Genomic DNA, 57003 nt, shown 5'->3' on the forward strand with positions numbered 1-57003 from the left:
CCTGGCCGCGCATCCAGGCCGACGGCACGGGCCCGGCGAACCGCGCGGGCCTCGAGCTCGAAGCAACTCAATATTGCCAAAGTGAGAGACAATAATCAGAGCACCTTTTTGATAATGCTGAGAGAAGTTTTCATGTCCAAAAACTTGCAGTTCCTGTTCGGGAATATTACCTAGCCAGCCCTCAATCTTATCTAAAATACATTCGCCAAATTGCATGAAATGCGCATAGCTATTTGTCCAATTTGGTTGGAGGCTAAAGGGAGACTGCGATCCAGCAAAATGATGCAGTTTTTGTAAATAAAGTAAGGAGGCCCGCCTTGCTGCGACAGCAAATAACCAGTACCACATGATGACGAAGTACATCACAAACTTGCATAACCAACGTCCACCAAAACGGTAAAACCACAACATCAGCATGAGGGGCAACATACCGCCTCGCTCTTTAATGTCGTTCCATTTTGGTGAAGCTGAATTTGTCATAATTAACCTTGCAGCTTTTGTTTTAATAGCTTTGGTAAGCGAACCAGCATCCCCATAAACAAGGTTGCATGCGCTTTACTTAGCCCTAAGTTATCTCGCCAAGCATGAAAATGAGAAATACCCTGCTCTGGATAAACCACAGGTGTGGGTACATTAATAAAAGGGGTATTTTCCCATTTTAAACGTACTAAAATTTCACTATCAAACCCCATACGTGGCTGAAATTTAGCACTATTCAATACCTTGATTGTGCTCTCGAGCGGATATATGCGAAAACCACACATGCTATCTTTAATTTCAAAAGATAAACTATTTAACCACACCCAAAAATGAGTAATGTAACGGCCATATAAGCGCTTTTTAGGAATAGAGGCATCAAAGTATGGCTGACCAATTACCATTGCATCTGGATGTTGTCGAGACTGCTCAATAAATTTTGGAATGTCATCCCAGCAGTGTTGACCATCTGAATCGAGTTGTAATGCATGGCTTAAACCAAGCTCATAGGCTGCACGCAAACCAGTCATTACGGCTTGTCCCTTACCCCTATTCACATCATGTTCAATAAGATGAATTTGAGAATATTGCTCTGCCAACGCTTTTAAAATTTGGCTACATGCATCATCACTGCCATCATTGACCAAAACAATCGGTAGATCAAAACTGTTCAGATAAGAAATTAAATCTGCTAAATAATGTGGATGGTTATAAACCGGAACAACAAAGCCGTAATTGGTCTGCATTTTCATCGAAGCGCTCGCTGAGCGACTGCACGCCCAGGAACTCCGCCCCTCGGAGGACCGCGGCCGAGAACCCGGAGCCCTCGAACTTCGGCAGCCCGATCGCCCGGGCGCGCACCCCCTGCTCGGTCGCGCGCTCGAAGACGGTGCGTGAGCGCTGCCAGGTGGCGGGATCCATCCGCTCGTCCCAGCCGGAGAGCTGGTTGGTGAGCCGGCTGGCCGCATCGCGCACCCGGTACCCGACGAGGCCGTGAACGCCCGGAGCGGTTCCCGTGGTCAGGGTCGCCAGCGCCGCGGCCGTCGTGGTCGGGAAGCCCGCGTCGATCGTGGTCGTCTTCCCGAGCATCGGCGCGAGCGTCCGGGCGTGGCCGGAACGCGCCCGCAAGGCGGCGGCGCCCAGGCCGTCGACGACGATGACGACGACGTGGTCGAGCCGGGGCAGGCCGAGCTCGTTCGCCTGCCCCTCGAGCGCGGCCAGCGAACTCGGGAGAACCGTGGCGAGGCTCGCTCGGGTGGTGAACGCGGCCGGTAGCATGGGTGGCATCCGGCCCAGTCTGGCACAGGCCACGCCGAGCCGGACGAGCCGCCCCACGCTCCACCCGAGCCCCTGCACAGAATGCACGAATGACACCAGCAGACGACCAGCCCGCCGCCGGAACGACGGAACGCATCGAAGACGTCGACGTCACGACCGAGATGCAGGGCTCGTTCCTCGAATACGCCTACTCGGTGATCTACTCCCGAGCGCTCCCGGACGCCCGCGACGGCCTCAAGCCCGTGCAGCGCCGCATCCTCTACATGATGACCGAGATGGGCCTGCGGCCGGATCGCGGTCATGTGAAGTCGGCGCGCGTGACGGGCGAGGTGATGGGAAAGCTGCACCCGCACGGCGACAGCGCCATCTACGACGCACTGGTGCGCATGGCGCAGGACTTCACCCTCCGGGTGCCCCTGGTCGACGGTCACGGCAACTTCGGCTCCCTCGACGACGGCCCCGCGGCCGCCCGGTACACCGAGGCGCGCCTCGCCGCCGCAGCGCTCGCGATGACGGAGGACCTGGACGAGGACGTCGTCGACTTCGTCCCGAACTACGACAACCAGCTCATGCAGCCGGATGTGCTGCCCGCCGCCTTCCCCAACCTCCTGGTCAACGGCGCGAGCGGCATCGCGGTCGGCATGGCGACGAACATGGCGCCGCACAACCTCATCGAGGTCGTCGGCGCCGCACGGCACCTGCTCGAGAACCCGGATGCGACCCTCGACGACCTGATGGCGTACGTGCCCGGTCCCGACCTGCCGAGCGGCGGCACCATCGCCGGTCTCGCGGGCGTGCGCGACGCGTACGCGACGGGACGCGGCAGCTTCCGGATGCGCGCGAAGGTGACCGTCGAGTCCATCACCGCGCGCAAGAGCGGCCTCGTCGTCACCGAGCTGCCCTACCTCGTCGGCCCCGAGAAGGTCATCGAGAAGATCAAGGACGGCGTCAACGCGAAGAAGCTGAACGGCATCTCCGACGTCACCGACCTCTCCGACCGCCAGAACGGCCTGCGGCTCGTCATCGGCATCAAGACCGGGTTCAGCCCGGAGGCGGTGCTCGAGCAGCTGTACCGGCACACGCCGCTGGAGGAGGGCTTCGCGATCAACAACGTCGCCCTCGTCGCCGGCGGCCCGCAGACCCTCGGCCTGCGCGAACTCCTGCAGGTCTATCTCGACCACCGCGTCAGCGTGGTCACCCGGCGGTCGCAGTTCCGCCTCGCACGCCGCAAGGAACGCCTGCACCTGGTCGAGGGACTGCTCATCGCGATCCTCGACATCGACGAGGTCATCCAGGTCATCCGCACGTCCGACGACACGGAAGCCGCCCGCACCCGCCTGATGCAGGTGTTCGACCTGAGCACCCTGCAGGCCGACTACATCCTCGAACTGCGCCTGCGCCGCCTGACGCGGTTCAGCCGTATCGAGCTCGAGACCGAGCGCGACCAGCTTCGTGCCGAGATCGCCGAGCTGGAAGAACTCCTCGCCTCGCGCCAGCGCATCAACGACCTGGTGTCGGATGAGATGGAGCAGGTGGCCGGACGCTTCGGCACCCCCCGCCGCACGCTGCTGACCGAGGCGAAGCCGTCGATCGCGGGCGCCTCCCGCAGCAAGACGGCGAACGTCCAGCTCGAGGTCGCCGACGTCCCGACGCGCGTCTACCTGTCGACGACCGGCCGCATCCTGCGCGTGGACGCGGTGGCCGGTCCCGACGGCGAGGGCGGCCTCGACCGCATCCAGCCGCCGGCCCGGCGCAGCAAGCACGACGCGATCCTGTCGCAGCTGGATACGAGCAGCCGCAGCGAGATCGGTGCGGTGACGAACCGCGGCCGGTTGATCCGCTTCTCCCCCGTCGACCTGCCCGGCGTGCCCGCCAACTCCATCCAGCTCGGTGCGGGCGTGAAGGTGGGCGACTATCTGGCGCTCGCGGACAAGAAGGAGCGCATCCTCGCGCTCGTGTCCCTCAGCGATACGGACCGGACGATCGCGCTCGGCACCAGGCAGGGCGTCGTGAAGCGCGTCACCCCGGGCGACTGGGCGAACAAGCCCGAGTTCGAGGTCATCTCGCTGAAGGCGGGCGACGAGGTCGTCGGCGCCACGACGGTGACGGATGCGGACGAGCTGGTGTTCGTCGCGAGCGACGCGCAGCTGCTGCGGTTCGCCGCCTCGACGGTCCGTCCGCAGGGACGCGCCGCGGGCGGCATGGCCGGAATCAACCTCGGTGCGGACGCGCGCGTGATCTACTTCGGCGCGGTCGCGGCGGACGACGCGGCCGAGGCGGTCGTGTCGACGATCGCGGCGAGCGACGCTACGCTTCCGGGCGCCGACCCGGGCACCGCCAAGGTGAGCGACTTCGCCGAGTTCCCGGCGAAGGGACGCGCAACCGGCGGCGTCCGCGCCCAGCGGTTCCTCAAGGGCGAGAGCGAGCTCGTGCTCGCCTGGGCCGGCCGCGCACCCGCGCTGGCGGTGGCTCCCGACGGCGTCGCCCGCACCCTCCCCGAGGGCGGCGCGCGCCGCGACGCCTCCGGCACGCCGCTCGACATGGTCGTCGGCTCCATCGGCCGCCGCCTCGCCTGACCCGCCCTAGGCTCAGCCCCACCATCGAGTACACGAAAAGTGCACGCTTCTCGGGGAAGAACCGTGCACTTTTCGTGTACTCGATAGTGGGTGGCTAGGCGTCGATTCGCGCGCGGGAGAGGTCGTCGGCGCCCTGGATGATGAACTCCTTGCGCGGCGCGACGTCGTTGCCCATCAGGAGCTCGAAGACGCGGTTCGCCGACTCGGCGTCGGAGACGCGCACCCGGCGCAGGGTGCGGTGGGCGCGGTCCATCGTCGTGGTCGCGAGCTGGTCCGCATCCATCTCGCCGAGTCCCTTGTAGCGCTGGATCGGCTCCTGGTACTTCCTGCCGCGCTTCTTCAGGTCGGCGAGCACCGCCTGCAGCTCCGCCTCGGAGTACGTGTAGATCGTCTCGTTCGGCTTCGATCCCGGGTTCACCACTACCACGCGGTGCAGCGGCGGGACGGCGGCGAACACGCGCCCCTCCTCGATCATCGGCCGCATATAGCGGAAGAACAGGGTGAGCAGCAGCGTCCGGATGTGCGCGCCGTCGACGTCGGCATCCGACATGATGATGACTTTGCCGTAACGGGCGGACGACAGGTCGAAGCTGCGGCCGGAGCCGGCGCCGATGACCTGGATGATCGCCGCGCACTCCGCGTTGGAGAGCATGTCCGAGATGGACGCCTTCTGCACGTTGAGGATCTTGCCCCGGATGGGCAGCAGCGCCTGGTACTCGCTGTCCCGCGCCCGGCGCGCCGTGCCCAGGGCGGAGTCGCCCTCGACGATGAACAGCTCGCTGTTCGCCACGTCGCTGGAGCGGCAGTCGACCAGCTTGGCCGGGAGGGACGACGTCTCGAGCGCGTTCTTGCGGCGCTGCGTCTCCTTGTGAGCGCGCGCGGAGATGCGCGACTTCATCTCGGCGACGACCTTGTCGAGCAGGAGCGAAGACTGCGCCTTGTCGTCGCGCTTCGACGATCCGAACCGCTCGGCCATCGCCTTCTGGACCACATTCGCGACGATCGCCCGCACGGCCGGCGTGCCCAGGATCTCCTTGGTCTGCCCCTCGAACTGCGGCTCCGGGAGGCGCACGGTGAGCACGGCGGTGAGACCCGCCATGACGTCGTCCTTCTCGAGCTTGTCGTTTCCGGCCTTGAGCCGACGGGCGTTCAGCTCCACCTGCTGCCGCAGGAACTTGAGCAGCCCCTGGTCGAAGCCGGCCTGGTGGCTTCCGCCCTTCGGCGTCGCGATGATGTTCACGAAGCTGCGCATCACCGTGTCGTACCCGGTGCCCCAGCGCAGCGCGATGTCGACCTGGCACTCGCGCTTGAGCTCGGTGGGCACCATCGCGCCGGAGTCGGAGAGCACCGGCACGGTCTCCGTGAAGTGCCCCTCGCCGGTCAGGCGCCAGGTGTCGGTGATGGGGCTGTCCGGCGCCAGGAAGTCGACGAACTCCGAGATCCCGCCCTCGTAGCGGAACGTGGTGACGCCCGCGGGCTCGCCGCCGGCGGCAGCGCGCTGGTCGTCGATCGAGATCGCGATGCCCGGGACGAGGAACGCGGTCTGCCGTGCACGACCGATCAGATCGTCGGTGGAGAACTCGGCGCCCTTGGTGAAGATCTGCCGGTCGGCCCAGTAGCGGATGCGCGTCCCGGTCACACCCTTCTTGACCTTGCCGACGACGCGCAGCTCGCTGCCGCTGACGAACGGGCTGAACGGGTTGTCCGGGCTCGGCGCCCCCGTCCCGTCGTCGAAAACGCCCGGCTCGCCGCGGTGGAACGACATGGCGTAGGTCTTGCCGTCGCGGTCGACCTCGACGTCGAGTCGTTCGGACAGCGCGTTGACGACCGACGCGCCGACGCCGTGCAGGCCGCCCGAGGCCGCGTACGACCCGGAGCCGAACTTGCCGCCCGCGTGGAGCTTCGTGAAGACGACCTCGACACCGGAGAGCCCGGTCTTCGGCTCGATGTCGACCGGGATGCCGCGGGCCTGGTCGCGCACCTCGACGCTGTCGTCGGCGTGCAGGACGACGTCGATCGCCGAGCCGAAACCGGCCAGAGCCTCATCGACGGAGTTGTCGATGATCTCCCAGAGGCAGTGCATGAGTCCGCGGGAGTCGGTCGAGCCGATGTACATGCCCGGTCGCTTGCGGACGGCCTCCAGCCCCTCGAGCACCGACAGGTGCCTGGCCGAATAGTCCGAACTCGCCACGGGCGCTCCTTGTGGATCAGGTGCGCCTCGGGTGCGGGCGCGCACGTACACCATCAAGCGTACGTGGCGGCCGGGGCACACTACGCCACCGACACCCGCTCGCCGGGAGGCTACGCGTTGAGCGAAATAGCAGCCAATACGCGCCTGGTTGCCGAGCATCCGTGGTTCTATAGACGTACCGAGTTCACCGGTTGCGACGGAAGGAGCATCACATGTCGACAGTCACCTCGGAGAACGGGGCCATCGACGAGCTCGCATCGGGGCCGCAACTGACGGCCGCGGACCGTTGCGACAGCTGCGGAGCGCAGGCGTACATCCGGGTCGTCGTGAACAACGGCGAGCTGCTGTTCTGCGCCCACCACGGCAAGAAGCACCAGGAGAAGCTCTCGCAGATCGCCCACAGCTGGCACGACGAGACCGCTCGCCTGTTCGAAGAGCAGCGCGCCTGACGCGCCCCGCTCGCGAAGCGCGGAACTGACCGGAGGATGGTCGCCACGACTGGTGTGCGCCGACGTGCCCATATCGATCTCGACGCCATCCGCTCGACGGCAGCCTCCGCCGCTTCGCCGCTCCCCGACTGCACCGCCGATCTCCGCGCCGACGCGTACGGACACGGGCTCATCCCCGTGGCACGTACGCTGACGGATGCGGGGGTCGGCGGTTTTCTCGTCTCCCGGGTGGAGGATGCGGCCGCGATCGCCGATGAGGGGCTGCCGGTGCGCGTCTTCGTCGGGCAGGCGCCCGGCCCACTGCTCGGGACATCGCTGTTCGGTCTCGACCCTGCGCATCCCACAGCTCCGGCCATGCGCTTGGAGGGCGAGGTCGTCTCGGTCAAGCGCGTCCCCGCCGACCGCGGGGTCTCCTACGGCTACACGTACCGCACCTCCCGGCCCAGCACCCTGGTGCTCGTCGCCCTGGGATACGCGGACGGCATCCTCCGCGTCGCCTCCAACAAGGCGCCGGTGAAGGTCGGCGACACGGTCGGCCGGATCACCGGGCGCATCGCGATGGACCAGTTCGTGGTCGACATCGGCGACGACACCGCCAGCTCCGGTGACGCGGTCGTGCTCTTCGGCGCCCCGGCCCACGGCGAGCCGACGGTGCTCGACTGGGCGGACGCGCTCGGCGTCGCCGCACCCGTGATCACCAGCCGCCTCGGCCGGCGCATCGAGAGGATGTACAGCGCGTGACCATCGTGGACGCCGTCGCCGAACCGCTCCCCCGCGCCGTGGTCGACCTCGCCGCCGTGCGGCACAACGTCGCGCACTTGACGAAGCTGATCGCGCCCGCCACAACGATGCTGGCCGTCAAGGCCGACGCCTACGGCCATGGCCTGCTGCCGATCGCCGAAGCGGGCCTCGAGGCCGGCGCGACGTCGTTGGCGGTGCTGGAGATCCCGGCCGGACTCGTACTGCGGCACGCCGGCGTGACCGTCCCGATCCTCGCCTGGCTGCACGGGCAGGACACGGATTGGCGGGCCGGGATCGAGGCCGACATCGAGCTCGGCATCTCCGCCGCCTGGCAGTTGGAGGCCATCGCCGCGGCTGGTGCCGACCGTCCCGCGATCGTGCATCTGAAGGTCGACACCGGCCTCAGCCGCAACGGCGCCACGCGTGAGGAGTGGCCCGGGCTCGTGCAGTACGCGCTGGAACTGGAGCGCCAGGGCCTCGTCCGTATCCGCGCCGCCTGGTCGCACCTCGCCGACGCGTCCATCGCCGACGACGAGGCGGCCCTCGCCGAGTTCCGCGACGCGGTCGTCGAGGCGGAGAGGTTCGGCGCACACTTCGAGGCGCTGCACCTGGCAGCGAGCTCGGCGGGCATCCGGATGCCGGAGGCGCGCTTCTCGTTCGTCCGTTTCGGCATCGCCGCCTACGGCTTCTCCCCGTTCGACGACTCGACCGGCGCCGAGCTCGGGCTCATCCCGGCGATGCGGCTGGAGGCCCCCGTCACCGAGGTGCACGTCGGCGGCACCACGCACGTGCGGCTCGGCATCGGCTGGGCCGACGGCGTGCCGACGCTCGGGATCGCGAAGACGAGCATCCAGCTGAACGGCCGCCGGTGCCAGCTCCTCGCGGTCGAGGCGGACAGCATGCTCGTGGATGCGGGAGCTCATCGCGTCGAGGTCGGCGACACCGCCATCCTGTTCGGGCCGGGCACCGACGGCGAGGTCACCGCGGAGAAGTACGCCGACTGGGCCGAGACGATCGCCGACGAGATGGTCACCGGCGTCGCCGCCCGCGTCCCCCGCGTCTACATCAACTGACCACCGCTGAAGTGCAGCTTATTGCGGTCGACACGCCGTGCGACACCGCAACGACCTGCACTTCGGGCTGGGGTCAGAGCGAGACGCCGAGGCGGTCGGCGATCGCCCGGCGGGCGTTCGTCGCGTAGCGGTCGACCCGCTCCGTCTGCGGCACCGGCGGCAGCTCGCCGCGCAGCGCGGTGCCGAGCAGCCGGTCGGCCAGCGCCGGGTTCATCGGCAGCAGCGGACCGTGCAGGTGCGTGCCTATCGATGCGCCCACGACCACGCCCTCGGTCCCGTCGCCATTGCCGGTCCCGCTGACGAGACGGCCCAGCGGCTCGGCGCCGTCGAGCACGGTTCGCGCGGAGTGGTTCTCGAAGCCCGCGACGGTGGAGCCGTCCGCCAGCCGCACGACGACCTCGCCGACGTGCCGCTTGCTCCCGAGCGCGGCCCGGGTCGGGAACACACCCGCACCGGCCAGCAGCTCGCCCTCCGGCGTCTCCAGACCGGTACCGAGCAGCTGCCAGCCGCCCGCGATCGCGAGGAACGGCACGCCGGCGGCCTGCCACTCCCGCAGCCTCGGCGCGATGCGCAGCACGTCTTCATGCACCGCGCGCTGCCCGGAGAGCGGACCGGAGCCGATGTGCACCAGGTCGACGCCCGGCGGCAGCTCGCCGCCGACGGCGTGCGGAACGACCTCGGCGTCGATGCCGCGCCACCGCGCGCGCTCGGCCAGCGCCAGGACGTTGCCGGCGTCGCCGTTGATCCCCAGCTCGGCCGGATAGAGGTGCAGGATGCGCAGGACGGTCATCGCTCGCCGCCCTCCAGGTCGAGGAAGCCCAGCTGCTTCCGGATGAGCATCATCTGCTCGTAGTTCACGATCATCGTCTTGGTGCCGCGTGTCGGCTTCGGCAGCTTCAGGAACGCCTGGAGCGCCGGCCGCAGCTCGGGCACGACCTGGTCGACGTCGATCCCCGCGTACGCGAAGCGCGTCGCGAACTGCCACGCCTTCGTGCCGGACACCACGTCCACGTGCGTGAGCTTGGACAGGTCGATGTCGTAGACCCACGACGGGTCCGGCGTGCCCTCGTCGACCGCGACGAACACCTGCTCGGGCGACTCGGCGAGGTAGTCGAGGTTGAGCTGCAGGCTCGGCGGGTTCTTCATCATGATGATCTCGACGTCCTCGTCGCCCACCTTCAGGGTCTCACCGCGACCGTAGACGGTCCGCAGCGCGGCCATGGCGGCCACGACGGCGTTGGGCTGGAAGCGGTCACCGAGAAGGCGGCGCGCCATCGCGGTCGCGCCCGCCGCGTCCACCGCGTAGTGCAGGCCGCGCGCCGGGAGCCCGATCCGGACATCCACCCCGCCGATGGTGAGCTGGGCGCTCTGCACCTCGAGCTTGCTGACGAAGACCGACGGGATGGGCAGCGTGCCCGCCGTCGTGCCGGTGAGGTCCTTCACGTTCGCGAGGCCGTTCGGCGACGACTCGATGATGGACGGCGCCACGGCGAACGTCGACACATCTCGTCCCTGCGCGGTCAGCTCCGCGCCGACCCGCGCCAGGCTGTCGTCGTCGGCGTTCACCACGACGAACTCGGACGAGCCCTCCGCAATGGAGCGCAGCATCCCGATCACACGGGTGGGCTCGAAGAAGCGGTTGAGCTGGTCGATCTGCACGTTGAGCAGCAGGGAGCCGCGCGGCTTCAGCACGTGCGCGAGGTCGACGCCGTAGGCCTCATCCACCTCGATGACGCCGACATCGCCGCGGACGTAGCCGTCGAGCGGCACATCGGCGAGCAGTGCGGAGGCGATGCCCTGCGGCAGGTTTCCCCCGGACGGGTTCGTGAACACATCCAGTCCGTGCTCGCGCAGGATCGCGGTGAGCATGTTCGTGGTGGTCGACTTGCCGTTCGACCCGGAGACGAACACGACCCCGAGCGGAAGCCGGCTGACGGCGCGCTCCAGGAACTTCGGCGCGATGGCGAGGGCGACGCGGCCGGGGACCGCGGAGCCGCCTCCCCGCAGGCGGAGGAGCCAGCGGGCGAGGCGGCCGGCGATGACCGCCAGTCGGTAACGCAACGGTTTACTCGAGGTAGTCGCGCAGCGACTGCGACCGCGACGGGTGGCGCAGCTTCGCCATCGTCTTCGACTCGATCTGGCGGATGCGCTCACGCGTCACGCCGAAGGTGTCGCCGATCTGGTCGAGCGTCTTCGGCATGCCGTCGCCCAGGCCGAAGCGCATGCGGATCACGCCCGCCTCGCGCTCGGACAGGGAGTCGAGCAGGCTCTCCAGCTGCTTCTGCAGCATGGTGAAGCCCACTGCGTCGGCGGGCACGACCGCCTCTGTGTCCTCGATCAGGTCGCCGAACTCGCTGTCGCCGTCCTCACCCAGCGGGGTGTGGAGCGAGATGGGCTCGCGACCGTACTTCTGCACCTCGATGACCTTCTCCGGGGTCATGTCGAGTTCCTTCGACAGCTCCTCGGGGGTGGGCTCGCGGCCCAGGTCCTGCAGCATCTGGCGCTGCACGCGGGCCAGCTTGTTGATGACCTCGACCATGTGCACCGGGATGCGGATGGTGCGCGCCTGGTCGGCCATGGCGCGGGTGATCGCCTGACGGATCCACCAGGTGGCGTAGGTGGAGAACTTGAAGCCCTTCGTGTAGTCGAACTTCTCGACGGCACGGATGAGGCCCAGGTTGCCCTCCTGGATGAGGTCGAGGAACTGCATGCCGCGGCCGGTGTAGCGCTTGGCGAGCGACACCACGAGGCGCAGGTTGGCGCCGAGCAGGTGGCTCTTGGCGCGCTGGCCGTCGCGGGCGACCCACTTCAGCTCGCGCTCGAGCTCCTTGCTGAGGTTCGGCGTGTTCGCCAGCTTGTCCTCGGCGAACAGACCCGCCTCGATCCGCATGGCGAGCTCGACCTCTTCGGCCGCGTTCAGCAGCGGGACCTTGCCGATCTGCTTCAGGTAGTCCTTGACCGGGTCGGCGGTGGCGCCGGTGATCGTCGTCGAGTAGACGGGGATGTCGTCCTCTTCGTCGACGGCGCGCAGAACGAGCGCGTCGGTCGGCAGGGGCACGTCGGCCGCGGCGGCCAGGGCCGCGGGAGCCTTGCTCTCCGTGTCGGCCTCGGCGTCCTCGTCCGCCTCGGCTTCGGCGTCGTCCGCCTCGGTCTCGTCCGTCGCCTCGGCGTCGTCCGCGACCTCCTCCTCGTCGATCTCGACCTCGGCGTCCTCGTCGATCTCCTCGTCGTCGTCCGCTGCGGCGGACGCCTTGGACGTCTGCTTCTTCGCAGCCGTCGACTTCGTCTTCGCCGGGGCCTTCGCGGCCGCCTTCTTGGGCGCGGCCTTCTTCGCCGCGGGCTTCGCGGTCTCATCCGCGACGACGGTCGCGGTCTCTTCGACCTCCGCCTCGCGGGTCTTCGTTGCTGCACGGGTTGCCATGTGAACACCTTTCATACCAAGCGGAGGAGGGCCGGGATCCTGACGGCCGAGCCTGGCTCAGGGTTGCGTGCGGACACTACTAAGACCCAAGTCAAGTCCGGGTCGTTGCGCCGGGCATCGTCTAATGCTCCGGCCCCGGGACATGAATGGGTCCAGACATCAATTATTGCACGTTCCGCGTGCGCCCCCGACCACGTACGGCCATTCTTCGGCAAATACCGGAGCCCTACAGCGCTTCGTGCCCGCCGCGCCTCCTCCACGCTCCTACGAGTGCAACCCAGAGAGGGGCTACTTCTATTCCCTCTTCCTCGCGGAGTCGGCGGCGTGTGCGGCGGCGCGCGCGCACCAGGAAGACCACGCCGATGCCCACGATGACGTACTGGATGGCGAACGCCCAGCGGAAGTGGTCCAGCTGGTAGAGCTCGGCGTCCGCGTCGCTGTGCGCCTGGACATCGAGCGCCACACCGATGAGGAACATCATCACGAAACTGGCGAGGAAGCCGCCGACGTTCACGATCCCGTTCGCCGACCCCAGGCTGTGCAGCGGGTTGAAGGTGCGGGCGAAGTCGAACCCGATCAGCGAGCCCGGGCCGCCGATCCCGATCGCCGCGATCAGCACGACGATCGTCCAGAACGGCGGCTGCCCCGGCCAGAGCAGCACGAGCGTCCACGCCGCGGCCATGAGGGCGACGATGCCGAGGACCAGGTTGCTGCGTCGGAGGGGGTAGCGCGCGGTCAGGATGCCCAGGATGGGGCCGGAGATGAGACCGGCTCCGACGAGCACCGTGAGCAGTGCGGAGGCGGCCGCAGGCTGGATGCCGATCGCGAACACCAGGAACGGGATGCCCCACATCAGGCTGAACACGGTGCCGGACGACTGGGTCACGAAGTGCGACCAGAAGCCGAGTTGCGTACCGGGCCGCGCGAGGCTGATCCGGAGCTGGCGGAGCGAGTCGGACCACGTCGCCGGTCGCGGACCCTCGCTCGCGCCGACCGGGCGGTCGGTGACTCCGACGACGATGCCGATCAGCGCGACGACCGAGAGGGAGGCGGCCGAGAGGAAGGCGACCGTCCAGCCCGACAGATGCAGCAGGAGCGCGAACGGCACGGCGGACAGCACCTGGCCCAGCTGACCGACGTTGCCGATCCACTGGGACAGCTGCGGCACGATGCGGCCGCGGAACCATGAGTTCACCAGCCGCATCAGAGAGGTGAAGACGGTGGCGTCCCCGGCTCCGACCAGGATGCGGCCCGCGATCGCGATCGCGATGGTCGGCGCGTACGCGACGGCGACCTGACCGACGACCATGAGCGCGGTGCCGGTGAGCATGAGGACGCGCGATCCGATCCGGTCGATCAGCACCCCGACGGGCACCTGCATGCCGGCGTAGACGATCAGCTGCACGACGGCCAGCGTCGAGAGGACGGACGCCGAGACGTGGAAGCGCTCGGTCGCCGCCACGCCCGCGACACCGATCGTGGTGCGCTGCATGACGGCGATGAGGTAGGCGAAGACGCCGATCCCGTAGACGAACCAGGAGCGACGCGAATTCACCACATAATCCTACGCCCGGCTATGCATGTGCTCCGCCGGGGTGGGACCGGGTGTGCGCTCAGCGGTCGCCGCGCCCGTTCTCCTCGTCGCCGTGCCGGCGGAAGGCGAGGAAGTTCTCGAGCTCCGCCGCGATCTCGTCGGCGGTCGGGAGCTCCCCGTCGCTGTCCGTCAGCGGCGAGCGCAGCTGCGTGTCCTCCATATAGGAGTCATGGCGCTCCTCCAGCGTGCCGACGAGGCGGCCGAGCTCGGTGTTGCCGGCGACCTGTTCGTCGATGTTGGCGATGAAGTCGCGGTCCTCCTGGCGGAGCCGGTCGGTCGGGAAGATCAGGCCGGTGGCCGCGCTGATCGAGTCGAGGGCGGCGACCGCCGCGGCCGGGTACTCGGTGTCGGCGAGATAGTGCGGGATGAGCAGGATGAAGCCGGCGATCGGGTACGAGAGCTGCTGGAGCCGGTACTCGAGGAGGTGCAGCGCGTTGGCGGGGACCTGGGTGTGCGGCTTCCAGATGGACATGGAGTCGATCAGGTCCTGCCGGTTGCCGCTGACCGTCACGCCGATGGGGCGCGTGTGCGGGACGGGCATCGGGATGGAGTGGACCCAGGTGATGCTCTTCACCTTGAACTGCTCGATGAGGCCGAGCACGGCCTCCGTGAAGGCCTCCCAGCGGAAGTCAGGTTCGAAGCCGGAGAGCAGGAGGAACGGCTGGCGGAGCTCGTCGTAGGCGAGGTACAGCTTGAGCGTGGCCGGCTGATAGTCGGTCAGGTGGTCCTGGTCGAAGTAGATGATCGGGCGGCGCGCGCGGTAGTCGAGCAGGATGTCCGCGTCGAACGTGGCGACCACGTCGCTGTCGAGCGTGCCGAGGAGATAGGTGCCGAGCTGGCTGACCCCGGACCCCGCGTCCGCGAAGCCGGTGAGGCCCGCGACCAGCGGCAGGCCCTCCGGCACCTGCAGCGCCGGGTTGAGCTCGAACAGTCGACGGGGGTCTCGCATATCTCAACTCTAGAGCGGACCCCGCGCCGCGAACCTGTCTGTGACCGCTGCCGGGAACGCCCACAGCGAACACCGCGTTAGGGTCGACTCATGACCGTTCCCGCGCTGACCGTGACCCTCTCCTCCACTCCCACCGCGTCCGCGGATGTGCTCGTCGTGGCCGCCCGGAACGGACGCGACGGCGTCGCCGTGCTCTCCGGCGAGCGCCGGGACGAGCTGGCGCAGCAGCTGCGAGAGGTCGGCTTCGCGGGAGGCAAGGACGAGTTGGTGCGGCTGCCCGGACGCGGCGACGGCGCCTCGCTCGCCGTGATCGGCCTGCCGGAGGACGGCGTGGACGCCCTGCGGTACGCCGCGGGCAGCGCCATCCGCCAGCTCGCGGGCACGAGCGCGGTCGCGCTCGACCTGCCGGCCGTGGACGAGGCGCAGCTCGGCGCGGTCGCCGAGGGGGCTGCCCTGGGCGCGTACGCCTTCACGGACTACCGCGAGAAGAGCCGCGCGGCGACGAAGGACCCGGTCGCGTCGATCGAGGTGCTCGGCGGAGACCTCGCCTCGGACGGCTCGGCAGACGGCTCGGCGGTCGACGCCGACGCGCTGGCCGCGCGCGCCACCGCCGTCGCCGAGGCCGCATCCCTGGTCAAGGACCTGGTCAACACTCCCCCTCTCGACCTGTACCCGGAGACGTTCGCCGAGCGCGCGACCGAGGCCGTCGCCGGCCTGCCGGTCAGCGTGAAGGTCTGGGACGAGCAGGAGCTCGCCGCCGACGGCTTCGGCGGCATCCTGGGCGTCGGGCAGGGTTCCACCCGTCCGCCGCGCCTGGTGAAGGTCACCTACGCCCCCGAGGGTGCCTCCCGTCACCTGGCGCTGGTCGGAAAGGGCATCACCTTCGACTCCGGCGGTCTCTCGCTCAAGCCCGCCACCGGCATGGTCGGCATGAAGTACGACATGACCGGCGCGGCGACCGTGCTGGCCGTGGCCCTCGCTGCCGCACGCCTGGCGCTGCCGGTGAAGGTCACCGCCTGGCTCTGCCTCGCCGAGAACATGCCGTCCGGCTCCGCCATCCGCCCCAACGACGTGCTTCGCATCCGCGGCGGCCGAACCGTCGAGGTGCTGAACACCGACGCCGAGGGCCGCCTTGTGCTCGCCGACGGCCTCGTGGCCGCGAGCGAGGAGCAGCCGGACGCGATCGTCGACGTCGCCACCCTCACCGGCGCCGCGATGGTCGCGCTCGGCACCCGCTACGCCGCCGTCATGGGCTCCGACGACCTCGTGGACGATGTGCTCACGGCGGGCAAGGAGAGCGGCGAACTGCTCTGGCCGATGCCGCTGCCCGGCGAGCTCCGCGCCACGATCAACTCGGACGTCGCCGACATCGCGAACGCCAACCCGGGCAACACCGCGGGCGGCGCCCTGCTGGCCGGGGTCTTCCTGCAGGAGTTCATCGGACGCACCGGGGACGCCGACGACGCCCCCCGCATCCCCTGGGCGCACCTGGACATCGCGGGCCCCGCGAAGAGCCCGGCCGCACCGTACGGCTTCACCGGCAAGGGACCGTCCGCCGTCAGCGTACGGGCGCTCATCCGTCTGGCCGAGAGCATTTCCGGGAAGTAGTAGGGTCGTATGGGCGGGAAAACCCGCCTATCAACACGCCTCCCGGAGCCATCCCCTCTGGGCGGCTTCGTGTCACATGATCTGATGCGCGAGGGAGTAGCTGGGTGTCTGAGCAGAACTTTGACATTGTGGTGCTCGGCGGTGGGAGTGGAGGCTACGCAGCAGCGCTGCGTGCGGCCGAGCTCGGTTTCACCGTCGGCATGATCGAGAAGGACAAGGTCGGAGGCACCTGCCTGCACCGCGGCTGCGTCCCGACGAAGGCGCTGCTCCACGCGGCCGAGATCGCGGACTACTCGCGTGAGTCGTCGAAGTACGGCATCGTCACCGAGCTGCAGGGTGTCGACATCAACGGCGTGACCCAGTACCGCCAGGGCATCGTGGCGAAGAAGTACAAGGGCCTGCAGGGCCTCGTGAAGGCCCGCGGCATCACCGTCATCGAGGGCGAGGGCCGTCTCACCTCCCCGACGACCGTGCAGGTCGGCGACGACACCATCGTCGGCAAGAACATCATCCTGGCCACCGGCTCCTACTCGCGCTCGCTTCCGGGCCTCGAGATCGGCGGCCGCGTGATCACCAGCGAGCAGGCCCTCGAGCTGGACTTCGTGCCGAAGAAGGTCGCGGTCCTCGGCGGCGGCGTCATCGGCGTCGAGTTCGCGAGCGTCTGGAAGTCGTTCGGCTCGGACGTCACGATCATCGAGGCGCTCCCCCACCTGGTCCCGAACGAGGACGAGTCGATCAGCAAGTCGCTCGAGCGCGCGTTCCGCCGCCGCGGCATCGACTACAGCCTGGGCGTGCGGTTCCAGGGCGTCACCCAGAACGAGAACGGCGTGGTCGTCACGCTCGAGAACGGCAACACCATCGAAGCCGACCTCCTTCTCGTCGCCGTCGGCCGCGGCCCGCTCACGCAGGGCCTCGGCTTCGACGAGGTCGGCGTCACCCTGGACCGCGGCTTCGTCATCACCGACGAGCGCCTGCACACCAACATCCCCGGCGTCTACGCCGTCGGCGACATCGTCCCCGGCCTCCAGCTCGCGCACCGCGGTTTCCAGCAGGGCATCTTCGTCGCGGAGGAGATCGCGGGCCTCAACCCGATCGTCGTCCCCGACGTCAACATCCCCAAGGTGACCTACTGCGACCCCGAGGTCGCCTCGATCGGCCTCACCGAGGCCAAGGCGGCCGAGAAGTACGGCGCCGACGCGGTGAGCAGCTACGACTACAGCCTCGCGGGCAACGCGCGAAGCGAGATCATCGGCACCAACGGCAGCGTGAAGGTCGTCCGCCTGAACGACGGCCCCGTGCTCGGCGTGCACATGATCGGAGCCCGCGTCGGCGAGCTCATCGGCGAGGCGCAGCTGGCCGTGAACTGGGAGGCGTACCCCGAGGACATCGCGCCGCTCATCCACGCGCACCCGACGCAGAACGAGTCGCTGGGCGAGGCCTTCCTGTACCTCGCAGGCAAGCCGCTGCACACCCTCTAGGACGATCAGCCGGGTCCGCCGCGGGCGGACCCGGCTGCAATAAGCTACTGAACGATCAGGTTTGAAGGAGAAAAGCTCATGAGCGAATCCGTCAGCCTCCCGGCGCTCGGCGAGAGCGTCACGGAAGGCACGGTCACCCGCTGGCTGAAGAACGTTGGCGACCGTGTCGAGGTGGACGAGCCCCTGCTCGAAGTCTCGACCGACAAGGTCGACACCGAGATCCCGTCGCCGGTCGCCGGCGTCGTCGAGGCGATCCTGGTGCAGGAGGACGAGACGGTCGAGGTGGGCACCCCGCTCGTGACCATCGGTGACGGCTCCGGCGCAGGCGCCGAGGCTCCCGCCGCTCCGGCTGCCGAGGCCGCACCGGCTGAGGCCGCTCCGGCCGAGGCCGCTCCGGCTGAGGCCGCTCCGCAGGCTGCTCCGGCCCAGGAGGCGCCGCAGGCCGCTCCCGCTCAGGAAGCTCCGCAGGCCGCTCCGGCTCCGGCACAGGAGGCGCCACAGGCCGCTCCCGCTCCGGCCCGGGAGGCGCCGCAGGCGGCTCCCGCCCCTGCTGCTCCGGCCCAGGAGGCTCCCGCTCAGCAGGCCGCTCCCGCTCAGCAGGCGCCGGCCCAGCCCGCCGCTCCCGCCCCCGCCGCTCCCGCGCAGGCCGCCCCCGCGCAGGCCTCGGCGGGCGGCGCCCACGCCGGCAACGCCGGGTACGTGACCCCGATCGTCCGCAAGCTCGCCAACGAGCAGGGCGTGGACCTGTCCACGGTCACCGGCACCGGTGTCGGCGGACGCATCCGCAAGGAGGACATCCTCCAGGCTGCTGCTCCCGCCGCGTCCGCGTCCGCCGCCCCGGCCACGGCCGCTCCGGCTCCCGAGGTCTCGCCGCTGCGCGGCACCACGCAGCCGATGTCGCGCCTGCGCAAGGTCGTCGCCGAGCGCGCCGTGGTCTCCATGCAGTCCACCGCGCAGCTGACCACCGTCGTCGAGGTGGACGTCACCAAGGTGGCCGCGTTCCGCGACCGCGTGAAGGGCGACTTCCTGGCGAAGACCGGCGTGAAGCTCTCGTTCCTGCCGTTCTTCACCCTGGCCGCCGCAGAGGCGCTGAAGACGTACCCCGTCATCAACGCCACGGTCGACGGCGACAGCATCGTCTACCCGGACCACGAGAACATCTCGATTGCCGTCGACACCGAGCGCGGCCTGCTCACCCCTGTGGTGCGCAACGCGTCGGAGCTCGACATCGCCACCCTGGCGAAGGAGATCGCCGACCTCGCCGAGCGCACCCGCGACAACCGCCTCAAGCCGGACGAGCTCGCGGGCGGAACGTTCACCGTCACGAACACCGGCTCGCGCGGCGCGCTGTTCGACACGCCGCTGGTGTTCCTGCCGCAGGTCGCCATCCTCGGCACCGGCATCGTCGTGAAGAAGCCGGTCGTCGTCTCGGCCGACGGTACGGACTCGATCGCAATCCGTTCGACGGTGTACCTCGCGCTCTCGTACGACCACCGCATCGTGGACGGCGCGGACGCGGCCCGCTTCCTCGTCGCGGTCAAGAACCGTCTCGAGGGCGGCAACTTCGAGGGCAACCTCGGAATCTGATCCGCTCACGGGTACACCGCCCGCAGCCGCCAACCGGCCTCGCTCCTCACCAGCAGGAGCGAGGCCGGTTCGCTTTTCGGCGTGCGCGCCGCATCGGGTGCCGCGGCGATCAGCGCAGCGTCGCCCCAGCGCTCCAGGAGACTCAGCGAGGCCCCGGTGAAGTCACGCTCGTCGGCGGCCCCGGACCGGGTCAGTGCATCGGTCTCCTGCGCGACGAAGGCGGGCTCCGCATCCAGGACTCCCGCGAGGCAGGCCGGCGAGGCGCGCCGTTCGGCGAAACAAGCGTGACGGGCGGCCAGTACAGCAGCCGCCGCCACAACCGGATCCGCTGCCTCCCGGCCACCGGGCTCGGGAGCCGGCACCGCCGTCGACACCGCTGAACCGCTCTCCGGCGACGGCACCGACGCGTTCTGCCCTCCAGCCGCATCAGTCCGGCCGGACGTCGCATCGCTCGGCGCCGCAGGCGTGCTCGTGGGAGCCGTGCGCCCAGCGCCCGAGGCCGCTGTCGCACCGGCCGGCCTCGGCTGCCTGCTGCTCGCCCCCTGGGCTGATTCCTCCGGCGCGCCCGTCGCGCCTGCGCTCTCCGCGGGCGCTGCCGGCAGCAGCGCCACGAGCGCCACTGCCGCGACCAGCGGCACCGACCCGGCAGCGACCACAGCCGGACGCCGACGCGCCCACATGCCCAGCCGCCGGCCGACCGTGCGCGCAGGCTCCCCGTCGAGGAAGGCCATCGCCGACACCACAGCGTCTCGCACTCCCAACCGTCGAGCGGCCTCACGAGGAATCGTCCCGGCTGCGACACCACCACTCTCCAGCTCCGGCAGCCTGACCGGCTCCGGCGCCACCGCCGCCGACACGGACGCCTCGACGTGCTCCCACGTCCCCTGCCGCAGCCCTCTCTCGACCGCGCCCAGCAGCGTCATCCCCGTACCGTCGGTGACGCGCAGGCACACGGTCCGCGCTAGTGCGAAGTACGCCTCCGCATCCGCGACCGCCGCGTCCGGATCGAACGGCACCACCCCATCCAACTCGTCGAGCGCCGGACAGCCGTCCGCGGCGAACGCGATGCCGCTCGGGCTCAGGCCCGGGCGCGCCCAGCCGGCCCGGTGCAGCGCAGCGAGACCGTCGGCGATGCCGAGCAGGACGGTCGCCGCCTCACCACCGCGAAGGCCGCAGTCCCGTGTCAACCGTCGCGAGAGGTCTCCGCCCTCGGGATAGGACAACAGGACGGCCTCCCATTCGCGCCCGCGGTTGCGGCGGCCACCAAGGCGGCGCACCACGCCGACCACGTGCTCGGACGCCGCGCCCTCGCGGGCCGCCGCGTCCACCGGCTCCGCTCCCCGTCTCTCGCGCACGCGGAGCAGACACCGCCGCCCCGACACCGCACCGGTCACCACGACACGCCCCTCCGTAGAGACGCCGGCGGGACGACACGAGGGATCGGCCTCCCACCCCTCCGCTTTCGCGAGCTGCACGGCCACGCGCAGGGCTTCGGACGGGTCGGCCGACGATGAACGGGAGGAGCGGGAGGTTCTGATCACGACTCCATCCCAGCCGACCGCGCAACCGCCGACCCCGAGTGGATCCGAATCGGTGGATAACCCCGGCCCGACCTTCGCCTGTGGACGACTCCCGCCGCATCCGCGCATAAACTGACCCCGTGACCACGTATGACGTCACGGGGCTAAGCGCCAACTCCGTGCCGTATCTCGAGGCCCTTCAGCAGCAGCGTGCCCTGCACGCCGCCGTCGTCGCAGGCCGGGCGCCAGACACCGTCATCCTCCTCGAGCACTCGCCGGTGTACACCGCCGGCAAGCGCACCGCACCGGACGAGCGTCCGACCGACGGAACCCCCGTCGTCGACGTCGACCGCGGCGGCAAGATCACCTGGCACGGGCCGGGGCAGCTCGTGGGGTACCCGATCCTCCGCCTCCACGACCCCATCGACGTCGTCGGCTACGTCCGTGCGCTCGAACGCGTCCTCATCGACGTGCTCGCCCGCGTCGGCGTGACCGGCGTCCAGGTCGAGGGCCGCTCCGGCGTGTGGATGCTGCCCGAGCACAATCCCGGAGCGACCCGAGACGAGAAGATCGCCGCCATCGGCATCCGCGTCGCGGAGGGCGTCACCATGCACGGCTTCGCGCTCAACTGCTCGAACAGCCTCGACGCCTACGACCGGATCGTCGCGTGCGGCATCCGCGACGCCGGCGTCACCACGATCTCGCGTGTCCTGGGCCGCACCGTCACCCCGCAGGACGTCGCGCCGCTGGTCCAGGACGCCTTCGACCTCGAGTTCACCCCCGCCGGGGCCGTCGCGTGAGCGCCGCACCCGAGGGGCGCCGGATGCTGCGCCTCGAGGTCCGCAACGCCCAGACGCCGATCGAGCGCAAGCCCGAGTGGATCAAGACCAAGGCGAAGATGGGTCCCGAGTACCGCCAGCTCCAGAGCCTGGTGAAGTCCGAGGAGCTGCACACCGTCTGCCAGGAGGCCGGCTGTCCGAACATTTACGAGTGCTGGGAGGACCGGGAGGCGACGTTCCTCATCGGCGGCTCCCAGTGCACCCGACGCTGCGACTTCTGCCAGATCGACACCGGCAAACCGGCCGACTTCGACCGCGACGAGCCGCGCCGCGTCGGCGAATCCGTCGAACGGATGGGCCTGCGCTACGCCACAGTGACCGGCGTCGCTCGCGACGACCTGGAGGACGAGGGCTCGTGGCTGTACGCGGAGACGATCCGCGAGATCCACCGCCAGTCCCCCGGTACCGGGGTCGAGATCCTTGTGCCCGACTTCTCCGGCAACCCGGAGCACCTGGGGCGCGTGTTCGACGCGCGTCCCGAGGTGTTCGCGCACAACGTCGAGACCGTCCCGCGCATCTTCAAGCGCATCCGGCCGGCGTTCCGCTACGAACGCTCGCTCGACGTGCTGACCCAGGGACGCGACGCGGGCCTGATCACGAAGTCGAACCTCATCCTCGGGATGGGCGAAGAGCGGCACGAGATCAGCACCGCGCTCCAGGACCTCCACGACGCGGGGACGGACATCATCACGATCACGCAGTACCTGCGGCCGAGCCCACGGCACCTGCCCGTCGCGCGCTGGGTGCATCCGGACGAGTTCGTCGAGCTCAAGGAGGAGGCCGAGGAGATCGGGTTCCTCGGGGTCCTCGCCGGGCCGCTGGTGCGTTCGTCGTACCGCGCCGGGCGGCTGTGGGCGCAGTCGATGCAGGCGAAGGGGCGGCCGGTCCCGGACCACCTCCGGCACCTCGCGGACGCCTCCCTCGGCTTCGCGCAGGCCGTCTCCTGAGAGGTCTCCCCCAGCAGCGAACGGGTCATCTGGAACACCGCCGAGCCGGTATCCTTGGAGCTATGGCAAAGGACAAGTCCACCAAGGAGCCCGGCCGTCTGAAGCAGATGTGGCAGGTCTTCCAGATGACCCGTCGCTACGACGACCGCGCGGTCCTCTACATCGTCCTCGGGGCTGTCCTGCCGATCATCCTCGGCGTGCTGCTCGCGGTGTTCCTGTCCGGCGGCAACATCTTCACGATGGTGCTCTGGATCCTCGCCGGCGTGCTCGCGGGCGTCCTGATCGCGCTCATCATCCTCGGCCGCCGTGCCGAGCGCGCGGCGTACTCGCAGATCGAGGGTCAGCCGGGTGCGGTCGGCGCCGTGCTGCGGTCGTCGCTCAAGCGCAGCTGGCGCGGCTCCGAGATGCCGGTCGCGGTCAACGGCAAGACGCAGGATGCGGTGTACCGGGCGACCGGGCGCGGCGGCGTCGTGCTCATCAGCGAGGGCCCGGCGACCCGCACCAAGCGCATGGTCGACGAGGAGCGCCGCAAGGTGAACCGCGTCCTCCCGAACGTGCCGGTGACGATCATCAGCGTCGGCCCGGACGCGGACTCGGTGCCGCTGCACAAGGTGCCGCGCACGCTCGCCAAGATCAAGCCGACCCTCACCAAGGCCGAGGTGCTGGCGATCAGCAACCGCCTCCAGTCGATGGAGAACCAGATGCCGATCCCGAAGGGCATCGACCCGATGAAGGTCCGCGCGCAGCGGGCACGCTGACCTTAGTAGGCTTCGAGCCGCCGACAACAGCGAAACGTCGCGGATCCACAGGATCCGCGACGTTTTTCCTGTGCCGGGCGGATCGTGCTCAAGCGCGGATGAGGACGGTTCCGGCCACCTTGTCGTGGAAGCCGCGCTGGTCGGAGTCCCACACGAGCGCCGGGATCACGACGCACAGCAGCAGCGTGCGGACGATCGGGCGCCAGACGCCGACCCAGCCGCCGCGCACAGCGACGACGCGCATCCCGAATATGCGGTGGCCGAGGCTCCCGCCGATGGTCGGGATGAAGACGATCTGCAGCAACGCGAAGAGGCCGAGCGTCGCCCACTGGTCGTAATGGAAGAAGGCGAACGACAGGAACGACGCGATCGCCCAGTCGACGGCGATCGCCCCGATGCGCCGGCCCAGGCGGCCGACCGAGCGCGGACCCCCCTCCGGCAACCCGAGACGTTCCCCCGGGTAGCGGCTGGGGGCGATGTCGCCGGGACGGTTCGAGGGGTTCTGCGGCACCCGCCGATTCTACCCGGCCGGGGTACGCGTAACATGCTCGAAACATAGGCGTGACCCCGGGGAAACGGCCTCCCCCTACGTTTGACCCGTGGGCTGCACGCGCAGTCCGGTCACCCGCAAAGCCATTGGGAGTCGTCCGCATGTTCCGTGATTCTTCCGAGGTGCTCAAGTTCATCAAGGACACCGACGTCAAGTTCCTTGATATCCGCTTCACCGACCTTCCCGGTGTGCAGCAGCACTTCAACATCCCCGCCGCTACCGTCGACGAGGACTTCTTCTCCGTCGGCCAGCTGTTCGACGGCTCCTCGATCCGCGGCTTCGCGTCGATCCACGAGTCGGACATGCAGCTCATCCCGGATGTGTCGACCGCCTACGTCGACCCGTTCCGCGCCGAGCGCACCCTCATCATGGTGTTCGACATCTACAACCCGCGCAACGGCGAGATCTACGCGAAGGACCCGCGTCAGGTCGCCAAGAAGGCCGAGAAGTACCTCGCGTCGACCGGCATCGCCGACACCGCGTTCTTCGCCCCGGAGGCGGAGTTCTACATCTTCGACGACGTCCGCTACGAGGTGAACCAGCACTCGAGCTTCTACTCCGTCGACTCCAGCGAGGGCGCCTGGAACTCGGGCCGGACCGAAGAGGGCGGCAACCTCGCCAACAAGACCCCGTACAAGGGCGGCTACTTCCCCGTCTCGCCGGTCGACCAGCACGCCGACCTGCGCGACGACATCGTCCTCAAGCTCGTGGAGGCCGGCCTCGAGGTCGAGCGCTCGCACCACGAGGTCGGCACCGCCGGCCAGGGCGAGATCAACTACAAGTTCGACACGATGGTCCACGCTGCGGACGACATCCTGAAGTTCAAGTACATCGTGAAGAACACGGCCAGCGAGTGGGGCAAGACGGCGACGTTCATGCCGAAGCCGCTGTTCGGCGACAACGGCTCGGGCATGCACACCCACCAGTCGCTGTGGAACGACGGCAAGCCGCTGTTCTACGACGAGGCCGGCTACGGCGGCCTGTCGGATGTCGCCCGCTGGTACATCGGCGGCCTGCTCAAGCACGCCCCCGCGGTGCTCGCCTTCACGAACCCGACGGTGAACTCGTTCCACCGCCTGGTGCCGGGCTTCGAGGCGCCGGTCAACCTGGTCTACTCGGCCGGTAACCGCTCGGCGTCGATCCGCATCCCGATCACGGGCTCCAACCCGAAGGCCAAGCGCATCGAGTTCCGCGCGCCCGACGCCTCCGGCAACCCGTACCTCGCGTTCGCCGCCCAGCTGATGGCGGGCCTCGACGGCATCAAGAACCGCATCGAGCCGCACGAGCCGGTCGACAAGGACCTCTACGAGCTCCCGCCGGAGGAGGCCAAGAACATCCCCCAGGTGCCGGCATCGCTCGGCGAGGCCCTCGACGCGCTCGAGGCCGACCACGACTTCCTCACCGCGGGCGGCGTGTTCACCCCGGAGCTCATCGAGACCTGGATCGAGTACAAGCGCGAGAAGGAGATCAAGCCCCTCGCGCAGCGTCCGCACCCGTTCGAGTACGAGCTCTACTACGGGGTCTGATCCGCGTCAGGCGTCACGGAAGGGCCGCATCCCGCGAGGGGTGCGGCCCTTTCGCTGTCGTCGGACGAGTTCAGCCGGCCAGCGGCTGGATGTCGTCGAACTCGGCGCCGTGTGCGTCGATCGCGCGCTCCAGGTCGTAGTGCGTCTGCAGGTTCAACCAGAATTCCGCCGTCGTGCCGAAGAGACGGGACAGGCGGAGCGCGGTGTCGGGGGTGATGGCCCGCTTGCCCGCCACGATGTCGCCCACGCGCTGAGCAGGGACGTGGATGGCTTTGGCAAGCGCGTACTTCGTGAGGCCGAGCGGGACCATGAACTCCTCGCGGAGGATCTCTCCCGGTGTGATGAATTCAGTCATGGTGCTCTCCTCGATCGTGCGCGCTACGGCAGTCAGTGGTAGTCGACGAGCTCGACATCGGCCGGTCCGCCGCTCGTCCATCGGAAGCAGATCCGGAATTGGTCGTTGACACGGATGCTGTACTCACCGGACCGGTCTCCGGCCAGCTTCTCCAAGCGATTGCCCGGAGGGACGCGGCAGTCGTCGAGGACGGCGGCCGCGTTCAGCATGGTCAGCTTCCGCCGGGCGACCCGGCGGAGGTCGGGTCCGAATCGCTTGGTCGCGATTCCGAACCAGACCGCTTCCGTGTCGCGGTCGGCGAAGGATTGGAGCATGCTCTATAGTAACGCGTTGCGTTATTAACGGCAAGCGTTACTACCTTTGGCAGCTCAATCCGCCGGTATCAGCGCGAACCCCGTATCCGGCCGCGAGATCCCCTGCGAGAACGCCGCCAGCGAATCCGACCTGGAGTCGATGCGCCAGTCGTTCGTCGAGCGTTCTCCGCCGACGTAGCTCGTGATCGCCAGGCTGAACCAGCTGAAGCCGATGATGTCCGCGTTCTTGGGGTCCGCGAATCCGTCGAAGAAGCTCTTCACCCAGGTCGCCTTATGGCCGTCGGTCTCCGATGCTCCGACTTCGGCGAGGAAGATCGGCTTGGTCGTCAGTGCCCGGAGCTGGTTGAGGCTCGCGTCGTAGGTGTAGGACGAGGTGAAGTCGTTCCCGGCACGCCACGGCGGGCGCAGGTAGCCCGAGAGTCCCACCCAGTCGACGTAGTCGTCCCCGGGGTAATAGCCGTTCAGGAACTCCTGTGTGGCGTGCGACGCCGGCCGCATGTTGTTGATGATGTTCGGTGCCCACACCCAGATCACCAGATTGTTCGCGCCCTCCTGCTGGAAGATGTCGTGGACGTGCCGCCACATCCTCACGTAATCGCCCACGTTGTTCCCGTTGATCGGCTTGTTCGCTCCTGTGAGCTCAGACCACGGATACCACGTGCCGTTCATCTCGTGGTCCAGGCGGATCGCGACGGGCAGCCCCGTCGCGATGATGTCCTTCGCGTACTGATGCAGGTACGCATCGAAGCCGCCGTCGATGATCTTCGGCAGCGAGTATTCGGGCGCAACGTTGGTGTTGTTGTCAGCCCCGATGGGACGGGACTCCCAGGTGAGCAGTGGGAGGCGGCCCTGCTGCCACGCGCGGGTGACGGCGCTGGACCGGAAGTTCTCATCCCATCCGCTGAAGTATCCCACGACGTTCGGCTGCACGCCGATCTTCTTGGACGTCGCGTCGAAGGTCGCCCAGTTGAACGGCGCCTGCTCGGTGTACATCCCGAAGTAGCGCTTGTCCGGGTGCAGCAGGCTGTCGCGGCTGGGCGCCGTGATGGTGGCGGCGGTCTGCGTGTTCCCCTTGCCGCCGCCCGTCGACGGATGCGCCGAGCCGCCGGACGCCGAAGAACCTCCCGACAGCGACCCTCCCGAGCCGTCGTTGCCGTCCGCCTTGAGCCGTGCGATCTCCTGCTGCGCCGCTGCGAGCTGCTGCTGCGCCGACGCCATCTCCTTCGCGTGCGCCGCCGAGGCGACGGCGGCCGCCGCGGCCTGACGCTTCAGCCGGACGGCCTGGCTGGCGACCGTGTCCGAGGTCGTGCTCAGCTTCTTCTTCAGCTGGGCGTTCTGCACGGCGAGCGGATTCGTCGCGGCGATGACGGAGTCCGCCACCTTCCGAACCGGGTTCTCGGGCGTCGACCAGACGAACCACGAGACGGCGACCAGACACGCGGCGAGCACGAGCGCCGCAACGGCGGTGACGCGGGCGTTCGTACGGCTGCGGGCCCAGAAGCGAGGAGAACTGGTCGACATGGTGCACCTCCGGATACGGGAGGGTTGGTTTCATCCACGACATCGGGGACCGGGTGGCCCCAGTGTGGGGGCCACGGCGTGAGAGGACAACCCGATCCAGCCGGAATTTACCTGGCCGAAACGCGCCGTCTACCCGGGAAGTCCGAGGATCACGCCGTCGGCGTCGGCCGCTGCGGGGCTCCGTAGAAGGCGCGCTCGAAGACCTGGCGCGCACGGCGGGTGACCGCGAGGTAGTCCTCCTCCAGCCTGCTCGCGGAGCCGGGCGGGTACTCCATCAGGCGGGCGACGCCGTCCAGCGCGACCCGGTCGGAGGGCAGCACGTCGGCGGTCTTGTTCGTCCAGAGGGTCATCGCCGAGCGGGTGCGGGAGGCGAAGATCCACGCGTCGCGCAGACGGGCGGCGTCCTCCTCCGACACGAAACCGTGGGCGGCCGCGGCGGCCAGCGCCTCGAGAGTGGAGGGGGTGCGCAGCGCGGGCACGGCGGCGGCGTGCTCCAGCTGGATGAGCTGCACGAACCACTCCACGTCGCTCAGCGAGCCGCGGCCGAGCTTCAGGTGACGGGAAGGATCCGCGCCCTGCGGCAGGCGTTCGTTCTCGACGCGGGCCTTGATGCGCTTCACCTCGCGCACCTCCTGCTCGCCGATCGACGCGGGATACCGCACCTCGTCGGCGAGCTCGGCGAAGTCCGCCAGGAGGGGCGCATCGCCGGCGACGCCGCGGGCCCGGAGCAGGGCCTGGGCCTCCCAGGTCAGCGACCAGCGGCGATAGTAGGCGCGGTACGACTCCAGGGAGCGCACCGGCGGGCCGTTCTTGCCCTCCGGGCGGAGGCCGATGTCGAGGTCGAGCGGGAGGCGGTTGTCCTCGGTCAGCCGGTTCAGTTCCGAGACGATCGTCAGCGCGGCGCGGTTGGCCGCCTCCTGGTCCGCCGCCAGTGGACGGAACACGTACATGACGTCGGCGTCGGAGCCGAAGCCGAGCTCGCGTCCACCGAACCGCCCCATTCCGATCACCGCGAACTCGAGCTGGCCGGCGTCGTCCCGTGCGGCCCGGATCGCCCGCAGCACACCGTCGATCATGTTCTCGGTGACGTCGCTCAGGCCGCGCGCCAGCTCGTCGATCGTGGCGAAGCCGAGGATGCCGGAGACCGCAAGGCGCAGGATCTCACGACGACGCATGGCCCGGAGAGCCGTCGCCGCGGTGTCGACCGACTCGTGCCGTCCGAGGATCGCCGCCGTCTCATCCCGCAGCAGCGCGGCCGACCGCGGCCGCAACTCGTCCTCCGACTCCAGCCACGCCGCCGACTCCGGGATGCGGCCGAGCAGTTCGCCCGCGAAGCGCGAGCCCGACAGCACCCGCGTCAGGCGCTCGGCCGCGCCGGTGGAGTCGCGCAGCATCCGGAGGTACCAGTGCGTGCCGCCCAGCTCCTCGCTCAGGCGGCGGAAGGTGAGGAGGCCGTAGTCCGGGTCGGGGCCGTCGGCGAACCACTGCAGCATCACCGGCAGCAGGTGACGCTGGATGGTCGCGCGCCGCGAGACGCCGGTGGTCAGCGCGGCGATGTGGCCGAGCGCGCCGCGGGGGTCGCGGAATCCGATCGCCGCGAGCCGCGCCTCGGCCTGGGCGCTGGTGAGGCCGACTCCCCCGGCCAGCCGCGCGTCCTCCACTGGTGTGGAGGCGACGGCGCTGAGGAGCGGGCGGTAGAAGAGGCGCTCATGCAGGCCGCGGACCCGGTGCTTGATCTCGTTCCAGGTGGTGAGCAGCTGGTCGGCGTTCGGCGCCAGGCCGGTGGCCCGGGCGAGGATGCGGACGTCCGCCTCGTCGCGCGGCATGAGGTGGGTGCGGGTCAGGCGGCGCAGCTGCAGCCGGTGCTCCATGAGGCGGAGGCTGCGGTAGTCGTGCGAGAAGGTGGCGGACTCCTCTCGCCCGATGTAGCCCTGCGCGGCCAGCGCAGCGAGGGCCGACAGGGTGTCGCGCTGCCGCACCTCCTCGTCCGCCTGGCCGTGGACGAGCTGCAGCAGCTGCACCGTGAACTCCACGTCGCGCAGGCCGCCGGGGCCGAGCTTCAGCTGGTAGTGCACCTCGTCGTCGGGGATGTTGTCGGTGACGCGCTCGCGCATCCGCTGCACCGACTCGACGAAGTTCTCGCGGGAGGCACTGCTCCAGACCTTCGGCGCCAGCGCGGCGACGTACCGGTCACTCAGGTCGGGATCGCCGGCGAGCGGGCGCGCCTTCAGGAGCGCCTGGAACTCCCAGCCCTTCGCCCAGCGGTCGTAGTACGCGATGTGGGAGTCGAGGGTGCGGACGAGCGCGCCGTCCTTGCCCTCCGGCCGCAGGTTGGGGTCGACCTCCCACAGGCCGGGCTCGATGGCGGGCTCGTGGATGCCGCGCATGGTGAGCATGGCGAGGCGCGTCGCGATGTCGACGGCGCGTCCGGGTTCGAGGCCGGCGGACTCGACACCCTCCGTCACGAAGATGACGTCGACGTCGCTGAGGTAGTTGAGCTCGCGTGCGCCGGCCTTGCCCATCCCGATCACGGCGAAAGGCGTGGCGCGGACCTGCTGCTCCGGGAAGCGTCCAGGGCCCGAGCCGATGGTCATTCTCCGGGCGACGGCGAGGGACGCCTCCAGTGCTGCCGAGGCGAGGTCGCTGAGCGCGGCGGCGACAGCGTCGAACCCGGCGACCGGATCGGCCTGCTCCAGGTCGTAGGCGGCCAGCTGCACGAGGCGCCGACGGTAGCGGATGCGGAGGGCGGTCCAGGCGCGCTCGTCAGCGTCCGCGGCCACGCCGGCGACGGCGTCCACCGCGTCGAGGAGATCGGCCCGCAGCTCCTCCGGGCCCGGCAGGTCGGTGATAGGATGCGCGAGCGCGTCCAGCTCCTGCGGCTGGCGCAGGAAGAACTCGGCGATGCCCTCCGACGCGCCGATCACGCGGAACAGCCGGCGGGCGTCCTCCTCCGTGGCGAAGCGAGGCCGGGCACGGTCGGGCGCCTGCCGCAGCAGCCGCAGTGCCCACGCCAGCGCCGTGTCCGGATCCGCAGCCGCCGAGATCGCTCCGGTCAGCTCCTCCGGGTCGAGCCCGGTCAGGTCGGCGAGCTCGTCCAGCTCGTCGCGGACCGAGCTCAGCCCCACGAACCCGGCACGCGCCAGGGCGGTGAGGGAGAGCTGCTGCCGGGTCACTTCGTCAGCGGTCAGAGGATCTCGAGGTTGGTCCGCAGCTCGAAGGGGGTGACCTGCGCGCGGTACTCGGACCACTCCCGCCGCTTGTTGAGCAGCACGTAGTTGAACGCCTGCTCCCCCAGGGTCTCCGCGACGAGCTCGGAGTCCTCCATCAGCGAGATGGCGTGGTCGAGGCTGGCCGGTAGCTGGCTGTAGCCGAGCGCGCGACGCTCGCCGTCTGACAGCGCCCAGACGTTGTCCTCGGCCTCCGGCGGCAGCTCGTACTGGCCCTCGATGCCCTTGAGGCCCGCCGCGAGGAGCAGCGAGAAGGCGAGGTACGGGTTGGCCGCCGAATCCATCGCCCGGTACTCGACGCGCGAGCTCTGCCCCTTGTTGGGCTTGTACAGCGGCACGCGGACGAGGGCCGAGCGGTTGTTGTGGCCCCAGCTGACGAAGCTGGGCGCCTCGTCGCCGCCCCACAGACGCTTGTAGGAGTTCACGAACTGGTTCGTGACGGCCGTGATCTCGGGCGCGTGGCGGAGCAGGCCGGCGATGAAGTGGCGGCCGATCTTCGACAGCTGGTACTGCGCGCCCGGCTCGAAGAAGGCGTTGGTGTCGCCCTCGAACAGCGACATATGCGTGTGCATGCCGGAGCCCGGGTGGCCCTGCAGCGGCTTCGGCATGAAGGTCGCGTAGACGCCCTGCTCGATCGCCACCTCCTTGATGACCGTGCGGAACGTCATGATGTTGTCCGCCGTGGTGAGCGCGTCGGCGTAGCGCAGGTCGATCTCGTTCTGACCCGGGCCGGCCTCGTGGTGGCTGAACTCGACCGAGATGCCCAGGTCCTCCAGCATCCGAACGGAGCGGCGACGGAAGTCGTGTGCGGTGCCGCCGGGGACATTGTCGAAGTAACCGGCGGAGTCGACGGGCTCGGGGCCCTCCTCGCCGAACGACGACGACTTGAGCAGGTAGAACTCGATCTCGGGATGGGTGTAGAACGTGAAGCCGCGGTCGGCCGCCTTCTCGAGCGTCCGCTTCAGGACGTTGCGCGGGTCGGAGACGGCGGGCTGGCCGTCGGGCGTCGTGATGTCGCAGAACATCCGCGCGGTCGGGTCGATCTCGCCGCGCCACGGGAGGATCTGGAAGGTCGTGGCATCCGGCAGCGCGAGCAGGTCGGACTCGTAGGCGCGCGTCAGGCCCTCGATGGCCGAACCGTCGAACCCGAGGCCTTCGCTGAACGCGCCCTCGACCTCGGCCGGGGCGATCGCGACGGACTTCAGCGTTCCGACGACATCGGTGAACCACAGCCTCACGAACTTGACGCCACGCTCCTCGATCGTGCGAAGAACGAAGTCGCGCTGCTTGTCCATCCTGCCCCTTTCCTCGGCCGGTTCCAGACTAGTGGTTCCGCGCCGCTGAGGATTCGTGCTGAATCGCCGAATAGGACGCCGCATAACGTCCATTCGTGCCGAATCGGTATTCCTCCCGCGTCACTAGACTGGCGCTATGAGTGAGCAGTCACCGGTGCCCTCCGTTCATCCGACCACGTCGTCGATGCAGTCGCTGAAGCGAGTGCGCACCCGGCACTTCCAGGCGGCCAAGGAGGAGGGCGCGCCGTTCACCGGCCTCACCAGCTACGACATGCTGACCGCGCAGATCTTCGACGAGGCGGGGATCGACTTCCTGCTCGTCGGCGACTCGGCCGGCAACAACGTGCTCGGCTACGACACGACGCTGCCTGTGACCATCGACGACCTCATCCCGCTGACCCGCGCGGTCGCCAAGGCCGTCAAGCGCGCGTTCGTGGTCGCCGACATGCCGTTCGGCTCCTACGAGACCGGGCCGTTAGAGGCGCTTCACACCGCCGTGCGCTTCATGAAGGAGACGGGAGCGCACGCGGTGAAGCTCGAGGGCGGCCGGCGCAGCGCCGAGCAGATCCGGCGCATCGTGGAGGCGGGCATCCCCGTCATGGCGCACATCGGGTTCACGCCGCAGAGCGAGCACGGACTCGGCGGTCACCTCGTGCAGGGGCGCGGGGACGCTGCCGAGCAGGTGCTTGCCGACGCTCACGCGGTCGAGGAGGCGGGGGCCTTCGCGGTCGTGCTGGAGATGGTGCCCGCCGAGGTGGCGAAGCGCGTGACCGCCGAGCTGCGCATCCCGACCATCAGCGTCGGCGCGGGCCCGCACACCGACGGCCAGCTGCTGGTGTGGACGGACTGGGCCGGCCTGTCGACGGGACGCGTGCCGCGCTTCGTGAAGCAGTACGCCGATCTGAAGACGATCCTCGGGGACGCCGCCCGCGCCTACAAGGCGGACGTGCAGAACGGCGCCTTCCCCACCGAGGAGCACAGCTTCTAGCGCCGCCGGGAGGCACCGCTCAGCGGTTCTCCTCGGCGTCCTCCTCGGCCCACTTCGCGGAGTTCTCGCGCAGCTTCTCGAGCGCATGCTCCGCCTCGTCGCGGGTGTCGAACGGACCGACGCGGTTCGGAGCCGGCGACAGGAAACCCTGCTCCACCTCGCCGGTCTTCATGTTGTACCAGTACTTGTGCTCGGCGTCCTGCTTGATGCCGTACTCGTCGCTCGTCATAGAGTTGATCGTATGCCCAAGGATTCCGCCGGTCACCTCATCCCCGGCCGCGTCACCGCGATGCGCCCGGTGCCGAGCCGCATCCCGCGGCCGGAGTACGTCGGCCGACCGGGGCCCGCGCCCTACACCCGCGGCGACGTCTACACGCCCGACGAGGTGGCGCTGATCCGCGAGTCCGGCCGGATCGCCGCGCAGGCCATCGCGCTGGTCGGCGAGAACGTCCGACCGGGCGTGACGACCGAGGAGCTGGACGCGATCGGGCACGAGTTCCTGCTCGACCACGACGCCTACCCGTCCACCCTGGGCTACCGCGGGTTCACGAAGTCGATCTGCAGCTCGGTCAACGAGGTCGTCTGCCACGGCATCCCCGACGACACGGTGATCGAGGAGGGCGACATCGTCAACATCGACATCACCGCGTACAAGAACGGCTTCCACGGCGACAGCAATCAGACCTTCATCGCCGGGACCGCCTCCGACGAGGTCACCCAGCTGGTCGAGCGCACCCGCGAAGCGCTCAACCGCGGCATCAAGGCGGTCGCGCCCGGCCGGCAGGTCAACGTCATCGGCCGCGCGATCGAGTCGTACGCGAAGCGCTTCGGCTACGGGGTGGTGCGCGACTTCACCGGCCACGGCGTCGGCGCGGCCTTCCACACCGGCCTGATCATCCCCCACTACGACGCCGCCCCCGCGTACGACGACGTGATGGAGCCGGGGATGGTGTTCACCATCGAGCCGATGCTCACCCTCGGCACGCACGAGTGGGAGATGTGGCCCGACGACTGGACGGTCGTAACCAAGGATCGGAGCATCACGGCGCAGTTCGAGCACACGCTGGTCGTCACCGAGCGCGGCGCGGAAATCCTCACGCTCCCCTAACGCCGCGCCCAGCGGCGACCGCCGCGGGCGCGGTAGATTCGAGGCATGACTTCGCAGAAGCACGCGATCGGCATCGACATCGGCGGCACGGGGATCAAGGGGGCTCTGGTCGATCTGTCGACCGGCGAGCTGCTGAGCGACCGGGTCAAGCTGCCCACTCCCGCGGGCGGCAAGCCCGACGACATCGTCGAGACGACCAAGGAGATCGTCGACCAGCTGGCCAAGGAGGAGCCGGAGGCGCCCGTCGGCGTGTGCTTCCCGGCGATCGTCAGCCACGGCGTCACCCTGTCCGCGGCGAACGTCGCGAAGGACTGGATCGGGCTGCACGCCGAGAACCTGTTCGAGAAGGCCCTCGGCCGCGACATCCACTTCGTCAACGACGCCGACGCCGCCGGGTACGCCGAGACGCGGTTCGGCGCGGCGAAGGGCAAGGACGGCCTCGTCATCATGACGACGCTGGGCACGGGGATCGGGTCCGCGCTGATCTACGACGGCATCCTCATCCCGAACGCGGAGCTCGGGCACCTCGAGATCGACGGCCACGACGCGGAGTCGCGGGCGGCCTATTCGGCGAAGGAACGCGAAGACCTCAGCTGGGAGAAGTGGGCGAAGCGCCTGCAGAAGTACTACTCGAAGGTCGAGTTCCTGTTCACCCCCGACCTCTTCATCGTCGGCGGCGGGGTGTCGAAGAACTACCAGGAGTTCCTTCCGCTGCTGAAGCTCAAGACGCCGATCGTGCCGGCCGTGCATCGCAACAACGCCGGCATCCTCGGCGCCGCCGCCCTCGCGGTGCGTGGCGAGCGCCGTGACGCGGGCGCGCGCGGCCGGAGCGGCGAGGTCGCCACCCCGGACGACGCCCCGGCGCCCACGCCGGCCTGACGGTCGGAGGTCTGAGGGATGGCTCGGGGTCGCCTGCGGGTCATGCTCGGCGCCGCCCCGGGTGTCGGGAAGACGTACGCCATGCTCGAGGAGGGCGAACGTCTCCGCGCTCTGGGCACGGACGTCGTCGTGGCGGTCGTCGAGACGCACGGTCGTGTGGCGACGGCGGCCCTGCTTGAGGGACTCGAGGTGGTGCCGCGCCGCCTGGTCGAGCACCGCGGGGTGACCCTCGACGAGATGGATCTGGACGCGGTGCTTCGGCGGCATCCGCAGGTCGCGCTCGTGGACGAGCTCGCGCACACGAACGCGCCCGGCTCGGAGCACGCGAAGCGCTGGCAAGACGTCGAAGACCTGCTGGAGGCCGGGATCGACGTGATCTCGACCGTCAACATCCAGCACATCGAGTCGCTGAACGACGTGGTCGAGCAGATCACGGGCGTGCCGCAGCGCGAGACCATCCCGGACGCCGTGCTGCGCCGGGCGGACCGGATCGAGCTGGTGGACCTCGCGCCGCAGGCGCTGCGCGACCGGCTGGCCGAGGGTGTGGTCTACCCGGCGGCGCGAGTGGATGCGGCGCTGTCGAACTACTTCCGGCTCGGCAACCTGACGGCTCTGCGCGAGCTGGCGCTGCTGTGGCTCGCCGACGAGGTGGACAGCGCCCTGCAGCAGTACCGCGCCGAGCACGGCATCGCCGGCACGTGGGAGGCGCGCGAGCGCGTCGTCGTCGCGCTCACCGGCGGACCCGAGGGCGAGACACTGCTCCGCCGCGGCGCCCGCATCGCGGCCCGGAGCTCCGGCGGCGAGCTGCTGGCGGTCCACGTCACGAGTCAGGACGGCCTCCGCGAGGCGGCGCCCGGCGTCCTGGCGAACCAGCGCGCGCTCGTCGAACAGCTCGGCGGCAGCTACCACCAGGTGGTCGGCGAGGACATCCCGCGGGCCCTGGTCGAGTTCGCGCGCGGTGAGAGTGCGACGCAGCTGGTCATCGGCGTCTCGCGCCGCAGCCGACTGTCCGCACTGCTGACCGGCCCGGGCATCGGCGCGACGGTGATCCGCGAGTCCGGCGACATCGACGTGCACATCGTGTCGCATGCGCGAGCGGGCGGGCGGTTCGCGTTGCCGCGCCCGAAGGGCGGCCTGACCGTCCGCAGGCGGGTGTACGGCTTCCTGCTGGCCCTGGTCGGCGGGCCCCTGCTCACCCTGCTGCTGACCACCGGGCGCTCGCACGAGTCGATGACGGCGGACGTGCTCAGCTACCAGCTGCTCGTCGTGGTCGTCGCACTCGTGGGCGGCATCTGGCCGGCCCTGTTCGCCGCCCTGCTGTCCGGGCTGACGCTCGACTTCTTCTTCGTGGAGCCGCTGTACACGATCACGGTCGGCGAACCGCTCCACCTGCTCGCGCTCATCCTCTACGTGGTGATCGCCGCCCTGGTCAGCCTCGTCGTCGACCAGGCCGCCCGGCGCACGCGCGCAGCGCAACGGGCGGCGGCGGAGGCGGAGCTGCTGGCGACCGTCGCGGGCGAGGTCATCCGCGGCGAGGACGCCGTGCAGGCGATCGTGATGCGGACGCGGGAGGCGTTCGGGCTGACCGCGGTCCGGCTGGTGATGCCGGGTGGAGACGTCGTGGCGAGCGACGGCACGGAGCCGGACGGCGAGCCCGCCCAGCGCATCCCGGTGGGAACCGTGGACGGCCGCGGCGCTGCCGACGCCCGCGCGAGCCTGGAGCTGTACGGCCGGGATCTCGAGGCGAGCGACCGGCGCCTGCTCTCCGCGATCGTCGCGCAATTGGATGCCGCCCTGGAGCACCGCGAGCTGACCGCCACCGCTGCCGAGCTCGCGCCGCTCGCCGAAGCGGACCGGGTACGGAGCGCCCTGCTGGCGGCCGTCGGCCACGACCTGCGTCGCCCGCTGGCGGCGGCGACCGCGGCCGTGACCACCCTGCGTCAGGAGGAGCTGGCGCTCAGCGAGGGCGACCGGGAGGCGCTGCTCGAGACCGCCGAGGACAGCCTGCGCGGGCTGGCCGCGCTGGTCACCGACCTGCTCGACGCGAGCCGCGTGCAGGCGGGCGTGCTCGCGGTCTCGCTCGCGCCGACCGAGCTGGACGACATCGTCCTGCCCGCTCTCGACGAGCTCGGCATCGGCCCAGGAGATGTGGAGCTCGACCTCTCCCCCGATGTCCCTCCCCTGCTCGCCGACGGCGTGCTCCTGCAGCGCGTGCTCGTGAACCTGCTCGGCAACGCGCTCCGCTACAGCCCGCCCGGCACACCGCCCGTGCTCGCGGCGAGCGCGTTCGCCGGGACCGTGCAGCTCCGGGTGATCGACCGCGGCCCCGGGATCCCCGAGGAGCGGCGGGAGGCGGTATTCGCCCCGTTCCAGCGGCTGTCCGACACCGACAACGACTCCGGGATCGGCCTCGGGCTCGCCCTCTCGAAGGGCTTCGTCGAGGGGATGGGCGGGACGCTCGACGTCGAGGACACGCCCGGCGGCGGCCTCACCATGGTGGTCTCGCTCCCGGCGGCCGGAGGTGACGCATGAAGATCCTGATCGCGGACGACGACCCGCAGATCCTGCGGGCTCTGCGCATCCTGCTCACCGCGCGCGGCTACGAGGTGCTGACCGCGCGCACGGGCGCCGAGGCGCTGTCGGTCGCCGTCGAGACGCATCCCGACCTCGTCATGCTCGACCTCGGGATGCCGGAGCTGAACGGCATCGAGGTGATCGAGGGACTGCGGGGCTGGACCAGCGTGCCGATCCTCGTCGTCTCGGGACGCACCGGCTCGGCCGACAAGGTGGATGCGCTGGACGCCGGCGCCGACGACTACGTCACCAAGCCGTTCGCCGCGGACGAACTGCTCGCCCGCATCCGCGCCCTCACCCGGCGGCAGACGACGACCGCGGACGAACCGGTGATCGCGTTCGGCGACGTCACCGTCGACCTGGCCGCCCACCAGGTGACCCGGCGGGATGCCGAGGGCGCGCATCCGGTCCGGTTGACGCCGACGGAGTGGCAGCTGCTCGAGGTGCTGCTGCGCAACCCTCGACGGCTGGTCACCCGGCAGGCGCTGCTCACACAGGTCTGGGGACCGCAGTACACGAAGGACACCGGCTATCTGCGGCTCTACCTGGCGCAGCTGCGCAAGAAGCTGGAGCCGCAGCCGTCGCAGCCGCGGTACCTGCTCACCGAGCCCGGGATGGGGTACCGGTTCGTGCCCGATGAGGGCCCGGGCGACGAAGGGGAATGGGCCGGCTGATACGCCGGGTTCTGTCTCGGCGCGCGAGGCGCCGTGGACGGCCATCTATCTCGGAGCGACGTTGCCGCCGCCCTCCAGCGGTCTACCCGGGGACGAGGCGAGCAGCCTCATGGTCCCCTGTCCGACCTTGCTCCGGGCGAGGTTTACCCAGCCGGCCGGGTCACCCCGGCCGCTGGTGGTCTCTTACACCACCGTTTCACCCTTACCGGGAGGCGAGCCTCCCGGCGGTCTGCTTTCTGTTGCACTTTCTCGCGGGTTGCCCCGGGTGGGTGTTACCCACCGCCCTGCTCTGCGGAGCCCGGACGTTCCTCGGCGGCCCGCTGACGCGGACCGACGCGACCGTCTTGCCGACCCATTCCGGCCTCCACCCTAGCGCAGCGGCGTCGGCCGAACCTGGGTCAGAGCCCGCTGTCCTCGCCGCGGACCAGGATGGCGCCGCTGTCCGGGCACAGCACGACGTCGTCGGCCGCGGCCCGGCGGATCTCGGAGAGGTCGGACTCGGTCAGCTTCACGTTGGAGCCCATCGAGACGCCGCGGATGAGCGCAGCGGCACCGATGCCGTAGCGGGTGCGCTGCCGCTCGTACAGCTCGATCAGGTCGGCGGGAAGCGCCTCGGCGATCGCCGCGCGGTCGGCCGCGGCGGCCTTGCGCTGCACGTCGAGCTTGCCGGCCTCCTCGTCGCGCTGCGCCTCCAGCGCCTCCACGCGCGAGCCGAGTTCGGCGCGCTCCGCCTCCACCGCGGCGAGCGCGCCCTCCAGCGTCCCGACGCGCTCCATGACGTTCAGCTCGATCTCCTCGAGGTCGTCCTTGCGGCGGGCCAGCGAGGCGAGTTCAGCCTCGAGCGCCTGCACGTCCTTGACGGACGCCGTCTGCTGCACCCGGTCGGTGTCGCGCTTGACCCGGGCCTCGACCACCTCGACATCGGACTCGACGCGCTTCAGCTCGGCGCGGGCGTCCTCCAGCTCACCGGTGGCGGCGATCCAGCGGGCACGCAGGGCCTCGACCTCGGGCTGGAGCTTCGCCAGCTCGGCCAGCTGCGGCAGGTTCTTGGCCGCGTGCGCGAGCTGCGCGAGGCGGGTGTCGGCGGCCTGCAGGCGCAGGAGCTCGTTCTGGTCGGCGGGACTGGCTTTCACGATGCGGTGCTTCCTTCGTGCGGGGTGGTCATTGCAGGATGGCGAAATCCCACGGATCGGTGCGGAGCTCGCTGACGACGACCTCGACACCGGGGAGCGCCGCGCGCAGCTGCTCGGCGGCCGTGTCGAGCCAGAGCCATTCGCTGGCCCAGTGGGAGACGTCGAGCAGCGCCGGGCCTCCGCCGAGCGTCGCCTGCTCGCGCGCCTCGGACGCCGGGTGGTGGCGCAGGTCGGCGGTGATGTAGACGTCGGCCGTTCGCACGGCGTCGGAGCCCAGCAGCGAGTCGCCCGCTCCCCCGCACACGGCGACGCGCGTGACGGGCTGGTGGTAGTCGCCCGCCGCTCTCACGCCGCCGGCGGTCGGCGGCAGCAGATCGGCCACCGCACGGGCCAGCTGGCCGAGCGTCGTGGGCTGCGCGAGGTCGCCCACCCGGCCGATGCCGGTCACGCCGTCGGCGGCCGCGGCGATGGGACTCGTGTCGTGGAGGCCGAGGCGCGCGGCGAGCACATCGCTGGTGCCGTCGGCGACCACGTCGGCGGTGGTGTGCGCGGCGTAGAGCGCGACGCCTCCGCGGATGAGCCGCGCGAGGAGGGCGCCCTTGTAACGGTCCTCCGCGATGCTCGTCACGCCGCGCAGGAGCAGCGGATGGTGGGCGATGAGCAGGTCGGCGCGCAGCTCGACAGCCTCATCGACCGTCGCGGCGACGGCATCCACCGCCAGCAGGATGCGCTCCACGGGAGCCGCCGGATCGCCGGTGACGAGCCCGGGCGCATCCCAGCTCTCGGCACCGGCGAGCGGCCACAGCTGCTCGACGGTGTCGCGGACGGAGGCGAGGGTGTTCGGCACGTCGATCAGCCTACGGGATGGGTCCGCGGCACGAGCGGGCGGCCTTGGATCTGTGGAGAACCCGGCATGCGCGTCTGCCTGTGGAGGGCGTCACTCGACGGACTGCTCCTGCCGGCGCACCGCCGGCGCGGCCGACACCAGCACGCCGAACAGCCCGATCACGAGGGCGATCACGACGCCGATGTTGCTCGTGCCGATCCCCGCCTGCGGATCGATCCCGATCATCCGGAACAGATACCCTTCCCAGCCGAGCCAGGACAGCGGCGAGCTCACCGTCCCGAGCCCGACCGCCGTTGCCGCCACCAGGAGGCCCAGATTGGTCCAGCGCCAGTCCGGATAGGCGCCGCCGCGCTCCAGCAGCGACGGCGAGTGCAGGCGCCGGGTCCGCAGCATCATCTCCCCGGAGAACACGCCGACCCACGCCGCGACCGGCACCGACAGCGCGGTCGGCACCCCGCGGATCACCGAGGACAGGTCGGTCACCGTCGCCGCCAGCACACCGCCGACGATCGCGATGGCGGCGCCGGCCACCAGCGTGCTCCACCGCCGCCCCAGCCGCACGCCGAGCGCGTCGATCGTGAAGCCGGTCGAATACAGCGTCAGCACCAGCGCCGAGATCAGGGATAGGCCGACCGCCAGCAGCAGCGGGACGGGGTACCAGCCGGGCAGCCCGAGGCCGACCAGCGCGCCGACCGGATCCTGGGCGAGGTCGGCCGCCCATCCGGGATTCGAGGCGGCGAGGAGGCCGCCGTACGACACGAGCACGAACGGCGGGACGCCCGCGCCGAAGGTCGCCCAGAGCATGGCCGCCCCGCCGGACGACAGCGGACGCTGGTAGCGCGCGACCTCCGCGCTGCTCATCGCCCAGGCGAGGCCGACGTAGCTGAGCACGAGGACGGCGCCGGTCACGACGTGCGTCCACAGGGCGTCGGGAGCATCCAGCGCCCGCGAGAGGTCGACGTGCTGCCACGTCGCCATGATCATCAGCACGATGAGGACGGCGGACGCGATGGTCAGCACCAGCTGGACCCGCGCCACCAGCGCGTACCCGATGTACGCGACCGCGACGGCGATGACGATCGTCACGGCGAGCGCGGCCACCGTCGCAGCGACGGCGTTGCCCGGCCACCCCTCCGCCTCGGTCAACGACCCCGCCGCCGAGCCGGCCAGCCACAGGAGCACGGAACCCCAGAACAGCTTGACCACGAGGGCGATGACGGTCGGCAGGAGGTTGCCGCGCAGACCGAACGTCGCGCGGGACACCACGAGCGTCGGCTGGCCGCTCCACTTGCCCGCGAGCGTGCCGAGGCCGAGCGGGAGGAAGGAGAGGGCGACGCCGAACAGGGTGGCGACGAGCAGCTGCCGGAGGCTCAGCCCGAGGACGAACAGGGTCGCGCCGACGCCGACGCTGATGAGCGAGGACGTGCCTGCGAACCAGAGCCAGAACATGCGGGAGGCACGGCCGGCGCGGGCGCGGAGCGGCGTCGGCTCGAGGTCGGACGCCTCGGGCGTGAGGATGCTCGGTCGGGCGTGGCGGCCGGCGGGGTGCGGGGCGGGCTCCTGGGCGGGTGGCGCATCCGGTGCGGACGTCTCGGACGGGGCGTCGGCCGGGGTCGGCGTGGGTTGCTCCGCGACCACCGCCGCGACGGGCGTGGCCGTCGGCTCGCCGCGCGGCTCGGGCGCCGCCTCGGGCTCGGGGTCGGCGTCGGGCTGCGGATCGGGCTCGCGCTGCGGCTGCGCGGCTGGGACGACCGGCACCGGCTGCGAGTCGCGCGGCGCCAGCTCCGGCGGGACGAAGTCGAGCGGTTCCGCGCGCGCGATCGGCCGGTACGCCGGCGGTTCGGGCTCGGGTGCCGACGACGGCTTTGCAGGCGTCGGCGGCTCCTCGGCCGGCCCGCGCTGCACCGGGATCGCCGCCGTCGCCACCCACGGGCTGAACGTCGGCTCCGGCCCGGTCGGCTCCCGCCGCACCGGCAGATCGTCGAAGCTGATCAACTCCGTCGGCGGCCCGGCCCACGTCTCGTCGTCGTCCGCGTCGTCGTCCTCATCGACGGCCGCGGGCTGCGCCTCCACCGGCTGCGCCTCCACCGCCGACGTCTCCGCGCGCGGAACGATGATCGGAATAGCAGAGGTGATCCGCGCGACCTCCTCCTCCAACGCGCTGGCGAGCTCGTCGTCGCTGTGCCGCTCGCCGCGCGTCGCCCCGTCCATGACGCCAGACTACCGACGCGTCGCGCGCACCTGGAGCGACGAACACGTACCATCGGAGCGTGACCCGGATTGCGACCCCGTACGAAGACCTGCTGCGCGACGTCCTGGCGAACGGCGCCCACAAATCCGACCGCACCGGCACCGGGACGCGCAGCGTGTTCGGCCGCCAGCTGCGGTTCGACCTCGCCGAGGGCTTCCCGCTCGTCACCACCAAGCGCGTCCACTTCAAGTCGATCGCGTACGAGCTGCTGTGGTTCCTTCGGGGCGAGAGCAACGTCGGGTGGCTGCGCGACAACGGCGTCACCATCTGGGACGAGTGGGCCGACCAGGATGGCGAGCTCGGCCCGGTCTACGGTGTCCAGTGGCGCTCCTGGCCGACGCCCGACGGCCGGCACATCGACCAGATCCAGCAGGTGATCGACACCCTGCGCACCGACCCGGACTCGCGCCGCATCATCGTCTCCGCCTGGAACGTCGCCGACATCCCGGACATGGCGCTCGCCCCCTGCCACGCCTTCTTCCAGTTCTACGTCGCCGACGGCAAGCTCTCCTGCCAGCTCTATCAGCGCAGCGCGGACATGTTCCTCGGCGTCCCGTTCAACATCGCCAGCTACGCGCTGCTGACACTCATGGTCGCGCAGCAGGTCGGCCTCGAGCCGGGCGAGTTCGTCTGGACCGGCGGCGACGTCCACATCTACGACAACCACGTCGAGCAGGTGACGGAGCAGCTGACGCGCGACCCGTATCCCGCGCCCACCCTCCGCTTCGCCCGGAAGCCGGAGAGCATCTTCGACTACCGGTTCGAGGACTTCGTCGTCGAGGACTACCAGCACCACCCCGCCATCCGCGCGGCCGTGGCGGTATGACGATCGGGCTGATCTGGGCGCAGGCCCACGACCGGGTGATCGGCGCGGGCGGAGTCATGCCCTGGCACCTCACCGAAGATCTCAAACACTTCCGCGCGGTGACCGGCTCCGACCCCGTGATAATGGGACGCCGCACCTGGGAGTCGCTGCCCGAGCGCTACCGCCCGCTCCCGGGCCGCACGAACGTCGTCGTCACACGGCAGGAGGGATGGGATGCGCCCGGCGCGCAGGTCGCCCACTCGGTCGACGACGCACTCGCCAGCAGGGCCGACGGCACCGTCTGGGTGATCGGCGGCGCCGAGTTGTACGCGCAGACGCTCCCCCGCGCCGACCGCCTCGAGATCACCGAGATCGACCTCGATGTCGACGGGGACACCCGCGCGCCCGACCCGGGCGACGGCTGGACCATCGACGCCGGCGACTGGCAGACCGGCTCGAACGGGATGCGCTACCGCTTCCTCACGTACACGCGCTGATCCGAACCTGTACGGAACAGAAGGGTTCCGTCAGCCTCCGGAGCCGCCCAGACCGGCCACGAGGTTCACCGTCGCCGCGACGATGACCGTGCCGAACAGGTACGACAGCAGCACGTGATGCAGGATCGTGCGCCGGATGTACGTGCTGGAGATGTTCGTGTCCGACACCTGGAACGTCATCCCGAGGGTGAAGGCGAGGTAGGCGAAGTCGCTGTACTGCGGCTCCTCCTTCTGGTTGAAGTCGATGCCTCCGCCCCCGCGGTAGTAGATCCGGGCGTAGCGGAGCGTGTACAGCGTGTGCACCAGCGTCCACGACAGCGCGACGGACAGAACCGCCAGCAGCGCGACGCCCAACTGCGCGCCGCCCTTGAGATTCCGGGCGTCTACCAGGATGTACACCACCGCCACGACGCTGGCCGCGGCCGCGAGGATGAGCACCAGGTCGGCCGTCCGGCGTCCCGGGTCCTCCAGCGTCGCGTGGTCCTTGGTGGTAGGTCCGTCGAGCTTCCACACGGCCACCCAGACCCACGTCACGTACACCAGGCAGGCAGCCGCCCAGCCCGCGATGAGGGCGTGATGCCATGCGTCGACGAGCCCGACGACGACCGCGACGAGCAGGCCCGCCGCCAGGGCGACGGTCATCTTGATCCGGGTCATCCCGCGGCGGTGCTTCACTTCGTCGGTCACACTCCGGATGTTCGCACACGCCGCCCGCGCGGAGCCTGAGGCTCGGCCGGTACGATCGATGCGTGACCGACGCACCGCTGCAGCCCGCTCCCCTCGCCGACCTCGACACCCCGACCCTGCGCGCGGCGCACGCCGCCTTCGCACGCGACTACGACGAGCTGAAGGCCGCCGGCCTCTCGCTCGACATCACGCGCGGCAAGCCGTCCGCCGAACAGCTCGACCTGTCGAACGACCTGCTGCACCTGCCGGACGGCGCCTACCGCGATGCCGCGGGCACCGACCTCCGCAACTACGGCGGCCCCAACGGCCTGCCCGAGCTGCGCGCGATCTTCGCCGAGGCGCTTCGGGTGCCGGTTCCGCAGCTCCTCGCGCTGGGCAACTCCAGCCTGACGATCATGCACGACACGATCGTGCAGGCGCTCCTCCACGGCGTTCCCGGCGGCGAGCTGCCCTGGGCGAACCAGTCGATCAGCTTCCTGGCACCGGTGCCGGGGTACGACCGCCACTTCACCATCCTGGAGCGCTTCGGCATCCGGATGATCCCGGTCCCGATGAACGAGGACGGCCCCGACGTCGACGCCGTCGCCTCGTTGCTCGCCGCCGACGACAGCATCAAGGGCATGTGGTGCGTCCCGGTCTACTCGAACCCGACCGGCGCCGTGTACAGCGAGGAGGTCGTGCGCGCCCTCGTGTCGCTGCCGGCCGCTCCCGACTTCCGTCTGTTCTGGGACAACGCCTACGTCGTCCACCACCTCACCGACGACCGCCCCGAGCCGATCGACGTGCTGGCACTCGCGGCCGAGGCCGGCAACCCGGACCGGCCGCTCATCTTCGCGTCCACCTCCAAGGTCACCTACCCGGGCGCGGGCGTCGCGTTCTTCGGCGCGTCCGAGGCGAACGTCGCCTGGTTGCAGCACAACTCCGCTGCGCAGAGCATCGGGCCGGACAAGATCAACCAGCTGCGCCACGTCCAGCTGCTGCGGGACGCGGACGGGCTCGTTGCGCACATGGAGAAGCACCGCGCCATCCTCGAGCCGAAGTTCGCCGCGGTCGACACCGTCTTCCGCGAACGACTCGCCCCGTGGGGCGCGGGCTCGTGGAACGCGCCGAAGGGCGGTTACTTCGTGAGCCTCGACGTGCCCGACGGCGCGGCGAAGCGCGCGGTGCAGCTCGCGAAGGAGGCGGGGATCGCCGTCACGCCGGCGGGCGCGACCTTCCCGTACGGCGACGACCCCCGCGACGCCAACATCCGGATCGCGCCCACCCTGCCGCCGCTCGGCGAGCTGACCACCGCACTCGAGGGCTTCTCCACGGCCATCCTGCTCGCGGCGGCGGAGACGCTGCTCGCCGACCGGGACTGACCATGGCCGACTGGGTCGTCCGCGCGAGCACCGAGGACGACTGGGAGGCGTACCGCGCCCTCCGGTTCGAGATGCTGGCCGATGCGCCGATCGCCTTCCTCGAGACGCTGGAGCAGGCGAAGCAGCACCCCGACGAACACTGGCGCCGCCGCGCCTCCAACACGATCGGCACCACCACGCTGTTCGCCGCGGTGGCGCAGGACGGGCGCTGGCTCGGCAGCATGGGCGGCTACCAGGCGGTCGGCGCACACGACCCCTACCTCGTCGGCGTCTACGTGACCCCGGCGTTCCGCGGCCGCGAGCACGGGATGACGGATGCGCTCCTCGACGCCGTCATCGCCTGGGCGCGGGGACGGAGCGACCGGCTGCTGCTGGAGGTGCACGAGGACAACGAGCCGGCCATCCGCTCGTACCTGCGGCGCGGCTTCGTCTTCACCGGTCGCACGCAGCCCTATCCGCTCGATCGCACGGCGCTCGAGCGCGAGATGGCACTCCCGCTGCCGTCGTCCTGACGCCGCCGAGCACGAAAAAACGTCGCCCCGCGTGTGCGGAGGCGACGTTTTCCTGTTCTCGCCGGCGACGCGGGCCGGGTCAGACCTCGCCGAAGCCGGTGTCGACGAGGTCGGCCAGCGCGTCCACGGCGGCGCGGCCGTCCGCGTCGTCCGAGGCGATGCGCGCGGTCGACCCGGCCGTCAGGCCGAGCGACATGATGCCGAGGAGGCTCTTCGCGTCCTTGCCGTTGACCGTCACTTTGACCGGGAAGGTGTTGGCGAGCTTGACGAACTCGGCCGCGGGACGGGCGTGGAGGCCTTCCGGGTTGCGGACGACCACCTCGCGTTCGTAGGGGCCGGTGGCGGCCGCAGCCTCGGGCTCCGGAGCGGCGTCGCCGCCGGATCCGGCCCACGCGTCGACCGCGCCGCGCGCGGCCTCGGCGACCGCGTCCAGGCCGCTCCCCGACTCGGCGGCGACCGCGGCCGCCACTCCGCCCTCGACGAACGGGACGTCGACCACGCGGACGCGCGCCCGCTGGTCCTCGTCGAGCATGTCGAGCACGGTCTCCGCCGTGAGGAGCGCGGAGCCCAGGTCGCTGATCACGACGACGCCCTCACCGCTCTCGGCCTCTGCGACACCGGACATGACCTTGGTGAAGCTCGTGCCGATCCCGTCGTCGTCCGTGCCGCCCGCGGCGACCAGGTGCACCGATCCCGCCATCTGACCGGCGAGGTCGACCATCCCCGCGGCGATCCGGGAACTGTGCGAGACGAAGACGATGCCGACCTTCCCGCTCATCCGGCCGCCTCGGCCGTCTGCGCCGCCGCTCGCAGGATGAGTGCGGTCGACTGGGCTCCGGGGTCGCGGTGCCCGGCCGACCGCTCGCCCAGGTAGCTCGCGCGGCCCTTCCGGGCGACCAGGGGCTCGGTGGCCTCCGCGCCCTTCTCCGCCGCCTCCGCCGCGGCGGCCAGGATGCCCGCGGCCGAGGCCCCGGACTCCTGGTCCGCCCGCGCGGCGTCGACGGCCGGCGTCCAGGCGTCGATCATGGTCTTGTCACCCGGTTCGGCCTTGCCGCGGGACACGATGCCATCACGAGCGGCCGCCAGGGCCGCCACGAGGGCTTGGGTCTCGATCTCGTCGCCCGTGCCGACCGGCTCCGCCGCCTTGAGGAACGCGGTGCCGTAGAGCGGGCCCGACGCGCCGCCCACCGTCGAGATCAGCGTCATCGCGACCGATCGCAGCGCCGCGTTCGGCGTCGCGTCGTCCGGCAGCTTCTCCAGGGCGGCGACCGAGGCGCGCAGCCCGCGGTCCATGTTCTCGCCGTGGTCGCCGTCGCCGATCTCGCGATCGAGGGTGTTGAGCTCCTGCTTGTGCTCGCCGATGGAATCGGCGGCGGCGGAGATCCACGCCTTCACCCAGTTCGTGTCCAGCGTCATCGACGCCTCCTTGTCGTTGTCGGTCCGGCTTGTCAGATGCCCCAGCGCAGCGCGGCGGTGTGGACGGGGGCGTCCCACAGCTGCGTGAACTCGTCGTCCAGCTTGAGCAGGGTGATGGATGCGCCCTGCATCTCGAGCGAGGTGACGTAGTTGCCCACGAGCGACCGGCTGATCTGGATGCCGCGCTCGTCGAGGATCTCGGCCGCGCGACGGTACAGGATGTACAGCTCCGACAGCGGCGTGCCGCCCATGCCGTTGACGAAAAGGAGCACCGGCGAGCCCTCGTACGAGAGGTCGGCGAGGATCGCGTCCATCATCCGGTCGACGAGGCGGTCCGCCGGCTCGAGCTTGATGCGCTCGCGCCCCGGCTCGCCGTGGATGCCGACGCCGAACTCGATCTCGTCCTCGGGGAGCACGAAGCCGGGCTCGCCGGCGTGCGGGACCGTGCCGTCGGTCAGCGCGAGGCCGATCGACCGGACGTTCGCGTTGACCCGCTCGGCGATCGCCGTGACCGTGTCGAGGTCGTCTCCGCGGTCCGCGGAGGCGCCCGCGATCTTCTCGACCAGGACCGTGCCGGCGACGCCGCGGCGGCCCGCGGTGTACAGGGAGTCCTGCACCGCGACGTCGTCGTTCGTGACCACCGCGCGCACCGTGATGCCCTCGGCGCCGACCAGGTCGGCCGCTGTCTCGAAGTTCAGCACGTCGCCCGTGTAGTTCTTGACGATGTGGAGCACGCCGGCGCCGCCGTCGGCCGCCTTGGTGGCCTCGACGATCGGCATCGGCGTGGGCGAGGTGAAGACCTCGCCGGGAACGGCGGCGTCCAGCATGCCCTTGCCGACGAAGCCGGCGTGCAGGGGCTCATGGCCGCTGCCGCCGCCGCTGACCAGTCCGACCTTGCCCTGGACGGGCCCATCGGCCCGGGAGACGAACTTCGGATCCTGCGACACCCGGACGATGTCTGCGTGAGCCCGGCCGAACCCCGCGAGGGACTCGGTCACGACGTCGGGTACGTCGTTGATGAGCTTCTTCATCGAAACCCTTCCTTCCACTGCTGTCAGTGCGTCGCCGCCACCCACTGGTCGAGCTTCGCGGCCGCGGCCCCGGAGTCGATCGCTTGGGCTGCGACCGCCATTTGCGAACGGAAACGATCCAGGATGGACACCTGGACCCTCGACGGGTCGGACGCGAGCTCGTAGGACACGAGCCCGGCCGCCGCGTTGAGCAGGACGATGTCGCGCACGGGGCCTTCTTCTCCCGCGAGCACGGCACGCACGACCGCCGCATTGTACGCGGCGTCCTTCCCCAGCAGGTCCTCGATCCGGGCCCTCGGGATGCCGAGGTCGCGCGGGTCGATGTCGTGCTCGGTGACGAGGCCCCGGGAGACCTCCCAGACGTGGCTGTGACCGGTGGTCGACAGCTCGTCGAGCCCGTCGTCGCCGCGGAAGACCAGCGCGGTCGCGCCGCGGGTCTGGAACACGCCGACGATGAGCGGGATGCGGTCGAGCGTCGCGACGCCGACCGCGGACGCCTCGGGGCGCGCCGGGTTGCACAGCGGTCCGAGGTAGTTGAAGACGGTGGGGACGCCGAGCTGCGCCCGCACGGGGCCGGCGTTGCCGAATCCCGGGTGGAACGCGCTCGCGAAGGCGAACGTGATGCCGGCGACGCGCAGCACCTCGGCGACCCGGTCGGCCGAGAGCGTGAGGTCGATGCCGAGCGCGGCCAGCACGTCCGACGACCCGGACGACGAGCTCGCCGCGCGGTTGCCGTGCTTGATGACCGGTACCCCGGCCGCTGCGGCCACGATGGACGCGGTGGTGGAGACGTTCACGGTCCCGAAGCGGTCCCCGCCGGTGCCGACGATGTCGAGCGCCATCGGGTCGACGTCGAGCGGGACCGCATGGCCGAGGATGGCGTCGCGGAAGCCGACGATCTCGTCCACCGTCTCGCCCTTGGCGCGCAGCGCGATGAGGAAGGCGGCGAGCTGGGCGTCCGTCGCCTCGCCGCTCATGACCTGGTCCATCGCCCAGGCCGCGTCCGCCACGCTCAGGTGCTCCCCCGCCAGGAGAGACGTCAGCACGGACGACCAGGACTGCGTGTGGACCATGATGTGATCCTATCGGCGGCCGACACGCCACGGCGATACCGGCCATCCAGCCCCGACTGAGGCTGTCCTAACCGGAAATAGGGCCGATTCAAGCCCCCTTGGTGAGAAAACCCCGGCTTCTTTTCAGCCATAATGGGTTACGTGACGAGCACCTCCCTTTCTCCCTCAGCGAGTGCGCCGGTTATCAACCGGCCCAACGTCGTGGCCGTCGGCACCATCGTCTGGCTCGGGTCGGAGGTGATGTTCTTCGCGGGCCTGTTCGCGATCTACTTCACCCTCCGGTCGACGTCGCCCGATCTGTGGGCCGCCGAGACGCAGCACCTCAACGTGCCGTACGCGCTGACGAACACGATCATCCTGGTGCTCAGCTCGGTCACCTGCCAGTTCGGCGTGTTCGCCGCCGAGCGCATGCAGCCGCGCCGCGCGGGCGGCATCCTGCAGTTCTGGCGCTGGGGCATGGTCGAGTGGTTCACGCTGACCTACATCATGGGCGCGATCTTCGTCTCGGGTCAGGTGCTCGAGTACGCGACGCTGGTGTCCGAGGGCATCGCGCTCAGCTCCAACGCCTACGGCTCCGCCTTCTACCTGACGACCGGCTTCCACGCCCTCCACGTCACGGGCGGCCTCATCGCCTTCCTCCTCGTCATCGGCCGCGCGTTCGCGGTCAAGATCTTCGGCCACAAGGAGGCGACCAGCGCCATCGTCGTCTCCTACTACTGGCACTTCGTCGACGTCGTGTGGATCGGACTGTTCGCGGTCATCTACATCATCCGATAGGAAACAGGAGCCTCTTCACCCCATGCGTCCGAAAAACCCCAGCACGGTCAAGCCGGCCCGTTCGGCCAAGGCCTCCCGCAAGGGCGGCCGTCGCCACCCGCTGGCCACCGTCGCGCTCCTCGCGATCGGCCTGGGACTGACCGGCGGCGCGTACGCCGCGTTCACCACCACCACGGCCTCCGCCGACGAGGCCCAGGTCGCGGCCGCGAGCCAGAGCTCGGTCGACGAGGGCAAGAAGCTCTTCCAGGCCAACTGCGCCACCTGCCACGGCCTCGACGCCCAGGGCAGCTCTGTCGCGCCGAGCCTGATCGGCGTCGGCGCCGCCGCGGTCGACTTCCAGGTCGGCACCGGCCGCATGCCGATGCAGATGCAGGGCCCGCAGGCGCAGGAGAAGCCGGTCCAGTTCACCAACGACCAGGTGAAGGCGCTGGCCGACTACGTCGCCTCCCTCGCCCCAGGGCCGTCCATCCCGGAGCAGAAGTACCTCGACGGCAAGGGCGACGCCGCGCACGGCGCCGAGCTCTTCCGCATCAACTGCGCGATGTGCCACAACGTCGCCGGCGCCGGCGGCGCGCTGACCGAGGGCAAGTACGCCCCGCCGCTCACCGGCGTCAGCGCCCAGCACATCTACGAGGCCATGGTCACCGGTCCGCAGAACATGCCCGTGTTCAACGACCTCAACATCACGCCGCAGGGCAAGGCCGACATCATCACGTACCTGAAGTACATCCAGAACAACCCCTCCCCGGGCGGTTTCGAGCTCGGCTCGCTCGGCCCGGTGGCCGAGGGCCTCTTCCTCTGGATCTTCGGTCTGGGCGCCATCGTCGCCCTCACCGTGTGGATCACGGCGAAGTCGAACTAATCCGGATCCGTCTTCGGGTACGAACACAGCGTAAGAAGGAGAGCAATGGCACAGGACGACAACGGCGGGCACGAGCTCACGCCCGCCCGTCCGTCTGAGGAGCACCGGACCGGCAACCCCGGTACCGCGGTGGTGATCCGCGACGCCGTCGAGAACCCCGGGTTCCCGCCGCACCGTCCGCGCGTCACCGACCTCGACCCGAGGAAGGAGCGGCGCGCAGAGCGCACCGTCTACACGCTCTTCTACCTGTCGATCGCCGGCTCGGTCTGGGCCATCGCCGCCTACATGGCGTTCCCGATCGTCGACGGCGACCCGGGCTCGGTCCGCCTCAACAACCTCTTCATCGGCATCGGCAGCGCCCTGGCGCTGCTCGCCATCGGTATCGGCGCGGTCCACTGGGGCAAGGCGCTCATGCACGAGAAGGAGGGCGTCGACCTCCGCCACCCCGTGCGCGGCAGCGAGGCGACCACCGAGCGCGCTGCGGAGATCTTCCGCCAGGCCGACGAGGAGTCCGGCTTCAGCCGCCGCACCCTGGTGCGCAACAGCCTGATCGGCGCGCTCGTCGTCTTCCCGCTCCCCGCCGTCGTCCTGTTCCGCGGTCTCGCGCCGCAGAACGTCGACCCGGTGGAAGCCCTCTCGCAGACCATGTGGGCCAAGGGCGTCCGCCTGACCCGCGACCCAACCGGCACGCCCATCAAGGCCTCCGACGTCACCCTCGGCAGCGCGTTCCACGTGATCCCCGAGGGCCTGAACGAGGCCGAGGACATGCTCGAGCAGAAGGCGAAGGCCGCCGTGCTGCTCATGCGCCTCAAGCCCGAAGACCTGCACGTGTCCAAGGGCCGTGAGAACTGGAACTACGACGGCATCGTCGCCTACTCCAAGATCTGCACGCACGTCGGGTGCCCCGTGGCGCTCTACGAGCAGCAGACGCACCACCTGCTCTGCCCGTGCCACCAGTCGCAGTTCGACATCACGCACGAAGCGCAGGTCATCTTCGGACCGGCGAAGCGGCCGCTGCCGCAGCTGCCGATCACCGTCGACGCCGATGGCTACCTGGTCGCCCAGAGCGACTTCCACGAGCCCGTCGGCCCGAGTTTCTGGGAGCGCCATTGAGCACCACCACCGCCGCACGGCCTGCGGCACAGTCTCCCGCCCCGCAGAAGGGCGGATTCGTGGCGGCCGCCTCGAACTACCTCGAGGACCGCACCAGCATCTCGGGCGCCGTCAAGGAGTTCGGTCGCAAGATCTTCCCCGACCACTGGTCGTTCCTGCTCGGCGAGGTGGCGCTCTACAGCTTCATCGTCATCCTGCTGTCGGGCACGTTCCTCACGTTCTTCTTCCAGGCGTCCATGGCCGAGGTGGTCTACCACGGCTCGTACGTCCCGCTGAAGGGCATCGAGATGTCGTCGGCCATGCAGTCGACGCTGAACATCTCGTTCGAGATCCGCGGCGGCCTGCTCGTCCGGCAGATCCACCACTGGGCGGCGCTGCTGTTCGTGGCGGCCATCGGCCTGCACATGCTCCGCATCTTCTTCACCGGCGCGTTCCGCAAGCCGCGTGAGCTGAACTGGGTCATCGGCTTCGTCCTCTTCATCCTCGCGATGGGCGAAGGCTTCACCGGCTACTCGCTCCCGGACGACCTGCTCTCGGGCAACGGCCTCCGCATCATCGACGGCCTGATCAAGGGCCTGCCGGTGGTCGGAACCTGGATCTCGTTCCTCCTCTTCGGCGGCGAGTTCCCCGGCACCGCGATCGTCGGGCGACTCTACACGCTGCACATCCTCCTGCTGCCCGCCCTGGTCGTGGCCTTCATCGCCCTGCACCTGATGTTCGTGGTCATCCACAAGCACACGCAGTACGCGGCTCCGGGACGCACCCAGGGCAATGTGGTCGGCTACCCGGTTCTCCCGGTGTACGCGGCGAAGGCCGGCGGCTTCTTCTTCATCGTTTTCGGTGTCGTGGCGCTGCTCGCGTCGTTCTTCACGATCAACCCGATCTGGAACTACGGCCCGTACGACCCCTCCCCCGTGTCCGCCGGTACGCAGCCGGACTGGTACATCGGCTTCGCAGACGGCGCCCTGCGTCTCGTCCCGCCGGGCTGGGAGTTCGTGTGGCTGGACCGCACCTGGTCGTTCAACATCATCATCCCGGTGGCGATCCTCGGCCTGTTCATCGTGACGGTCATGATCTACCCGTTCCTCGAGGCGTGGGTGACCGGTGACAAGCGCGAGCACCACATCCTGGACCGTCCGCGCAACGCTCCGACCCGCACGGCCATCGGCGCCGCCGGTGTCACGTTCTACGCGGTCTTCTGGGCGGCGGCGAGCTCGGACATCATGGCGACCCACTTCAAGCTGACGATGGAGGGCGTGATCCATGCCCTGCAGCTCCTGCTGTTCGTCGGCCCGCTGATCGCCTACGTGGTGACCAAGCGCGTCTGCATCGCCCTGCAGAAGAAAGACCGCTCGATCGCCCTGCACGGCTACGAGTCGGGCCGTATCGTGAAGCTCCCCGGTGGCGAGTTCATCGAGGTGCACGAGCAGCTGAGCGACTACGAGCGCTGGCGTCTGGTCTCGTACGAGACCTACGAGCCGCTGATGCTCCGCCCGAACCGCCGCGGCAAGATCACCGCTGCGAACCGGGTGCGCGCCGGCCTCTCCCGCTGGTTCTTCGAGGACCGTCTCGTCCCGCCGACCCGCGGCGAGCTCGAGTCGGGCCACGGCGAGCACTGACCCACCCCGCGTGACAAGCGCCGGCGCGAGCGATCGCGCCGGCGCTTTCGCGTATCCCCGACTGGAAAGCCGACCTCCGTGCCGCTCGACCTCCCCCGCCTCGCATCCTGGCTGCGCTGCCCCGTGTGCGCGGCCGACCTCGAGCCGGTCGACCGTCTGACTCTCGGCTGCGCGAACGGTCACCGCCACGACGTCAACAAGCGCGGCTTCGTCTCCCTCCTCGGCGGTGGAAGCAAGCACCTGGGCGACACCGCCGAGATGCTGGACGCGCGCGACGCCGTGCTCGAGGGCGGCGCGTACTCCCCCATCGCCGCGGCGGTGGCGGCGGCCGTCACCGGCACGCGCATCCTCGACGCGGGAGCCGGCACCGGCTACTACCTGCGCGCCGCCCTCGCCGAGTCGCCCGATGCTACCGGGCTGGCGATGGACCTCTCCCCGCAGGCCGTCGCCCGCGCCGTCCGCTCGTCCGAGCGTGTGGACGGTTTGGTCGCAGACACGTGGCGTCCGCTTCCCGTGCGGGACGCCGTCGCGGACGTCGTGCTCGACGTCTTCGCGCCACGCAACCTGCCCGAGTTCCACCGCGCGCTCCGCCCGGAGGGCCTGCTCGTGATCGTCGTCCCGCGCGCCGACCACCTCGCGTCGCTGCGTGCGGCCGGCACGATGCTCGACATCCCGTCCGACAAGGCCGAGGACGTCATCCGCGCCGCAGAGCCCCTGTACGCCCTGCAGGCGCGCGAATCCGTCGCGTACGACCTGGCGCTCACCGATGAGCTGCGGACGTCCCTGGTGGGCATGGGTCCGTCCGCCCGGCACGCTGCCGCCGGCGCTGCACTCGATCTCGCCGTCGACACGACGCGCGTGTCCGTCGACGTGCTCACCTTCGGCCGCCGCTGACGAGAGACCGGGAGCGTCGCGCCGACGGTGGCCGCGCACGGGCTGCTTGACGGCGTATTGCATCCGGTCGATTACACGTCTCGAAGCGTGGGGGTGGCGCTGTACGGCCCGCGGCACCGCCGCGCGACGGCCACCCGCGCCGGCCGCGCCGGGCAGAAGCCTTACAGACGTCTGCTGGTCCCAACACGCCGTTATGGACCCATACGTAACGGCGTGTTGGGACCAGTAGATGGGCGCGGCCCAGCTCGGCGCCGGCCGGGCCACATCCATGGGGCGCAACGCGCCGTTATGGGGCCTGCTTAGCGGCGTGGTGCGTCCCATGGATGGCGGCTCGTTGACGGGACACGCCGTGAGGGCGACGCGGTCGACGGCGCGTGGCGCCACGCAGAAAGCGCGCGCGCAGACGACGAGGGGGCCGCCTCCCTGCGGGAGACGGCCCTCGTGCGGACGTGGGTGGTTACCGGGCGAAGTAGCCGCGGTAGTACTCGTAGACCCAGCCGACGATGCAGACGAGGCTGAAGGCGACGCCGATGAAGCAGATCCAGATGCCGACGGCGAGGCCGAGGACGACCAGGCCGGCGCCGAACGCCAGGGCGATCGGCCACCAACTCCACGGGCTGAAGTGGCCGAGCTCCGGGTCGCCGTCGTCGATGTTGGCGTCGAGACGGTCCTCCGGGAGCTCACCGCCCTGCGAGGCGTGGGAACGGCCCACGTAGAACGCGATGAAGGCGGAGAGGACGGCCGCGAGCAGCATGCCCACGGTGCCCACCCACTCGACGTTCCGGTGGAACGAGTCGGCCAGGTTCCAGAGCGTGTAGACGATCGCCGACAGGACGAAGAAGATCGACAGGATCCAGAAGAGGATGGCATTGGCGCGCATGTGCTACTTCACCTCGTCGTTCGCGACGTCGTGGACGGGGGCGTCGGGGGCGTCCTTCGCCGGGCCGATGCCGATCGGGATGCCGGCCTCCGGGTGGTTCAGGTCGAACGCCGGCGACTCCGAACGGATCCGCGGGATCGACGTGAAGTTGTGCCGCGGCGGCGGGCAGCTGGTGGCCCACTCGAGCGAGCGGCCGTAGCCCCACGGGTCGTTGACCGTGACCTTCGGCGCGTTGCGCGCGGTCAGGTACACGTTCACGAAGAACGGGATCATCGAGATCGCCAGGATGCCGGCGCCGATCGACGAGACCTGGTTCATCCAGGTGAAGCCGTCCGACGGCAGGTACGTGGCGTACCGGCGCGGCATGCCCACGACGCCCAGCCAGTGCTGGATGAGGAACGTCGTGTGGAAGCCGATGAACAGGAGCCAGAAGTGCCACTTGCCCAGTCGGTCGTTGAGCATCTTGCCCGTCCACTTCGGCCACCAGAAGTAGAAGCCGGCGAACATCGCGAAGACGACGGTACCGAACACCACGTAGTGGAAGTGGGCGACGACGAAGTACGTGTCGGACACGTGGAAGTCGAGCGGCGGCGACGCCAGGATGACGCCGGTCAGACCACCGAAGGTGAAGGTGATCAGGAAGCCGATCGACCACAGCATCGGCGACTCGAACGTGAGCGAGCCGCGCCACATGGTGCCGACCCAGTTGAAGATCTTCACACCGGTCGGGACCGCGATGAGCATCGTC

The 57003-nt window shown here is 69.7% G+C and carries 51 protein-coding genes, 1 other RNA gene and 1 pseudogene (1 of these 53 only partly in view); 25 read left to right on the forward strand and 28 right to left on the reverse strand.

Translation table 11 applies throughout. The annotated features are described in order from the left end of the window. The 3 genes from AB0P25_RS00005 to AB0P25_RS00015 form a co-directional block, all read right to left on the reverse strand. Window positions 1-480: hypothetical protein (locus AB0P25_RS00005; RefSeq protein ID WP_363804645.1), on the reverse strand; the 480-nt coding region annotated here is incomplete at its 3' end. 2 nt (window positions 481-482) lie between these two features. Next, entirely contained in the window at window positions 483-1229 is a 747-nt protein-coding gene (locus AB0P25_RS00010) for a glycosyltransferase family 2 protein (protein ID WP_363804646.1), read from the reverse strand. Beyond that, window positions 1186-1764 carry an alkaline phosphatase family protein gene (locus tag AB0P25_RS00015; RefSeq protein WP_363804647.1) on the reverse strand — a complete coding sequence of 193 codons (579 nt, stop codon included), beginning with the start codon at window positions 1762-1764 and terminating at the stop codon, window positions 1186-1188. The genes AB0P25_RS00010 and AB0P25_RS00015 overlap by 44 nt, the downstream gene beginning before the upstream one ends. Window positions 1765-1844: 80 nt before the next feature. Between AB0P25_RS00015 and AB0P25_RS00020 the strand changes: the two genes are divergently transcribed. Further along, window positions 1845-4331 (forward strand): DNA topoisomerase IV subunit A, encoded by a 2487-nt coding sequence (locus AB0P25_RS00020; protein WP_363804648.1) that lies wholly within the window; start codon window positions 1845-1847, stop codon window positions 4329-4331. A 94-nt stretch (window positions 4332-4425) separates the two neighbouring features. On the opposite strand, the gene AB0P25_RS00025 is transcribed toward AB0P25_RS00020, so the two are convergent. Further along, window positions 4426-6522: a DNA topoisomerase IV subunit B gene (locus tag AB0P25_RS00025; protein WP_363804649.1), complete on the reverse strand. Its 2097-nt coding sequence runs from the start codon at window positions 6520-6522 to the stop codon at window positions 4426-4428. A gap of 212 nt (window positions 6523-6734) precedes the next feature. On the opposite strand from AB0P25_RS00025, the gene AB0P25_RS00030 reads away from it, so the two are divergent. From AB0P25_RS00030 to alr, 3 genes are read left to right on the forward strand one after another with little or no spacing between them, the layout of a single operon-like run. Then, window positions 6735-6971: a hypothetical protein gene (locus AB0P25_RS00030; RefSeq protein WP_064109256.1), complete on the forward strand. Its 237-nt coding sequence runs from the start codon at window positions 6735-6737 to the stop codon at window positions 6969-6971. A 36-nt stretch (window positions 6972-7007) separates the two neighbouring features. Beyond that, on the forward strand, window positions 7008-7712 hold the full coding sequence (locus AB0P25_RS00035; RefSeq protein WP_363804650.1) for an alanine racemase C-terminal domain-containing protein: 705 nt from the start codon (window positions 7008-7010) through the stop codon (window positions 7710-7712). Continuing rightward, window positions 7709-8785, forward strand: coding sequence for an alanine racemase (alr, locus tag AB0P25_RS00040; RefSeq protein WP_363804651.1), 1077 nt, complete (start codon window positions 7709-7711; stop codon window positions 8783-8785). Before AB0P25_RS00035 ends, alr begins: the two co-directional genes overlap by 4 nt. A gap of 73 nt (window positions 8786-8858) precedes the next feature. Here alr and AB0P25_RS00045 read toward each other — a convergent pair whose 3' ends face one another. The 5 genes from AB0P25_RS00045 to AB0P25_RS00065 form a co-directional block, all read right to left on the reverse strand. Continuing rightward, window positions 8859-9575, reverse strand: a complete 717-nt coding sequence (locus AB0P25_RS00045) for a cobyric acid synthase (RefSeq protein ID WP_363804652.1) — start codon at window positions 9573-9575, stop codon at window positions 8859-8861. Next, entirely contained in the window at window positions 9572-10846 is a 1275-nt protein-coding gene (locus AB0P25_RS00050; RefSeq protein ID WP_363804653.1) for a MurT ligase domain-containing protein, read from the reverse strand. The genes AB0P25_RS00045 and AB0P25_RS00050 overlap by 4 nt, the downstream gene beginning before the upstream one ends. A 4-nt stretch (window positions 10847-10850) precedes the next feature. Then, the gene (locus AB0P25_RS00055; protein WP_363804654.1) at window positions 10851-12206 is read right to left on the reverse strand and encodes an RNA polymerase sigma factor; all 1356 of its coding nucleotides are present in this window, start codon (window positions 12204-12206) and stop codon (window positions 10851-10853) included. 226 nt (window positions 12207-12432) lie between these two features. Continuing rightward, window positions 12433-13761 (reverse strand): MFS transporter, encoded by a 1329-nt coding sequence (locus tag AB0P25_RS00060; RefSeq protein WP_363804655.1) that lies wholly within the window; start codon window positions 13759-13761, stop codon window positions 12433-12435. Window positions 13762-13819: 58 nt separating this feature from the next. Continuing rightward, complete coding sequence (locus AB0P25_RS00065) at window positions 13820-14749, reverse strand: PAC2 family protein (RefSeq protein ID WP_363804656.1); 930 nt, start codon at window positions 14747-14749, stop codon at window positions 13820-13822. Window positions 14750-14839: 90 nt separating this feature from the next. On the opposite strand from AB0P25_RS00065, the gene AB0P25_RS00070 reads away from it, so the two are divergent. From AB0P25_RS00070 to sucB, 3 genes are all read left to right on the forward strand, one after another. Beyond that, window positions 14840-16357, forward strand: a complete 1518-nt coding sequence (locus AB0P25_RS00070; protein ID WP_363804657.1) for a leucyl aminopeptidase — start codon at window positions 14840-14842, stop codon at window positions 16355-16357. A gap of 104 nt (window positions 16358-16461) precedes the next feature. Then, a complete protein-coding gene (lpdA, locus tag AB0P25_RS00075) occupies window positions 16462-17835 on the forward strand; it encodes a dihydrolipoyl dehydrogenase (RefSeq protein ID WP_363804658.1) in 1374 nt (457 codons plus the stop codon). Between the two features lie 78 nt (window positions 17836-17913). Next, window positions 17914-19422 (forward strand): 2-oxoglutarate dehydrogenase, E2 component, dihydrolipoamide succinyltransferase, encoded by a 1509-nt coding sequence (sucB, locus tag AB0P25_RS00080; RefSeq protein WP_363804659.1) that lies wholly within the window; start codon window positions 17914-17916, stop codon window positions 19420-19422. A gap of 5 nt (window positions 19423-19427) precedes the next feature. Here the strand turns inward: sucB and AB0P25_RS00085 are convergent, their stop codons facing one another. Further along, entirely contained in the window at window positions 19428-20963 is a 1536-nt protein-coding gene (locus AB0P25_RS00085; RefSeq protein ID WP_363804660.1) for a hypothetical protein, read from the reverse strand. 119 nt (window positions 20964-21082) lie between these two features. On the opposite strand from AB0P25_RS00085, the gene lipB reads away from it, so the two are divergent. The 3 genes from lipB to AB0P25_RS00100 all read left to right on the forward strand — a co-directional run bounded on the left by lipB (window position 21083) and on the right by AB0P25_RS00100 (window position 23486). Beyond that, window positions 21083-21742: a lipoyl(octanoyl) transferase LipB gene (gene lipB, locus AB0P25_RS00090; protein ID WP_363804661.1), complete on the forward strand. Its 660-nt coding sequence runs from the start codon at window positions 21083-21085 to the stop codon at window positions 21740-21742. Further along, entirely contained in the window at window positions 21739-22728 is a 990-nt protein-coding gene (gene lipA, locus AB0P25_RS00095) for a lipoyl synthase (RefSeq protein ID WP_363804662.1), read from the forward strand. Before lipB ends, lipA begins: the two co-directional genes overlap by 4 nt. A 62-nt stretch (window positions 22729-22790) precedes the next feature. Further along, a complete protein-coding gene (locus tag AB0P25_RS00100) occupies window positions 22791-23486 on the forward strand; it encodes a DUF4191 domain-containing protein (protein WP_363804663.1) in 696 nt (231 codons plus the stop codon). A gap of 88 nt (window positions 23487-23574) precedes the next feature. On the opposite strand, the gene AB0P25_RS00105 is transcribed toward AB0P25_RS00100, so the two are convergent. Further along, entirely contained in the window at window positions 23575-23997 is a 423-nt protein-coding gene (locus AB0P25_RS00105) for an RDD family protein (RefSeq protein ID WP_363804664.1), read from the reverse strand. A 140-nt stretch (window positions 23998-24137) separates the two neighbouring features. Here AB0P25_RS00105 and glnA (AB0P25_RS00110) point away from each other — a divergent pair, with 140 nt between their 5' ends. Next, on the forward strand, window positions 24138-25562 hold the full coding sequence (gene glnA / locus AB0P25_RS00110) for a type I glutamate--ammonia ligase (protein WP_363804665.1): 1425 nt from the start codon (window positions 24138-24140) through the stop codon (window positions 25560-25562). 70 nt (window positions 25563-25632) lie between these two features. Here glnA (AB0P25_RS00110) and AB0P25_RS00115 read toward each other — a convergent pair whose 3' ends face one another. The 5 genes from AB0P25_RS00115 to glnA (AB0P25_RS00135) form a co-directional block, all read right to left on the reverse strand. Continuing rightward, complete coding sequence (locus AB0P25_RS00115; RefSeq protein ID WP_363804667.1) at window positions 25633-25917, reverse strand: HigA family addiction module antitoxin; 285 nt, start codon at window positions 25915-25917, stop codon at window positions 25633-25635. Window positions 25918-25949: 32 nt separating this feature from the next. Continuing rightward, on the reverse strand, window positions 25950-26231 hold the full coding sequence (locus AB0P25_RS00120; protein ID WP_363804669.1) for a type II toxin-antitoxin system RelE/ParE family toxin: 282 nt from the start codon (window positions 26229-26231) through the stop codon (window positions 25950-25952). 54 nt (window positions 26232-26285) lie between these two features. Further along, on the reverse strand, window positions 26286-27752 hold the full coding sequence (locus tag AB0P25_RS00125; protein ID WP_363804670.1) for a glycosyl hydrolase: 1467 nt from the start codon (window positions 27750-27752) through the stop codon (window positions 26286-26288). Between the two features lie 149 nt (window positions 27753-27901). Further along, the gene (locus tag AB0P25_RS00130; protein WP_363804671.1) at window positions 27902-30925 is read right to left on the reverse strand and encodes a bifunctional [glutamine synthetase] adenylyltransferase/[glutamine synthetase]-adenylyl-L-tyrosine phosphorylase; all 3024 of its coding nucleotides are present in this window, start codon (window positions 30923-30925) and stop codon (window positions 27902-27904) included. 11 nt (window positions 30926-30936) lie between these two features. Continuing rightward, window positions 30937-32274, reverse strand: coding sequence for a type I glutamate--ammonia ligase (glnA, locus tag AB0P25_RS00135; RefSeq protein WP_064109274.1), 1338 nt, complete (start codon window positions 32272-32274; stop codon window positions 30937-30939). Between the two features lie 136 nt (window positions 32275-32410). Between glnA (AB0P25_RS00135) and panB the strand changes: the two genes are divergently transcribed. Then, window positions 32411-33262 (forward strand): 3-methyl-2-oxobutanoate hydroxymethyltransferase, encoded by an 852-nt coding sequence (gene panB, locus AB0P25_RS00140; RefSeq protein WP_363804673.1) that lies wholly within the window; start codon window positions 32411-32413, stop codon window positions 33260-33262. A 19-nt stretch (window positions 33263-33281) separates the two neighbouring features. On the opposite strand, the gene AB0P25_RS00145 is transcribed toward panB, so the two are convergent. Continuing rightward, window positions 33282-33491, reverse strand: coding sequence for an SPOR domain-containing protein (locus tag AB0P25_RS00145; RefSeq protein ID WP_115697159.1), 210 nt, complete (start codon window positions 33489-33491; stop codon window positions 33282-33284). A gap of 12 nt (window positions 33492-33503) precedes the next feature. Here AB0P25_RS00145 and map point away from each other — a divergent pair, with 12 nt between their 5' ends. From map to AB0P25_RS00165, 4 genes and pseudogenes are all read left to right on the forward strand, one after another. Continuing rightward, entirely contained in the window at window positions 33504-34370 is an 867-nt protein-coding gene (map, locus tag AB0P25_RS00150) for a type I methionyl aminopeptidase (protein ID WP_363804675.1), read from the forward strand. Between the two features lie 45 nt (window positions 34371-34415). Further along, window positions 34416-35249 carry a polyphosphate--glucose phosphotransferase gene (gene ppgK, locus AB0P25_RS00155; protein ID WP_363804676.1) on the forward strand — a complete coding sequence of 278 codons (834 nt, stop codon included), beginning with the start codon at window positions 34416-34418 and terminating at the stop codon, window positions 35247-35249. A gap of 18 nt (window positions 35250-35267) precedes the next feature. After that, the gene (locus AB0P25_RS00160) at window positions 35268-37781 is read left to right on the forward strand and encodes an ATP-binding protein (RefSeq protein WP_363804677.1); all 2514 of its coding nucleotides are present in this window, start codon (window positions 35268-35270) and stop codon (window positions 37779-37781) included. Beyond that, window positions 37778-38461 (forward strand): annotated as a pseudogene (locus AB0P25_RS00165) (response regulator); the annotation flags it as partial. The gene AB0P25_RS00160 and the pseudogene AB0P25_RS00165, both read left to right, overlap by 4 nt. A gap of 20 nt (window positions 38462-38481) precedes the next feature. Here AB0P25_RS00165 and rnpB read toward each other — a convergent pair. From rnpB to AB0P25_RS00185, 4 genes are all read right to left on the reverse strand, one after another. Further along, window positions 38482-38852: RNase P RNA component class A (gene rnpB, locus AB0P25_RS00170), an RNA gene on the reverse strand. Window positions 38853-38895: 43 nt separating this feature from the next. Further along, entirely contained in the window at window positions 38896-39630 is a 735-nt protein-coding gene (locus AB0P25_RS00175; RefSeq protein WP_363804679.1) for a C4-type zinc ribbon domain-containing protein, read from the reverse strand. Between the two features lie 28 nt (window positions 39631-39658). Continuing rightward, window positions 39659-40477 carry a Nif3-like dinuclear metal center hexameric protein gene (locus AB0P25_RS00180; RefSeq protein ID WP_363804680.1) on the reverse strand — a complete coding sequence of 273 codons (819 nt, stop codon included), beginning with the start codon at window positions 40475-40477 and terminating at the stop codon, window positions 39659-39661. Window positions 40478-40567: 90 nt separating this feature from the next. After that, window positions 40568-42688 (reverse strand): cytosine permease, encoded by a 2121-nt coding sequence (locus AB0P25_RS00185; RefSeq protein ID WP_363804682.1) that lies wholly within the window; start codon window positions 42686-42688, stop codon window positions 40568-40570. A 59-nt stretch (window positions 42689-42747) separates the two neighbouring features. Here AB0P25_RS00185 and AB0P25_RS00190 point away from each other — a divergent pair, with 59 nt between their 5' ends. Together AB0P25_RS00190 and AB0P25_RS00195 are read left to right on the forward strand one after the other, a co-directional pair. Further along, entirely contained in the window at window positions 42748-43554 is an 807-nt protein-coding gene (locus AB0P25_RS00190; RefSeq protein ID WP_363804683.1) for a thymidylate synthase, read from the forward strand. Further along, on the forward strand, window positions 43551-44030 hold the full coding sequence (locus AB0P25_RS00195) for a dihydrofolate reductase (RefSeq protein WP_363804684.1): 480 nt from the start codon (window positions 43551-43553) through the stop codon (window positions 44028-44030). Before AB0P25_RS00190 ends, AB0P25_RS00195 begins: the two co-directional genes overlap by 4 nt. Window positions 44031-44060: 30 nt before the next feature. Here the strand turns inward: AB0P25_RS00195 and AB0P25_RS00200 are convergent, their stop codons facing one another. Further along, window positions 44061-44717, reverse strand: coding sequence for a DUF1345 domain-containing protein (locus tag AB0P25_RS00200; protein ID WP_363804686.1), 657 nt, complete (start codon window positions 44715-44717; stop codon window positions 44061-44063). A 62-nt stretch (window positions 44718-44779) separates the two neighbouring features. Between AB0P25_RS00200 and AB0P25_RS00205 the strand changes: the two genes are divergently transcribed. After that, window positions 44780-46078, forward strand: a complete 1299-nt coding sequence (locus AB0P25_RS00205) for an aminotransferase class I/II-fold pyridoxal phosphate-dependent enzyme (protein WP_363804688.1) — start codon at window positions 44780-44782, stop codon at window positions 46076-46078. A gap of 2 nt (window positions 46079-46080) precedes the next feature. Next, entirely contained in the window at window positions 46081-46590 is a 510-nt protein-coding gene (locus AB0P25_RS00210) for a GNAT family N-acetyltransferase (RefSeq protein ID WP_363804689.1), read from the forward strand. 79 nt (window positions 46591-46669) lie between these two features. On the opposite strand, the gene dhaM is transcribed toward AB0P25_RS00210, so the two are convergent. Genes dhaM through trpD form a run of 4 tightly spaced genes read right to left on the reverse strand, consistent with a single transcriptional unit; the run spans window position 46670 to window position 50110 of the window. Next, window positions 46670-47368, reverse strand: a complete 699-nt coding sequence (gene dhaM, locus AB0P25_RS00215) for a dihydroxyacetone kinase phosphoryl donor subunit DhaM (RefSeq protein ID WP_363804691.1) — start codon at window positions 47366-47368, stop codon at window positions 46670-46672. Continuing rightward, window positions 47365-48006, reverse strand: a complete 642-nt coding sequence (gene dhaL, locus AB0P25_RS00220) for a dihydroxyacetone kinase subunit DhaL (RefSeq protein ID WP_363804692.1) — start codon at window positions 48004-48006, stop codon at window positions 47365-47367. The genes dhaM and dhaL overlap by 4 nt, the downstream gene beginning before the upstream one ends. 32 nt (window positions 48007-48038) lie before the next feature. Further along, on the reverse strand, window positions 48039-49037 hold the full coding sequence (dhaK, locus tag AB0P25_RS00225; RefSeq protein WP_363804694.1) for a dihydroxyacetone kinase subunit DhaK: 999 nt from the start codon (window positions 49035-49037) through the stop codon (window positions 48039-48041). Between the two features lie 23 nt (window positions 49038-49060). Continuing rightward, window positions 49061-50110 (reverse strand): anthranilate phosphoribosyltransferase, encoded by a 1050-nt coding sequence (gene trpD, locus AB0P25_RS00230; protein WP_363804695.1) that lies wholly within the window; start codon window positions 50108-50110, stop codon window positions 49061-49063. Between the two features lie 132 nt (window positions 50111-50242). On the opposite strand from trpD, the gene AB0P25_RS00235 reads away from it, so the two are divergent. The 5 genes from AB0P25_RS00235 (at window position 50243) to AB0P25_RS00255 (ending at window position 55375) form a co-directional block, all read left to right on the forward strand. Beyond that, the gene (locus AB0P25_RS00235; RefSeq protein ID WP_064109289.1) at window positions 50243-50887 is read left to right on the forward strand and encodes a heme-copper oxidase subunit III; all 645 of its coding nucleotides are present in this window, start codon (window positions 50243-50245) and stop codon (window positions 50885-50887) included. A 22-nt stretch (window positions 50888-50909) separates the two neighbouring features. Then, window positions 50910-51749 carry a cytochrome c gene (locus AB0P25_RS00240; RefSeq protein ID WP_363804697.1) on the forward strand — a complete coding sequence of 280 codons (840 nt, stop codon included), beginning with the start codon at window positions 50910-50912 and terminating at the stop codon, window positions 51747-51749. Between the two features lie 45 nt (window positions 51750-51794). Next, entirely contained in the window at window positions 51795-52862 is a 1068-nt protein-coding gene (locus AB0P25_RS00245; RefSeq protein ID WP_363804699.1) for a Rieske 2Fe-2S domain-containing protein, read from the forward strand. Then, the gene (locus AB0P25_RS00250) at window positions 52859-54481 is read left to right on the forward strand and encodes a ubiquinol-cytochrome c reductase cytochrome b subunit (protein WP_363804700.1); all 1623 of its coding nucleotides are present in this window, start codon (window positions 52859-52861) and stop codon (window positions 54479-54481) included. Before AB0P25_RS00245 ends, AB0P25_RS00250 begins: the two co-directional genes overlap by 4 nt. 78 nt (window positions 54482-54559) lie before the next feature. Beyond that, window positions 54560-55375 (forward strand): methyltransferase domain-containing protein, encoded by an 816-nt coding sequence (locus AB0P25_RS00255; RefSeq protein ID WP_363804702.1) that lies wholly within the window; start codon window positions 54560-54562, stop codon window positions 55373-55375. Between the two features lie 457 nt (window positions 55376-55832). Here the strand turns inward: AB0P25_RS00255 and AB0P25_RS00260 are convergent, their stop codons facing one another. After that, window positions 55833-56255, reverse strand: coding sequence for a cytochrome c oxidase subunit 4 (locus AB0P25_RS00260; protein WP_363804703.1), 423 nt, complete (start codon window positions 56253-56255; stop codon window positions 55833-55835). Window positions 56256-56258: 3 nt separating this feature from the next. Beyond that, window positions 56259-57003, reverse strand: the 3' end of a protein-coding gene (ctaD, locus tag AB0P25_RS00265) for a cytochrome c oxidase subunit I (protein ID WP_064109295.1). 1004 nt of this gene lie beyond the right edge of the window; the window shows 745 of its 1749 coding nt (coding positions 1005-1749); the start codon falls outside the window, past its right edge; the stop codon is at window positions 56259-56261.

Origin of the sequence: Leifsonia sp. NPDC077715, assembly GCF_040686855.1 — a bacterium.
In the GTDB taxonomy this organism is placed as follows: Bacteria; Actinomycetota; Actinomycetes; order Actinomycetales; family Microbacteriaceae; genus Leifsonia.

Coding starts and splice junctions, on each gene's coding strand:
- AB0P25_RS00070 (WP_363804657.1), top strand. CDS start 14,840: ATGACCGTTCCCGCGCTGACCGTGACCCTCTCCTCCACTCCCACCGCG.
- AB0P25_RS00185 (WP_363804682.1), bottom strand. CDS start 42,688: ATGGACGGGGCGACGCGCGGCGAGCGGCACAGCGACGACGAGCTCGCC.
- AB0P25_RS00100 (WP_363804663.1), top strand. CDS start 22,791: ATGGCAAAGGACAAGTCCACCAAGGAGCCCGGCCGTCTGAAGCAGATG.
- glnA (WP_064109274.1), bottom strand. CDS start 32,274: ATGGACAAGCAGCGCGACTTCGTTCTTCGCACGATCGAGGAGCGTGGC.
- AB0P25_RS00260 (WP_363804703.1), bottom strand. CDS start 56,255: ATGCGCGCCAATGCCATCCTCTTCTGGATCCTGTCGATCTTCTTCGTC.
- AB0P25_RS00020 (WP_363804648.1), top strand. CDS start 1,845: ATGACACCAGCAGACGACCAGCCCGCCGCCGGAACGACGGAACGCATC.
- AB0P25_RS00055 (WP_363804654.1), bottom strand. CDS start 12,206: ATGGCAACCCGTGCAGCAACGAAGACCCGCGAGGCGGAGGTCGAAGAG.
- dhaK (WP_363804694.1), bottom strand. CDS start 49,037: ATGAAGAAGCTCATCAACGACGTACCCGACGTCGTGACCGAGTCCCTC.
- glnA (WP_363804665.1), top strand. CDS start 24,138: ATGTTCCGTGATTCTTCCGAGGTGCTCAAGTTCATCAAGGACACCGAC.
- trpD (WP_363804695.1), bottom strand. CDS start 50,110: ATGGTCCACACGCAGTCCTGGTCGTCCGTGCTGACGTCTCTCCTGGCG.
- AB0P25_RS00160 (WP_363804677.1), top strand. CDS start 35,268: ATGGCTCGGGGTCGCCTGCGGGTCATGCTCGGCGCCGCCCCGGGTGTC.
- AB0P25_RS00065 (WP_363804656.1), bottom strand. CDS start 14,749: ATGCGAGACCCCCGTCGACTGTTCGAGCTCAACCCGGCGCTGCAGGTG.
- AB0P25_RS00210 (WP_363804689.1), top strand. CDS start 46,081: ATGGCCGACTGGGTCGTCCGCGCGAGCACCGAGGACGACTGGGAGGCG.
- sucB (WP_363804659.1), top strand. CDS start 17,914: ATGAGCGAATCCGTCAGCCTCCCGGCGCTCGGCGAGAGCGTCACGGAA.
- ppgK (WP_363804676.1), top strand. CDS start 34,416: ATGACTTCGCAGAAGCACGCGATCGGCATCGACATCGGCGGCACGGGG.
- dhaL (WP_363804692.1), bottom strand. CDS start 48,006: ATGACGCTGGACACGAACTGGGTGAAGGCGTGGATCTCCGCCGCCGCC.
- AB0P25_RS00125 (WP_363804670.1), bottom strand. CDS start 27,752: ATGTCGACCAGTTCTCCTCGCTTCTGGGCCCGCAGCCGTACGAACGCC.
- AB0P25_RS00240 (WP_363804697.1), top strand. CDS start 50,910: ATGCGTCCGAAAAACCCCAGCACGGTCAAGCCGGCCCGTTCGGCCAAG.
- AB0P25_RS00195 (WP_363804684.1), top strand. CDS start 43,551: ATGACGATCGGGCTGATCTGGGCGCAGGCCCACGACCGGGTGATCGGC.
- AB0P25_RS00115 (WP_363804667.1), bottom strand. CDS start 25,917: ATGACTGAATTCATCACACCGGGAGAGATCCTCCGCGAGGAGTTCATG.
- AB0P25_RS00035 (WP_363804650.1), top strand. CDS start 7,008: ATGGTCGCCACGACTGGTGTGCGCCGACGTGCCCATATCGATCTCGAC.
- AB0P25_RS00245 (WP_363804699.1), top strand. CDS start 51,795: ATGGCACAGGACGACAACGGCGGGCACGAGCTCACGCCCGCCCGTCCG.
- AB0P25_RS00235 (WP_064109289.1), top strand. CDS start 50,243: ATGGGTTACGTGACGAGCACCTCCCTTTCTCCCTCAGCGAGTGCGCCG.
- AB0P25_RS00030 (WP_064109256.1), top strand. CDS start 6,735: ATGTCGACAGTCACCTCGGAGAACGGGGCCATCGACGAGCTCGCATCG.
- AB0P25_RS00015 (WP_363804647.1), bottom strand. CDS start 1,764: ATGCCACCCATGCTACCGGCCGCGTTCACCACCCGAGCGAGCCTCGCC.
- panB (WP_363804673.1), top strand. CDS start 32,411: ATGAGTGAGCAGTCACCGGTGCCCTCCGTTCATCCGACCACGTCGTCG.
- AB0P25_RS00120 (WP_363804669.1), bottom strand. CDS start 26,231: ATGCTCCAATCCTTCGCCGACCGCGACACGGAAGCGGTCTGGTTCGGA.
- dhaM (WP_363804691.1), bottom strand. CDS start 47,368: ATGAGCGGGAAGGTCGGCATCGTCTTCGTCTCGCACAGTTCCCGGATC.
- AB0P25_RS00010 (WP_363804646.1), bottom strand. CDS start 1,229: ATGAAAATGCAGACCAATTACGGCTTTGTTGTTCCGGTTTATAACCAT.
- map (WP_363804675.1), top strand. CDS start 33,504: ATGCCCAAGGATTCCGCCGGTCACCTCATCCCCGGCCGCGTCACCGCG.
- AB0P25_RS00145 (WP_115697159.1), bottom strand. CDS start 33,491: ATGACGAGCGACGAGTACGGCATCAAGCAGGACGCCGAGCACAAGTAC.
- AB0P25_RS00045 (WP_363804652.1), bottom strand. CDS start 9,575: ATGACCGTCCTGCGCATCCTGCACCTCTATCCGGCCGAGCTGGGGATC.